The sequence below is a fragment of the Corynebacterium sp. 2571A genome (genome assembly GCF_055700935.1).
In genome coordinates, this window is record NZ_JASTTE010000006.1 from 56,294 (window position 1) to 111,574 (window position 55,281).

Genomic DNA, 55,281 nt, shown 5'->3' on the forward strand with positions numbered 1-55,281 from the left:
GTGTTCGGGTTCTCTAATGCAAAAGTGCTCATAGTGCCCTGTATAGCGCGGGCCGCGGGCTTCTTCAAGGGGGCTAGGATGGGAGCATGGATGCGATTAATCACCCTCCCGTCAACGGAGAGGACAAGCCGGTGGTGCCCGTCTTCTTCGTCTCGGACTCGACGGGTATCACCTCGGAGGCCATGGGTAACGCGCTGCTCGTGCAATTCCCGCACCTGACTTTTACGCGCACCACGGTGCCGTTCCTGGGCAGCCTGGAGGCCGCGCGGGAGCTGGTGGCCCGGCTGGATAGGCAGGTCGCGGCCGGGCGCACCCCGCTGGTCTTTTCCACCGCGGTCGACGACGAGATCCGCGACTGCATTTTGAGCTCGAAGGCCACGGTCATCGACCTGCTGAGCGCCTACCTGGGCAGCGTCGAGCGGGCGCTGGGCACGACCAGCGTGCGCCGGGCCAAGCAGCTGCACACCCTGGCCGATAGCCAGCGCTACAACAGCCGCATGCAGGCCATCGAGTTTGCCATCGAGCACGACGACGGGCAGTCCCTGCGCGCGCTGGAGCAGGCCGACATCATCCTGCTGGCGCCGTCGCGCTGCGGCAAGACCCCGACGTCGATGTACCTGGCGCTGCAACACGGCCTGTTCGCGGCGAACTACCCCCTGGTGGACGAGGACTTCGAGTCCACGGCCCTGCCGCGCCCGGTGCGCAAGTACCAGGACCGGCTGTTCGGGATCGTCACTAGCACGGAGCGCCTGTGCCAGGTGCGCAACGAGCGCCGCCCGAATTCGCGCTACGCCTCCCGCCAGCAGGTCAGCTTCGAGCTGCGCGGCGCGAAGGCGATGATGAAGGCCAATGGGATTCCTTACGTGGATTCTTCGACCAAGTCTGTCGAAGAGATGTCTGCGATGATTCTGCAGCACCTATCCATAACGAGCGGTCGCTAGTGTGATTTTTACCCTCCGCGATTTCCGCCCGCGCGGGCCCACCCGGCGACTACAATGCTTGCCATCACTTACCCCGTTTAATACTAAGGATGCCTGAATATGAGCGATAATATTCGCTGGTTCTCCGAACTCGGAATGAACGACGTCGAGCAAGTGGGCGGCAAGAATGCCTCCCTGGGAGAGATGGTCTCCAACCTCGCCCGCCTCAACGTCAACGTCCCCGACGGCTTTGCCACCACGGCCGACGCCTACCGCGCCTTCCTGACGGAAACGCACCTGGACGAGCGGATCTCGAAGCTGCTCGAGGGGCTGGACACGGAGGATACGCGCCAGCTGGAGGCCGCCGGCAAGGCGATCCGCACGGAGATTCTGGAGACGCCGCTGCCGGAGGGCATCGAGAGCGATATCCGCGCTGCCTACGACAAGCTGGCCGCCGAGTCCGGCGACAAGGCCAGCTTCGCGGTGCGCTCCTCGGCCACGGCGGAGGACCTGCCGGAAGCCAGCTTCGCGGGCCAGCAGGAGACCTTCCTGAACATCCAGGGCATCGACGCGGTCCTGGTGGCTATCCGCGAGGTCTTCGCCAGCCTCTACAACGACCGCGCGATCGCCTACCGCGTCCACCACGGCTTCGACCACGACGCGGTCGCCCTGAGCGCGGGCGTGCAGAAGATGGTGCGCTCGGACATCGGTAGCTCCGGCGTCATGTTCACCATGGACACCGAGTCCGGCTTCGACCAGGTCGTCTTCGTCACTAGCGCCTACGGCCTGGGGGAGGGCGTGGTCCAGGGCGCGGTGAACCCGGACGAGTTCTACGCCTACAAGCCGGCCCTGCGCGACGGCAAGCGCGCGGTGATCTCCCGCTCGCTGGGCGCAAAGGCGACCAAGATGGTCTACACCGACGACGCCAGCGTCGGCCGCACCACCGAGTTCGTGGACGCCCCGGAAGCCGACCGCGCGCGCTTTTCCCTGCAGGACGAGCAGGTCGAAGAGCTGGCCCGGCAGGCGCTCATCATCGAGGACCACTACGGCCGCCCGATGGACATCGAGTGGGGCCTGGACGGCGAGGACGGCCAGCTCTACATCCTGCAGGCCCGCCCGGAGACCGTGCAGTCCCGCCGCGGCTCGGTGCTGCAGAGCTTCAGCCTGCACAAGCGCGGCACCGTCGTGGCGGAGGGCCGCGCCATCGGGCAGAAGATCGGCGCCGGCAAGGTGCGCGTTTTCGACTCGCTGGAGCAGATGCACGGCTTCAACCCGGGTGAGGTCCTGGTCGCGGACATGACGGACCCGGACTGGGAGCCGATCATGAAGCGCGCCTCGGCGATTGTCACCAACCGGGGCGGCCGCACCTGCCACGCGGCGATCATCGCCCGCGAGCTGGGCATCCCGGCCGTCGTCGGCACTGGCGATGCCACCGAGGTCCTGGCCGAGGGCAGCGAGGTCACCGTCTCCTGTGCGGAGGGCGACACCGGCTACGTCTACGACGGATCCCTGGACTTCGAGGTCACCGAGACCGACGTGGACCAGGTCCCGGAGATCGGGCCGAAGATCATGATGAACGTCGGCACGCCGGAGCAGGCCTTCGCCTTCTCCCGCCTGCCCAACGACGGCGTGGGCCTGGCGCGCCTGGAGTTCATCGTCAACCGGCAGATCGGCATCCACCCGCGCGCGCTGCTGGACTACCCGAACCTCGACGAGGAGCTCAAGTCCGAGGTGGAGCTTCTGACCGGCGCTTATGACTCGCCGCGCGACTTCTTCGTCCAGCGCGTGGCCGAGGGCGTGGCCACCATCGCGGCGGCGTTTGCCCCGAACCCGGTCATCCTGCGCATGTCCGACTTCAAGTCGAACGAGTACGCCAACCTGCTGGGCGGCAACCTTTACGAGCCGCACGAGGAAAACCCCATGCTGGGCTACCGCGGCGCCTCCCGGTACGTCTCCGAGGAGTTCGCGGAGTGCTTCGCCATGGAGTGCGAGGCGATGAAGATCGTCCGCGAGGAGATGGGGCTGGAAAACGTCAAGATCATGATCCCGTTCGTGCGCACGCCGGATGAGGCGCGCCGGGTGACCGAGGCCCTGGCCGCCAACGGCCTGCACCGCGGCGAGAACGGCCTCGAGCTCATCATGATGTGCGAGGTCCCGTCGAACGCGCTTATTCCGGAGCAGTTCCTGGAGTACTTCGACGGCTTCTCCATCGGCTCGAACGACCTGACCCAGCTCACCCTCGGCCTGGACCGCGACTCGGGCGTGGTCTCCCATGACTTCGACGAGCGCAACCCGGCGGTCAAGGTGCTGCTGGGCCGGGCCATCGAGGCCTGCCGGAAGCAGGGCAAGTACGTCGGCATCTGCGGTCAAGGCCCCAGCGACCACCCGGACCTGGCCGACTGGCTGGTCGAGCAGGGGATTAGCTCGCTGTCCCTGAACCCGGACACCGTGGTTGATACCTGGCTGCGCTTGGCGGAGAAGAAGTAGCGCGTACGCGGCATCGAAAGCGCCGTCGTTTCTGTAGGGAAGCGGCGGCGTTTTTGTGATCCGACCCCCACTAAAGGCTTGGTTTAGGCCCATCATTTGCATTTGCCCAACGATCTGCTAAGGTTAACGGCAGGTTAACTTTGAGGGAACAGAAGGTTCACTCGAGTGGTTGAAGACAGTGAGTCTTCGCCGGAATAACAGGAAATCAGGTGAATAGCGATGATGAACAACAACCGAGTTTTTGACACCCTGCGCAAGGACCTGCACGCAGCTTTCGGGCACGCGCACAGCGCCGCGGAGATTGATGCCAAGCTGGACGAGGTCATCGCCAAGCACTCCGCCCGTGCGGTTTTGGAAGAATTTGTCCCGGTCCTGGTGGAGCGGGAGGTCATGGAGTACTTCGGCGAGCACCGCATCCACGTGCGCTTTGCCGCCGGTACCGACCACGCGCTGGCGGAGGCCGCCGTGGAGCTGACCAAGAAGCACGCCGGCGACGCCCTGCTGGTCGACGCCGCCGTCTCCCACCCGGAAAACGAGGACGCCGGCCACATGAGCCACGTCCTGGCCGAGCGGGGCTTAAGCGAGGGGCAGCCGCGCCACTTCGATGATGCCCGCACGGTCGCCATGCCGGACTTCATCGTCTACCTGGGCCGCGACGTCCACCGCGACGAGGCGGGCAAGGACGTCAAGATCTGGGACATCCTGCCGGCCGAAACCGTCGAGCAAACCCGTGAGCTGGCCGACGACCTGGAGGCCCGCGTGCTCTACATGCTGGGCAAGCTGGGCATCGACCCGGTAGACGAGAAGGTCGCCGTCGACGCCTAGGCCACTCCTCGGGCACTCCAAGGGCCCACCGGAGACCAATCTTAGCCCCGCTCCGCCCCGGTTTTTCCGGGGCGGCGGCGGGGCTTTTGTGCGCTTGCCGGATCCGGGCGGGCGGCTGTGAATTCCGACCCATGACCGTGTGTGAGAACGTGCTGGGCGGCTGGGGGCACTACCCTTACACGCTAGAAGAGTGTAAAAAACGTTTGGAGAAAAAGAAGCCATCGTGACTTACCCCCAGGAATTTGAAGCAGTGCAACGCGTCTTGCTGCCCAAGCGCGGCGAGCCGAACGACGTGCGCATGCTCTACCTCATTGAGTCTCCGCAGAACCGCCAGCGCTTAAGCTGGCACGACCGCACCACCCTGACCATCCCGGCCGGCGAGGAGGTCTCCTTCGAGACCTACTTCAACGCCTTCCCGGCGTCCTACTGGCGCCGCTGGTCGCAGCTGGATTCCATCGTCCTGTCGCTGCACGTTAAGGGCCAGGCGAACGTCTCGGTGTACCGCTCCAAGGAAAACGGGCAGCGCATCGGCGTGGCCAACCACCTGGTCGAGGACGGCGAGCACCACTTCGAGCTGCCGCTGAAGAACTTCGAGGACGGCGGCTGGCTGTGGTTCGACGTGACCGCCGAGACCGAAACCGAACTGTCCCAGGTCGCCTGGTGCGCCCCGCACGCCCCGGGCGAGCAGGTGCTGCCCGACGGCACCACCCAGGCGGCCGCGGACAAGCGCGTGGCCGTGGGCATCCCGACCTTCAACCGCCCGACGGACGCGGTGGCGGCCCTGCAGGCGCTGGCCGAGGACCCGGTCGTCGACGGCATCATCGACTACGTTCTCATGCCGGACCAGGGCAACCAGCACCCGGCGGACGAGCCGGGCTACGACGCGGCCGTCGCCCACTTCGGCGAGCGCTTCCGCGAGTTCCGCCAGGGCAACCTGGGCGGCTCCGGCGGGTATTCCCGCATCATGTTCGAGGCCATCGAGAACACCGACGCGCCGTTCATCCTCTACATGGACGACGACATCGCCATCGAGCCGGACTCCATCCTGCGCGCGGTGCAGGCGGCCCGCTACGCGGCGCGCCCCATCATCGTCGGCGGTCAGATGCTCAACCTGCAGGAGCGCAGCCAGCTGCGCACCACCGGCGAGCAGGTCAACAAGTCCGACTTCATGTGGGGCCCGGCCCCGCACGCGGTCTATGACCACGACTTCGCCAAGTACCCGCTCTCGGCTATTGGCGATGCCCAATCGCACAAGGACCCCAACAAATACGACTCGCGCGCCCTGCACCGCCGCGTCGACGTGGAATACAACGGCTGGTGGATGTGCCTGTTCCCGCGCGTGGTGGCCGAAAAGATGGGCCAGCCGCTGCCGCTGTTTATCAAGTGGGACGACACCGAGTACTCCCTGCGCGCCGGGCGCGCCGGCTTCCCGACCGTGACCTGGCCGGGCGCGGCAATCTGGCACATGGCCTGGGCGGACAAGGACGACGCCATCGACTGGCAGGCCTATTTCCACCTGCGCAACCGCCTGATCGTGGCGGCCATCTACCACGACGGCGACCCGCGCGGTATCACCCGCTCCATCTTCAAGTCCACGCTCAAGCACACCATGTGCATGGAGTACTCCACCATGGCCATCCAGCTGGAGGCCATGCGGGACTTCCTGGCCGGCCCGGACCAGCTCTTCGACATCCTGGAGTCCTCCCTGCCGCGGATTAACAAGATCCGTTCCGAATACTCCGACGCGCAGATCCTGCCCTCGGCTTCCGAGCTGCCGGCCCCGACGGGCGCGCCGGGCGTGCCGACCCGCAACATTGGCGGCCGCCTGGGCAAGATCAAGAAGCTGCCCTGGCTGTTCCAGAGCATCAAGCACCTGGCCAGCAAGGAGGACCCGGCCCACCACGCGGCCCCGCAGCTGAACCTGACGCCGGAGGAGGCGCGCTGGTTCACGCTGTCGCGCCTGGACTCGGCGACGGTCTCGACCGCCGGCGGCACCGGCGTGGCCTTCCGCAAGCGCGACCGCGAGCTGGCCCAAGACCTAGTCAAGCAGACCCGCGAGCTGCTCAAGGAGATCGAGGACAACTTCGACGAACTGCGTTTCACCTACCGCGCCGCCCTGCCGACGCTGACCAGCCGCGAATCCTGGAGGAAGATCTTTGAGTAGCATTTCCAAGCTCAACGATGCCGAGTCGCACGTCCTCCAGGCCATCCAGGACGTCGCCTTCGACGTGCCCGGCGTTGTGCCGACCGCGCGGGGCCTGAGCCACTTCGGCGAGCACGCGCTCGGCTGGATGGCGCTGTCGGCGCTGGCGGCGGGCATCGATAAGCCCCGGCGCCGCCAGTGGGCCGGGGTGGGCGTGGCGGCCTTTGGCGCGCACGCGGCATCGGTAGTGATTAAGCGCGTGGTGCGCCGGCGCCGCCCGGACTACAGCTACGTGCGGGTCGGGGTGAAAACGCCCTCGCGCCTGTCCTTCCCGTCCTCGCACTCGACGTCGACCACGGCCTTCCTCGTGGCGGCCGCCCGCGTGACCGGCAACCGCAGCTTCTGGCTGGGCGTGCCGGTGATGATGGCTTCGCGTATGGTGCTGGGGGTGCATTATCCCTCTGATACTGCCGTGGGCGCCCTGCTGGGGGCCACCACGGCGCAGGTTGTAAGCCGGCTGGAAAGGAAAACCGCATGAGCGCCCATCCGCACGATGACGGCAACCAGAGCTTCTTTCACTCGGAGCCTCATACCTCCGGCGTAGACACGGGCCGGAAGCGCAAGCCGCCGAAGAACCTCGCCGACGGCATGGTCAAGGCCCTGCGCCCCAAGCAGTGGGTCAAAAACGTGCTCGTGCTGGCCGCCCCGGCCGCGGCGGGCGCGGACGCGCTGTTCCACGGCCGCGTGCTGCTGGACGTCCTGCTGGCCTTCGTGGTCTTTTGCATGGGCGCGTCGTCCATCTACCTCATCAACGACGCCCGCGACGTCGAGGCCGACCGCGCGCACCCGACCAAGCGCTTCCGGCCGATTGCCGCCGGCGTGCTGCCGGTGCAGCTGGCCTACGTCATGGCGGCGGTGCTCATCGTCGGCGCCATCGGCCTGTCGCTGCTGGCCACCGCCGGCGTGGAACTGGCGCTGGTCATCGCGGTCTATATCGCGCTGCAGCTGGGCTACTGCTTCGGCTGGAAGCACATGCCGGTGATCGATATCGCGCTGGTTTCTTCCGGCTTTATGCTACGTACGATGGCCGGCGGCGTCGCCGCGGGCATCGAGCTGTCCCAGTGGTTCCTGCTGGTCGCCGCGTTCGGTTCGCTGTTCATGGCCTCCGGCAAGCGCTACTCGGAGATCCTGCTGGCGGAGAGCACCGGCGCGAAGATCCGCAAGTCGCTGGAAGGCTATACACCTACCTACCTGCGCTTCGTCTGGACCCTGGCGGCCACCGCCGTGGTGATGTCCTACACCCTGTGGGGCTTCGAGCTCTCCAACCAGGCCGAGGGTGTGGCCGGCATCTGGTACCAGGTCTCCATGGTGCCGTTTACCATCGCTATCCTGCGCTACGCCGCGGACGTCGACCGCGGACACGGCGGGGCGCCGGACGAGATCGCGCTGGAGGACCGCGTCCTGCAGATCCTGGCGCTGCTCTGGCTGGCTTGTATTGCCATGGCGGTCTACGTTTTCCCGATGATCTAATTTGGGGACCAGCTGGTAACCTGCTCTGTTATGCAAAAAATCGGTAGTCCCCGTGCGGCCCAGATTTCGGTGGTGGCCAGCAGTGTAGCTATCGGGGCGATTACCTTCTTCGCGGCGTGGCAGCGCCGGTGGATGGCCGATGACGGCCTCATCGTGCTGCGCACCGTCCGCAACCTCCTGGCCGGCAACGGCCCGGTCTTCAACGCGGGGGAGCGGGTGGAGGCCAATACCTCCACGCTGTGGCAGTACCTGATCTACCTGGGCCGCCTGGTCACCGGCGCCCAGCTGGAGGCCATCGCCATGTGGCTGGCCATCGCGCTGTCCGTGGCCGCCCTGGTGGTCGGCACGTGGTCGACCGCGCAGGTGCACAACACCGGCGGGCGGCACGCCACCCGCGCGTTGGTCCTGCCCGCGGGCGCGCTGGTCTACCTGGCGCTGCCGCCGGCCCGGGACTTTTTCACCTCCGGCCTGGAGTGGGGCCTGTCCATCTTCTACCTGGCGGTGTTGTGGTGGCTGCTGACCCGCTGGGTGCGCGGGGCCAACCCCTACCTGGTGGCCTTCTGGGCCGGCCTGTCCTGGCTGGTGCGCCCGGAGTTGGCGCTCTACGGCGGGCTGACGGGCATCGTCCTGCTGGTGGCCCACCGCCGCCCGGCGCACTGGGCGGGCATCCTGGGCGCGGCCCTGCCGCTGCCGTTGGCCTACCAGGTTTTCCGCATGGGCTACTACGGCCTGCTGACCCCGCACACGGCCGTGGCCAAGTCGGCTGCCGATGCCGCCTGGGGCGCCGGCTTCAACTACCTCGGCGACCTCGTGGGCCCCTACTGGCTCTGGCTGCCCCTGCTGGTGCTGGCGGCGCTGGCCGCCTACCAGTTCCGCGGCGACGCGCACTTCTCCGCGCTGCGCAGCCAGCCCGTCGTCGTGGCGTTGATGGTCAGCTGCGCGCTCATTCACATGCTCTACGTGCTGCGGGTGGGCGGCGACTTCATGCACGGGCGCATGCTGCTGCTGCCGCTTTTCGCGCTCCTGCTGCCGGTCTTCGTGCTGCCGGTGCGGGATTACTGGGCCGCCGCCGGCGTGGCCGGGATTGCGGTCTGGGCCGTGGTTATTGCCTGGCGCGGGCACCCGGTGGACTGGCGGGTCTACCAGGGGGAAATCTCCATCGTCGACGAGCGCGACTACTGGACTTATGCCACCAAGCGTCAGCTGGGGGACCCGCCGAAGGACGCGGAGGACTTCCAGAACATGCGCCTGCTGCGCGGCTTCGACGACGCGATCAGCGGCTTGGAGCGTGGCGACGCGCTGGCTATCCGCTACCTCACCGGCGACTCGGTAGAGGACAACGCCTGGATGACGGCGGCCCGGGACGAGCGCCGCAACGACCCGCCGACGCTGTACCTGATCAACATGGGCATGTCCTCGATGCATTCGCCGCTGAACGTGCGCGTGCTGGACAACATTGGGCTGGCCACGCCGCTGGCCGCGCGGCAGCCGCGGATCGAGGACGGGCGCATTGGCCACGACAAGTCCCTGCCGCTTAGCTGGCAGGCCGCGGATTCCGCGGTGGACATCGACGAGCTGCCCGCGTGGTACGACAAGGACGAGGTCGCTAAGAACCGCCGGGCCCTCGAGCACCCGGATTTCCAGGAGCTTTTCGCGACTTATCGCGACCCGCTGGATGCGGAGCGGTTCTTCGAAAACATCAAGTTCTCCCTGACCGATGGGCGGACGCTGCAGTTTACAGACAACGCACAGGACTACCTCAAGTAGTCCCCAGTCAGCTGCCGGAATGAGACAAATTGACAGCAATCGTCTAGAATCTCAGGCACTGTTATAACTTCGTGATTGTTAACGCAACTTTGCTTGCGATCGATAAGTACTGAAGGAACCCTTCGGTAAAAACTGAAACAAAAAGTACACAAGCAAGGAGAGACATGACACTGACGTCTTTCGCCTCCCGCGCGTCCCGCCGGGTCACCGCGGTGGTCGCGGCCATTATCATGGTGGTCACCATGCTCGCGGTGGCTGGCCCGCAGCGGGCAGAAGCCGCCCCGCGTGACTACCTGCGCGCCGACGCCACCGGCCTCTGCGACTGGGACCGCGTGGGCTGGTGGGTCCAGCGCTGCGACGTGTGGTCCCAGTCCATGGGCCGCAACATCCCGGTCCAGATCCAGCCGGCCAAGCGCGGCGGCAACGCCGGCCTTTACCTGCTGGACGGCCTGCGCGCGACCGACCGCACCAACGCCTGGGTCAACGACGTGAACGCGGCGGCCACCTACGAGCCGCACAACATCACCCTGGTCATGCCGGTCGGCGGCGAGTCCTCCTTCTACGCCGACTGGGAAGGCCCGGCCACCTACGACCTGACCAACCCGGTCAACTACAAGTGGGAGACCTTCCTGACCCAGGAGCTGCCGGGCTACCTGGAGCGCAACTTCGGCGTTGCCCGCAACAACAACTCCATCGCGGGCCTGTCCATGGGCGCTACCTCGGCCATGGTCCTGGCCAGCAAGCACCCGAACCAGTTCCGTCAGGCCATGTCCTTCTCCGGCTACCTGACCACCACGCTGCCGGGCGCCCAGACCTTCATGCGCCTGGCCATGCTGGACGCCGGCGGGTTCAACATCAACGCCATGTACGGCACCCTGATCAGCCCGCGCCGCTTTGAGAACGACCCGTTCCACCTGACCTCCGGCCTGCGCGGCAAGGACGTCTACGTCTCCGCCGCCTCCGGTATCCCGGGCCCGGGCGATGAGAAGTACCTGCCGCAGCACCAGGCATCGGGCGCTGCGCTGGAGGCCTTCTCCATGGTCTCGACCCGGCTGTACGAGCTCAAGGCCCGTGCCGACGGCGTCAACCTGACCACGGATTACCCGAACGTCGGCCTGCACAACTGGAACCAGTTCGGCCGACAGCTGGACAAGACCAAGCCGCGCGTCCTCAACGTGATGAACGCTTGGTAAGTCGGTCGTAGACCTGCACCAGAACTTCAATATTCCCCGCGCTAGGGCTAGCGCGGGGAATATTTGTATTTCGGGATGAAGAATGTGACTTCGGGCGTGTCGGCTAGGAAAAGTCTCAAGTTGAACTTAAACTTGAGCGCACAACAACCCAGGTACGTGCTCCGGAGGAGGGGAACCTTCGGATTGCGTGAGTTTCCGGGTGCGCTGGCCGTGTTTTCGGCGAGCGCTGCCTCGTTGGCTCTTTTGGCTGGGACTCCATCGCTGTCTGTCTACTAGTCGAACGTCAAGGATACCTCCATGCGCACATCCGCTCCGAAGCCCTCCCCGCGCCAGGCGCGCAACACGTACCAGACTCGTACCCGCCGCGGGCTGGCCGCCGCGGCCCTGCCCACGGCGCTGGCCGTCGGCATCGCCCTGCTGCCTAACGCCACCGCCCAGCAGAGCCTGGGGGATCTCAGCTCCTCCTCGTCCGGGTCGAGCCTGTCGGATTCTTTCGCCCCGGCGGCGCCGCCGAAGCGCACCCCGATTGACACCACCTACCCGGACGTCGAAGGCCTGCCGGAGGGCGTGGACATCGAGCGCGTAGAATACCTGACCAACCGCCACCTGATGGTCTACATCAAGTCTGCGGCCATGCCGGACAAGCTGCAGAAGGTCCAGATCCAGCTGGCGCGTGACTGGTACTCCAACCCGGAGGCCACCTTCCCGGAGGTCTGGGCCCTGGACGGCCTGCGTGCCCGCGACGACGAGTCCGGCTGGACCATCGAGACCAACATCCTGAACCAGTACGCCGACCGCAACGTCAACCTGATCATGCCGGTGGGCGGCGAGTCCTCCTTCTACGCCGACTGGCAGCGCCCGGACAACGGCACCCACTACAAGTGGGAGACCTTCCTGACCCAGGAACTGGTGCCGATCCTGGACAACGAGTACCGCTCCAACCACAAGCGCGCCGTGACGGGTATCTCCATGGGCGGTACCGCCGCGGTCAACCTGGCCGAGCGCAACCCGCACCTGTTCGACTTCGTGGGCTCCTTCTCCGGCTACCTGGACACCACCAGCAGCGGCATGCCGGCCGCCATCCGCGCCGCGCAGCTGGACGCTGGCGGCTACAACTCGGACGCCATGTGGGGCCCGCCGGGCTCCCAGGACTGGATCGACCACGACCCGAAGCTGGGCATCGAAAACCTGAAGGACATGAAGGTCTACATCTCCGCCGGCTCCGGCAAGGATGACTTCGGCAACCCCAAGTCCGTTGCCAAGGGACCGGCCAACGTGGCCGGTATCGGCCTGGAGACCATCTCCCGCATGTCCGGCGGGACCTTCATGAAGTACGCCGAGCGCGCCGGCGTGCAGCCGGAGGCGCACTTCCGCCCGTCCGGCGTCCACAGCTGGGAATACTGGCAGTTCGAGATGCAGCAGGCCTGGCCGTCCATCGCGGACGCCCTGGCCATCCCCAAGGAAGATCGCGGGGCGGACTGCCAGGCCATCGGCGCCATCGGTGCGGCCACCAAGTCCGGCACCATCGGCGAGTGCGTCAACAACGAATACGACGCCGGCGATAACGGCAAGGCCCAGGACTTCAGCGCGGGCACCGCGTACTGGTCCCCGGAGACCGGCGCCAAGGCGCTGGTCGGCCGCATCAACGCTCGCTACAGCGAGATGGGTGGCCCGGGCTCCTGGCTGGGCTTCCCGCTGACCAACGAGGAAAAGACCCCGGATCAGCGCGGCCGCTTCGTCCACTTTGAGAACGGCTCCATCTACTGGACCGCCCAGACCGGCGCTTATGCCATCCCGAAGGACATGGTCGAGGCCTGGGGCAAGAACGGCTGGGAAGGCGGGGATCTCAAGTACCCGACCTCCGCACCGCAGGAGGTCAACGGTGGCTTCCAGCAGGAGTTCGAGAACGGTGTCCTGACCCGTAACCCGGACAACTCCCACCACATCGTCCACGGCGCCATCGGCGCCAAGTACAAGGAGATGGGCGGCGCGACCACCGGCCTGGGCTTCCCGACCAGCGACGAGATCAAGATCAAGGGCGGCGCCTTCCAGGAGTTCGAGCACGGCAACATCTACTGGTCCCCGAAGACCGGCGCGCACTTCATCATGTACGGCAAGATCTTCGACGCCTGGGGCAAGCGCGGCTTCGAGCAGGGCGAGATGGGCTACCCGACCTCGGACACGGAGCAGATCCCGGCCGGCGGCCTGACCCAGAAGTTCCAGAACGGCACCCTGAGCGAGATCTTCGGCCGCGTGCAGAAGTCCTAAACGCCAGCCGGAAGGAGTACCATCAGCGCCATGCGAAAATTGATTGCGGGTCTGGCCGCGGCGGCATCGTTGGGCCTGGCGGCCTGCGGTTCCGCCACCGTCGACAACGATAACGAGGCCGAGGCCCCGACCTCGGTGGCGCCGCTGGACCGCGGCTCGGAGTCCGAGTCGGCATCCGCCTCCGAGTCGGAGTCGGCCGAAAGCAGCACCAAGCCTTCCGCCCCGGCCCCGGCCGGCGGCCGCGCCCCGGAGGACCGCGGGGCCGAAGAGATCTCCGAGATCCCCTCCCCGGAGGCAGACGCGTCTGCGGGCGATGCCGACTTCCTCGGCGCGGCGGGCGAGCGCGACATCGACACGGCTGGCGTGGAAGCGCAGCTGGTCTCCGCCGCGCAGCGGGTCTGCGTGGAGGAAGAGCCCATTACGCTGAACGCGATTTCCGGCCAGCTCATCGAGCAGGGCCGCACGGATCTGGACTACGAAGAGCTGACCCGGTTCCTGGCCGACGAAGCGCGCTCCGCCTACTGCTAGACGAGACAGGCACAACACATGAAAAAGACCCTTACTGCGGTAGCAGTAGTGATCCTGCTGGTGATCCTGGGCGCCTCCGCGGTGCACTATTTCAACAGCACCTCCTCGAGCAACCTTTCGGAGCCGCCGGCCACGCAGCCCGGCGAGGACGAGCCGGCCGCCCCGGAGCAGCCGGACTGGTGCCCGCGGGTCGAGGTCATCTCCGCCCCCGGCACTTGGGAATCCAAGGCGGACGACGATCCCATCAACCCGACCGCCAACCCGCGCTCTTTCATGCTGTCGATTTCCCAGCCGCTGCAGCAGGCCTACGCCCCGCAGGACGTGAAGGTGTGGACCCTGCCGTACACCGCGCAGTTTAAGAACATCAACTCCCAGGAGGAGATGTCCTACGACGACTCCCGCCAGGAGGGCACTTCCACCCTGGAGGGCGAGCTGCGCACCATGCACGAGACCTGCCCGGCGACGAAGTTCGTCATGGCCGGTTTCTCCCAGGGTGCGGTCATCTTGGGCGACGTCGCCGACCAGATCGGCGCGGGCACGGGCGCGGTCCCGGCCGAGTCGGTGGCCGGCGTGGCCCTTATCGCCGACGGCCGCCGCGAGCCCGGCGTGGGCATCAACCCGGGCGTCGAGGTTGGCGGCATCGGCGCGGAGATCGCCCTGGAGCCGATCAGCAAGCTGGTCCAGCCCATCGTGCCGGGCGCGACCATGCGCGGTGCGCGCCCCAACGGCTTCGGCGAGCTGGCCGACCGCACCTTCCAGATTTGCGCGCCGGACGACTCCATCTGCGACGCCCCGCGCGATGCCGCCAACGGCCTGGACCGCGCCCGCGATCTCATCGCCGCCAACGGCGTGCACGCCCAGTACGCCTCCAACCCGCACGTGGTGGAGGGAACCACCGCCAACGACTGGGTGGTCGGCTGGGCCCGGGGAATCATCGACGGCATCTAGAACCGGCCGCCCGCGGTGTAACACGGCGGCCGCCTCGTCTGATAATTTTAGTAGCAAAATAAACCGAATCGGATTTCAAGGAGCGTTACTGACATGGATTTGCACGCCGCCATGGGCCAGTTCTTCAACGACCAGGGGGAGATCACCCTCGCGCCGCAACTGACCCTCGCCGGGCTCGCGGAATTGCTCTACCAGGGCGATCTGCAGACCGGCGGCGGTGACCGGAAGGTCCTGCGCTTCTGGGATTACTCCGAAAGCCGGGAGGGGCAGCTGGTGACCTACTCGCGCCAGGAGGTCAACACCCGCATCAAGTCCGTGGCGGCCCGCCTGCAGCAGGTCGGCAAGCTGGGCGACCGGGTAGCCATCCTGGCCGGCAACTCCCCGGAGTACCTCTTCGGCTTCCTGGGCGGCCTGTACGCCGGCATGACGCCCATCCCGCTCTACGATCCGAACGAGCCGGGCCATGCCGACCACCTGAAGGCGGTCTTCGCCGACGCCCAGCCGAAACTGGTGCTGACCAACCGGGCATCGGCAGCCGCGGTGCGCAAGCACTTTGCCGACCTGCCCTCCCGGGAGCGCCCGCGCGTGCTCTCCGTCGACTCCCTGCCGGACAGCCTGGCGGCGTCCTACCAGAACCCGGCGGCCACCCTGGAGGGCCAGCAGCAGCTGGCGATGTCCACGGTCATGCCCCTGGACCAGCCCGCCTTCCTGCAGTACACCTCCGGCTCCACCCGCACCCCGGCCGGCGTGATCCTGACCAACCGCTCCATTCTGACCAACGTTTTGCAGATCTTCCGGGCCGCGCAGCTGAAGATGCCGCTGCGCCTGGTCACCTGGCTGCCGCTGCACCACGATATGGGCATTATCCTCACGGTGTTCGTGACCATCCTGGGCCTGCCTTTCGAGCTGATGTCCCCGCGCGATTTCATCCAGCAGCCGAAGCGCTGGGTGGGCCAGCTCAACCGCAAGCCGATCGATGACAAGCTGCAGGCCACCTACGGCGTGGTCCCGAACTTCGCGCTCGAGCTGGCCGCCCGCTACGGCGCCCCGGCCGACGGCGAGGAGCTGGACCTGTCCCACATCGACGGCCTCATCGTCGGCTCCGAGCCGGTTACCGAGTCCGCCGTGGACAGCTTCCTCAACACCTTCGAGCCCTACGGCTTTAAGCGCACCGCGCTGCGCCCGTCCTACGGCCTGGCGGAGGCCTCCCTCCTGGTGAGCACCCCGCAGACCGACGAGCGCCCGCTGATTACCCACTTCGACCGCGCCGCCCTGGCCGAGGGCCGCGCCGAGGTGGCCGAGGCTTCCGAGAACACCGTGGCCTTCGCCTCCGTCGGCCAGGTGGTGCAGCCGCAGTACCTGACCATCGTCGACCCGGAGACCCGGGCCGAGGTCGCCGACGGCGTCATCGGCGAGCTGTGGGCCCACGGCGAAAACATGGCCGCCGGCTACCTGGAGCGCGACGAGGACACCGCCGCGACCTTCCGCAACACCCTGGGTGAGCGCCTGGACGACACTCGCGTGGCCGGCGCCCCGGAGGACGACCACTGGATGGCCTCCGGCGACCTGGGCACCATCCTGGACGGCCACCTCTACATCACCGGCCGCCTGAAGGACCTCATTGTCGTGGCCGGCCGCAACCACTACCCGCAGGACATCGAGTCCACCGTCCAGGAGGCCAGCCAGCACGTGCGCCCGGACTCCGTGGCGGCGTTTTCCGTCGAGGGCGCGGACACCGAGCAGCTGGTCCTGCTGGTCGAGCGCGCGGATACGGCCGAGCCTTCCGGCGACGCCGCGGCGGCCGAAGCCATCCGCTCGGCGGTCTCCGCCCACCACGGCCTGACCCCGGACGACATCGTCTTCCAGCAGGCCCACGAGATCAACCGGACCTCCTCGGGCAAGATCGCCCGCCGCGTGGCCAAGAAGCACTACCTGGCCCAGCGCGGCTAAATCCCGGCGGGGCTTCAACAAAGCCCTGCACATCCGCCTGGCAGGCGCTTGCCACTAACGTTTTGGGGCCCGAGTTCGATAGCCTAAGGTGGAGCATTTTCACCAAAGACGATTATTCTTTGTGATCCCCTTAATGAACGTAAGCGAAAGAAAGCATGGCGTATGACCGTAGAGCAGTTGCGTGATTGGATCCGTAATTGGGTAGCCCAGACCACGGGCGTTCCCGCGGAGGAAATTACCGACTCTAAGCCGCTGGAAAACTTCGGCCTGTCCTCCCGCGACGCCGTGGTGCTGTCGGGCGAGCTGGAAAACCTGGTGGGCGTGGATCTCGACCCCACGGTCGCCTACGAATACCCGACCGTCGCCCAGCTGGCCGACCGCCTGATTAACGGCCCGGCCCAGCAGGCGGCGCCGTCGTCCGCCCCGCGCCGGATTAACCCGGCCGGCGGCCACGAGGACATCGCCGTCATCGGCCTGGCCGGCCGCTTCCCGGGCGCTAACAACGTGGACGAGTTCTGGGACATGCTGGTCGAAGGCCGCGGCGCGACGGGGCCGCTGCCCATCGGCCGCTGGTCCGACTACGCCGCGGATCCGGTGATGACCCAGAAGATGGCCGAGCAGAACCTCGCCGGCGGCTATATCGACGACATTGCCGGCTTCGACGCGGAATTCTTCGGCCTGTCCCCGGTGGAGGCCACCAATATGGACCCGCAGCAGCGCATCCTGCTGGAGTTGGTCTGGGAGGCGCTCGAGGACGCGCACCTGCCGGCCAACGAGCTGCGCGGGACCGCCACCGGCGTCTACATGGGCTCGTCGAACAATGACTACGGGATGTTGATCACCGCCGACCCGGCGGAGGCGCACCCGTACGCGCTGACCGGCACCTCCTCGGCGATCATCTCCAACCGGATCTCCTACGCGCTGGACCTGCGCGGGCCCTCGGTCAACGTGGACACCGCCTGCTCGTCCTCGCTGGTCTCCGTCCACCAGGCCGTGCGCGGTCTGCGCGACGGCGACGCCGACGTCGCCGTGGCCGGCGGCATCAACATCATGGCCTCCCCGTTTGTTTCTACCGCCTTCGGCGAGCTCGGCGTCATCTCGCCCACGGGCTGCATCCACGCCTTCTCCGACGACGCGGACGGCTTTGTGCGCGCGGACGCCGGCGGCGTGCTGGTGCTCAAGCGGCTCAGCGACGCCGAGGCCGCCGGCGATAACATCCTGGCCGTCATCAAGGGCTCGGCCATCAACTCCGACGGCCACTCCAACGGCCTGACCGCCCCGAACCCGGAGGCGCAGGTCGACGTGCTGCACCGCGCCTACGCCGACGCCGAGGTCGATCCGGCCACGGTCGACTACGTCGAGGCCCACGGCACGGGCACCATCCTGGGCGACCCAATCGAGGCCACCGCCCTGGGCGAGGTGCTGGGCGCCCACCGCGGCGCGGAGAACCCCACGCTGCTGGGCTCGGCCAAGTCCAATATCGGCCACTCCGAGTCCGCCGCCGGCGTGGTGGGCCTCATTAAGGTCATCCAGGCCATGCGCCACGACACCCTGCCGCCGAGCATCAACTTCTCCGCGCCGAACCGCTACATCGACTTCGACGCGGAAAAGCTCGAGGTTGTCGAGGACCCCCGCGAGTGGCCCGAGTACTCCGGCCACAAGCTGGCCGGCGTGTCCGGCTTCGGCTTCGGCGGCACCAACGCCCACGTCGTGCTCAGCGACTACCAGGGCGCCCCGCACCAGCGCGCCGCCCAGGTCGCCACCGCCTCCGCCGCCGATACCACTACCGACACCATTACCGACACCGCTGACGATGCCGCCGCTGCCACCGTCAGCCTGCCGGTCTCCGGCCTGCTGCCGTCGCGCCGGGCCCAGGCGGCGGACACGCTGGCGGATTTCCTCGAGGACCAGCAGCTGGGCACCGCGGATCTCTTCGCGCTGGCCCGCTCCCTGGCCGGGCGCAACCACGCCCGCTCCCGCGCGGTGGTCAACGCCACCAACCCGGAGGAGGCCATTTCCCGCCTGCGGCAGGTCGCCGCTGGCAAGATCTCGGTCGGGGTCACCGCCGCGGATTCCCCGTCGGTGCCGGGCCCGGTCTTCGTCTACTCCGGCTTCGGCTCCCAGCACCGCAAGATGGTCAAGGACCTCGTCGCGCTGTCCCCGGACTTCTTGGCCCGCCTGGAGGAGCTGGACCAGATCGTGGACTTCGAGTCCGGCTGGTCCATCCTGGACATCGTCCGCGACGACGAACAGACCTACAACACCGAGACCGCCCAGGTGGCCATCACCGCGATCCAGATCGCGCTGACGGATCTGTTGGCCAGCTTCGGCGCCCGCCCGGCCGGCGTTATCGGCATGTCGATGGGCGAAATCGCCGCGGCTTACGCCGCGGGCGGCATCAGCGCTGACGACGCCATGCTGATCGCCTGCCACCGCGCCCGCCTCATGGGCGAGGGCGAGGCCCAGCTGACCGAGGAAACCCAGGGCGCGATGGCCGTCGTCGAGCTGACCGCGGAGGACATCGCGGCCCTGGACGGCAACATCGAGCCGGCCGTCTACACCGGCCCGGGCATGACCACCGTGGGTGGGCCCCGCCAAGAGGTCCTGGACCTGGTGGAGAAGCTCGAGGGCGAGGGCAAGTTCGCCCGCGCGCTCAACGTCAAGGGCGCCGGGCACACCTCGGCCGTGGACCCGATTCTCGGCGAGCTCGCGGGCGACATCGCGGGCATTACCGCCCGCCCGCTGCACACCACGCTGTTTAGCTCCGTCGACCGCGGCGAGGTCTACCGCCCGGGTTCCACCGTCCACGACGAGGACTACTGGCTGCGCATGACCCGCCAGCCGGTCTTCCTGGAGGACGCCACCCGCGCGGCCTTTGCCGCCGGCCACACCCAGCTGGTGGAGATCGCCCCGAACCCGGTGGCGCTGATGGGCATGATGTCTACCGCCTTCGCCGTCGGCAAGGCGGACGCGCAGCTGCTCTACGCGCTCAAGCGCAAGGTCGATCCGAGCGTGTCCCTGCTGGACCTGCTGGCCAAGCTCTACGTCGCCGGCGCGCCGGTGGACTACCGCGCTGTCTTCGGCGACGGACCCGTGCTCGACGCGCCGCACACCCACTTCAAGCGCCAGCGCTACTGGACCCACGCCCGCCCGTCCTCCGGGGTCACCGGCCTGCCGGGCACGCGCGTGAACCTGCCGGAGGGCAAGACCGCCTTTTCCACTAACGCCGATCAGGCCCCGAGCGCCCTGGCGCTGCTGGAGGCGGCTATCGATGCCGTGTCCCCGGGCGCCCACCTCGTTGCCGTGGAAGAACCCGGCACGCTGCCCGCCCAGGGCGAGGTCACCACCGTGGTGACCAAGTCGCTCGGCGGCGTGGCCGTCGCGGCCTATGCCGTGGCCGACGGCGCCACGACCCTGGTCGCGGAAGGTTTCGCCACCTCCCTGGACCTGGGGGCCAAGTCCGTGCCCGGCGTGGCCGACCTGCCGGATTACGCCCCGCTGACGGACGCCGCTGACCAGACTGGTGACGCCGACATCGAGGCCGTGCGCTGGGACCCGGCCACGGAGTCCGTGGAGGATCGCCTGGCGGCGATCGTCTCGGAGTCCATGGGCTACGACGTGACCGATCTGCCGCGCGAGCTGCCGCTTATCGATCTCGGCCTGGATTCCTTGATGGGCATGCGCATCAAAAACCGCGTGGAAAACGACTTCCAGATCCCGCCGCTGCAGGTCCAGGCGCTGCGCGACGCCTCCCTGGCCGACGTCATCGACATGGTCACCGCCGCCGTCGAAGGCCGGGAGACCGACGGCGTTGAGACCGCCGCAGCCGCGACCGAGGATGCCAAGCCGACCGAAACCGCCGAGGCCCCCGCGGAAACCGAGAAGAGCGCCGGCGCCGGCGTGGGCGTGGCCCCGCGCGACGCCTCCGAGCGCATGGTCTTCGGCACCTGGGCTTCGGTTACCGGGAAGGCGGCGGCCGGTGTGATCAGCCCGCTGCCGGAGCTGACCGAGGAGCAGGCCACCCGGATCGCCGAGCGGCTTTCCGAGCGCGCCGGCGTCGAGGTCACCGCCGCGGCCGTGCGCGAGGCGGAAACGCTGGAGCCGCTGGCGGATCTGGTCCGCGAGGGCCTGGAGACCGAGGTCGAGGGCAACATCCGCGTGCTGCGGGAGGCCGACGGCCCGGCCGTGTTCATGTTCCACCCGGCCGGCGGGACCACGGTGGTCTACCAGCCGCTGGTGCGCCGTCTGCCCGAGGACGTCGCCGTCTACGGCGTCGAGCGCCTCGAGGGCAGCCTGGAAGACCGCGCGCAGGCCTACATCGCCGACATCGAGAAGTACGCCCGCGGCCGCAAGGTCGTCCTCGGCGGCTGGTCCTTTGGCGGCGCGCTGGCCTACGAGGTCGCGCACCAGCTGCGTAACAAGGATCTCGAGGTCTCGTTCATCGCGCTGCTGGACACCACCCAGCCCTCCGATCCGGCGCCGGACACCCTGGAGGAGACCAAGGCCCGCTGGGAGCGCTACGCTGCGTTCGCGGAAAAGACCTACGGGCTGGAGTTCCCGGTGCCCTACGAGCTGCTGGAGACCGCCGGCGAGGACGCCGTGATGGATATGCTCGCGCAGTTCTTGGCCACCACGGACGCCTCGGAGCACGGCCTGGCGGCCGGCGTGCTGGAGCACCAGCGCGCCTCCTTCGTGGACAACCAGATCCTGGGCAAGCTGGACATGCGCCGCTGGGCGGACGTGGACGTGCCCGTGCTGCTTTTCCGCTCGGAGCGCATGCACGACGGCGCGATCGAGCTCGAACCGCGCTACGCCGAGATTGACCCGGACGGCGGTTGGGGCGCTATCGTGGAGGATCTAGAGATCGTCCAGCTGCCCGGCGACCACCTGGCCGTGCCGGACGAGCCCGCAATCGGCATTGTGGGCAAGCACATCGAGGATTGGATCGAGGTAAAGATTCGTGGCAACCACCGCTGAGAAACTCGCGGATCTGCGCGCCCGGCTGGACAAGGCCCAGGACCCGGGCAGCGAGCGCTCCCGCGCCCGCCGCGACGAGGCCGGCCGCACCACCCCGCGCCAGCGCATCGAGGAACTGCTCGACGACGGCTCCTTCGAGGAGACCGGCGCCCTGGGTAAAACCCCGGGGGACCCGAAGGCCATTTACTCCGACGGCGTGGTCACCGGCTACGGCCGCATCAACGGCCGGCAGGTGTGCATCTACGCGCACGACAAGACCGTCTACGGCGGTTCGGTGGGCGTGACTTTTGGCAAGAAGGTCACCGAGGTCATGGACATGGCCATCAAGATCGGCTGCCCGGTCATCGGCATCCAGGACTCGGGCGGCGCCCGCATCCAGGACGCGGTGACCTCCCTGGCCATGTACTCGGAGATCGCCCGCCGCCAGCTGCCGCTGTCCGGCCGCAGCCCGCAGATCTCCATCATGCTGGGCAAGTCCGCCGGCGGCGCGGTCTACGCCCCGGTGACCACCGACTTCGTCATCGCCGTCGACGGCGAGGCGGAAATGTATGTCACCGGCCCGAACGTCATCCGCGAGGTCACCGGCGAGGACGTGACCTCCGCGGAGCTGGGCAGCGCCCGCCAGCAGGAACAGAACGGCAACGTCTCCGCCGTGGTCGAGTCGGAGGACGAAGCCTTCGACTTGGTCCGCGACCTGCTGGACCACCTGCCGCTGACCTGCTATGACCCGGCTCCTGTCTTCGCCGCTCCCAGCGACGAGGAGGTCGCCGAGGACGACGAGCTCAACGCGTTTATGCCCGACGACACCAACGCCGGCTACGACATGGAGGAACTCCTGCGCCAGCTGGGTGACGATGACGAGCTCATCGAGTTACAAGAAAACTTCGCCCCGAACATGATCACCGCCTTCGGGCGGATCGACGGCCAGGCCGTCGGGTTTGTGGCGAACAACCCCATGCACCTGGCCGGCTGTATTGACGCCGACGCCGCGGACAAGGGCGCGCGTTTCATCCGCATCTGCGACGCCTACAACATCCCGCTGGTCTTCGTGGTCGACACACCCGGTTACCTGCCGGGCGTGGACCAGGAAAAGGCCGGCCTGATTCACCGCGGCGCGAAGTTCGCCTTCGCCGTGGTGGAGGCAACCGTCCCGAAGGTCTCGCTGATTGTCCGCAAGGCCTACGGCGGCGCCTACGCCGTCATGGGATCGAAGAACCTGACCGGCGACATCAACCTGGCGTGGCCGACCGCGCAGATCGCCGTGATGGGCGCTGCCGCGGCCGTAGTCATGATCGCCGGCAAGCAGCTGGAGGCCGCCGAGACCCCGGAGCAGCGCGCAATGACCAAGAAGATGTTCATGGACTTCTACGACGAGACCATGACCGCGCCGTACGTGGCCGCTGAGCGCGGTTACCTGGACGCGATGATCCAGCCGAACCAGTCGCGGCTGGCCCTGCGCCAGGCCCTGCGCCAGCTGGCCACCAAGGACGTGCGGGATCTGCCGAAGAAGCACACCATCGCCCCGATGTAACGAAACCGGGCACCGGGAACGATATGTCTAAAGTAATCCCCGGCACCCGTGGCCGGCTCGCCGAGTAATAGTGGAGGAAAAATGCTTCTGAGCAGCGCTTTGGACATCGTCAGCGAGATCGTCGGTCTGGTCGTCGCCATCGGCAACCAGCTGGTACACATCTTCGGCTAATTCCCCGCCGAATAAGCCAAAGGCCGGTGCTGCGCCCTTCCCGGGGTTCGCAGCGCCGGCCTTTTCCGTATTAACGCCCGGTTAGCGACGCGGCGGGCGGGCAGCGGTCCGGGTGCGGGCGCGCTGTGCCCGCAGGGTAAACAAGGTGGCGGTACTTTGTATTCCATCGCATCGATTCAAAAGAGATACCCCCACATGGGGGGGTTCGGTTATAAAACTCCTTTGAAAAAGATAGTGTTCGGTTGTCACTTCAAGTCAATCGTCAAAAAGGATTACTGGTATGGGGATCGCCCAAAAAGTTTGGATCAAGAAGGTTTCTCTTCTATCTGTTGCTCTCATGTCATTTTCTCTGTTGTCAGCTCCGGAAGCGTCGGCGCACTCTAAGCAGAGTGTTACGAATGTACCTGGCGGCGGAGGAACTTTAACGGCAAATATGTGGATCAGCACAATAATGAACGGTCGAGGATGCGGGGATTTTCGCTCTTCCTCAGAGACTAGTCAGAAGCCGGTGTGGGTGAAGAATTCCGTGAACTTCAATGCTGTTGGCCTTGGTGTGAACCTTAGCGGTACTGGGGCAACGTTTAATGGTGCTAGTGGTTCAAACTCAGTTACAAACAATAAGGGGCAGAAGGGTGCCTATATTTCAGGTAATGTCTGCGCCGGCGTCGGTACGGTGTACGTATCTGCAGCCTCAAATGCCAGTGCTTTAGTGAATGGCAACGTGGTGTCAGCTTCCGCGTCTGTCTAGGTAGTAGTTCCAAGTTTCATGAGCTTAAAGAAGTATCGGCTTTATTTTCTTATGGCACTCCTCGCGGGCGCCATCGCGGCCTGTGGGACTGCTGAGACGCCTTCCACGAAAGTTGCTTCGGAGGTGAGGGAAGATATCCTGGCCTACCGAAACGGCGACAACGGATTCTTCGAGGATGCGAGGAAAGGTGATATCGATCCGGTACCCACAATGTCGGACACCTTCTACCTCCAAGAGACAGCGAATTTGCGGAACAGCACTAATGAAGCACTGAAGAACAGGTTCGAAGACTTATCTCTCTTGCCTTCCATCTTCGAAAAGCTTGCGATGCACAAAGACCTTCATTTTGATGAGGCTCAGGCTGATGTTCGGTTTCTTCCGGAACAAGAGCAAGTTGGAATTTTGCTCTTGATCGAATCCGCACACGGTTTTACTCCGCAGGACAAGGAGATGTTTGAGGACTGGGTGCGAGACCATAACGAGATAATCTGCAGTAATAACTACTACTTAGGGCTACTGAGGGACAGTAGGGCTGCTGAAGGTAACTACGACCTGGATGTTTGTGCTGAAGATAGGCAAGAGTTCAATGGAGGGGCCGAGCTCGATAATGAAAATCTCGGTCAGCTTTTTGACGCCGTGGGCGTGACGAAGCTTGCGAGCACACCGGCGGCTGAAACGTTTGGACTACGAAAATCAGAAGAGGAGAAAGCGGAGTCCTATTTAACGCATTATTGTAGTTCGGTAAACCGGCCGGAGCGCGTGCAGTCCTCGGTAGTTTACCAACTAGGAAACCTGGCAAAGTATAACGAGAATATTGACAAGGCCTGCGGGGGAATGATTGAGTCGGTGCTCGAAAGCCGCTTCGACGGTGTCGGTTATCCGGCAATTTCAGACGCCGAAAACCTTTCAGCAACTCACAATGCCTATCGTGTCTTGGAAGCACCCCTAGGCGATCCGGCGGAAAAACGACTTGCCTCTCGACTCGAAGAGGTAATTGACAATCAAGCCGTGGCGCAGGAAGATGCACTGGCTGCTGGAGCGACCCTTCACTATCTGAACGACGGTCTGGACGATGTGACTAAGGAGAAACTGTGCAGTACAACCCAGGACAGGCCTAGAGTTCTAACAGAACAGAATGTCGAATTGGAGCTTACGGTGTTGTCCAATGCTCAGACCCTTGGGTGCCCGATTGAAGGTCGCCAAGTGCAGCCGTGGAGTGTTGGTTCGGCCGAAGGAAAGTTTCGCGCGTTGCAAGTAATGGCAAATAGGAACTTGCTGGACGAAAAGGCTACATTACCTGAGGCCTGGGAGGGGTTGCCCGACGAGGTCTTAGACAGTGTTGACACATATACCGGTCCTTCGAGCGTGATAACTGCGGCGCTTCAAGCGGAGAACTACGTGGGCGAGCGAACGGTAGAGCAGAACCGACAGGAAGGCGAAAAAATCTGGCAAGCCTGCGATGGAGCAAGCATTTCTGCAGACATCATCCGGGACGGAGTTCCTACTAATGAGAGCTGTTCGTACCAAACTACAGCGGATCTGAGATTTGCAGGAGTGCTTCCATGGTGAGTTTTGTAAGTTGGAGTGGGCTTTCTAGGTCTTTTCGGCGGCCCGAGGGAACTACGGGTATAGAGGTTTCCGATATGGAAAGCAGCGCTGGGCCCGTGCAGATTGACGGCCCTTCCGGTGCAGGAAAATCAACGGTGCTAGCGCTCCTTAGTGGGATTTTAAAGTCCGATTCGGGTGAGGTTCGGTATTCAATTGGGACTCGGGAATACTCAGAAAAGGAACTAAAGGAACGGGTCAACGTAGGGTTTCAATTTCAGAGGGGCTTTCTCGAGCCTTATCTGTCGGTGGTCGAAAACGCACTGCTTTTCGCTACCGACCACGAAACAGCCTCGTGCTACGTGGACCGCTTAGGTCTCAGGGATGTTAGAAACCAGGCTGCCAAAACCCTATCCGGGGGACAGCTGAAAAGAGCGGGTTTAGCGCGGGCTTTGGCTGCCGAGCCGAGGGTGCTCTTCGTCGATGAGCCTTTGGCTGAGCTAGATGATGAGTCGTGTCAGATGGTCAATGACTGCTTACAAAGCTACGTCAAGCAGGGCGGTTTGTTGATTTTCGCTTCCCATCAGCGTTTAGACCTCGGCGCCCCAGTCCAGCGTGTTAGCGCAAAACGAACCTTATCGTGAGCGGCTGAAGGGATAAGCGAATTGCGAGTTTTAGAAAAGAACGAGATCTTTGTCAGATGGCGGAAAGGCGTTTGGCCGAATCTGTGGGCATTGTTTGCCTTAACTGTGGTTGTATTGGCCGTTTTGCAAGTTATCGTTGCATTGGTGTCAGCGCAGGGACGGCTATTGGGAGACGAGGTCGAGTCGGATCCACAGCTGCGCCAATTGCAAGTTGAAAAGGCCGATGGAGCAGAACCTGTCCTAGAAAGTGACCTTGAATTTATAAAATCGCTCGACCACGTAGCCACTACTATTCCTTGGTCGAGCGCTGGGTTGCTCGCCATAGATGAAGACATCCAAGCCTCGGCAGGTACTGGACTTATCTGGGCTAATTCGAGCTTTGAAGGGCGTGATCCGAAAGTCGAGAGTGGCGTTTCGTATCCGCTTCAACGCAACGAACTTATACTTCCTAACCCTCTGGGAGACCTGGACACGGAGGGCTTGGTCGGACGAGAAATTGCGTTTACCTATCAGCGGGCGGTTACTCCTTCGACGGTGGAGGGGGTACCGGTCACGCTTCGGGTTGTCGGGACTTACGATTCCTCTCAGCCAAGTAACGACGGCCCTACTGCAGCGTATGCTAATTGGCAGGATGTCCAAGAATGGAAACGCTCGGAGGAACCTTCGAATGAGCGGGGTACGGCCTTAGATCCAGTCGAAGGCCAACGTGCCTACATTTTAGTGGACGACTTCGCGGCGATTGCACAGGTCCAAGAAACTCTGCAGGAGGCGGACTATAAAGTAACATCCTATGCACAGTTTAAACGAGCAGCGAATCCGGTGTTCAACGCTGTGTACTCCGTAGCCGTCATCTTATCAATCCTCACGCTGCTTATTGTCTTGCTGTTCTCGGTTAGGATTGGGAGGACTATCTCCCAGACTCAGCAGTTGTACTTCGGGGTTGCGAAATCTTTCGGGGCTAGCTCAGGTCGATTGTTGTCCGAAGTGGCTGCGCAAAGCACCTGGTTTGCTGGGCTGGTGGGCGTTATTTCCTTCGGGGCACATTACATCATTCGTGTTGCCACCGGTGCTCTATTGGGCGGACAGGAAGTCGGGGGTATCCAAATCTCAGATAGCTTTTGGTATACACCCCTGGTTGGCTCGATCCTGATCTCATTGCTGGCGGTCTTGGTGATCCCAGTTGTCGCGGTCGCTACAGCAGCCAAGAGGGTCTTTACGGCTAGTCCATACTCGTTGTTGCGACGTGAATAATGGTGAGACTAAAGGGTATTTTTGGCTCTGTTTCTCCAGCGATACTCCGTGTGCTTAGCGACGCGGCGGGCGGGTAGCGGTCCGGGTGCGGGCGCGCTGTGCCCGCTGGGCGTTGATCTCGGCGACCTCGGCGCGGCGGGCGCGGAAGGCGGCGATGGCGCGCCAGCCGAACATCAGCAGGGCGGACATGATGGAGGCGACCAGTAGGAAGGTATAGTGCGGCAGCTGGGTGTTGACGATGGACCACAAGATCATGCCGCCGACGATGGTGGAGCACCACACGATGGCGCCCTCGACCCAGCGGCCGGGTGAGGCCTTGATGCTGGTGATGAACACCCAGCCCAGCAACGCGCCCACGGCCCAGGGCCAGAAGGCGGCCAGCAGCCCGGTGAAGGTGAAGGGCGGGTGGGCGATTCGCGCGAAGAGCGCGAAAAGCATGATGGCGACGATATCAAGCAGCGGTGCGGGACGCATCGGCGTGATCCTTTCGGTTGAGGGCGGCATAGGTCAGTCCATTCCGAGCATAGTGCCAGAAGTAGACGATCCAGCCGATGACGGTGATGAGGGCAAAAGAAATCAGGCGGTAGACGACGGCGGCGCCGGTGGCATCGATAGCCGTCAGGCCGGTGGCCACCAGCGTGGCGATGATGGCGGCCTCGACCGTGCCGAGCCCGGCCGGGGTGACCTGCGCGGAGCCGGCCAGCTTGGCGGTCAGGTAGGCCAGGGCGACGCCGGCCAGGGTGGTCTGGTCCTCCCCGGCGTGCAGGGCCGGGACGTCCCCGGTGATGGCCCACACGCACGCCCACAGGGAGGCCATGTCCAGCAGCCGATTGGCCAGGGAATACCCGGCAACCTGCGCGAACTGCCAGCGGTTCAGGTGGACCTCGGAGAGGTTGCGCACCTGCTTGATGAGCGCGTCGCGTTTGCCGCCGCGCAGGAGTTTCTGCCGGGACAGCCAGCGCTCAATGGTGCGCGGGTGGTTGGAAACCCAGAAGACCAGCCCACAAAGAGCGACGACCGCCGTGAGGGTCAGCAGCAGGGAGAGCACCTGCATCTGCGCGTTGAGGAAGACCACCCCGCCCAGGCCGATGAGCACCAACCACATGGTGGATACCGCCGAGGAGAGCACGAAGAACCAGCCGGCCAGGGCGACGGACGCGCCCCAGCCGCGCTGGACGTGGAAGGTGAGGATGGCGGAAAACGCCGGCCCGGCCGGCAGGGTAGTGGACCAGGCGTTGGAGGCCAGCGTGATGGCGGTGGTCTCCTGCAGCGGGACGGGCACGCCGCCGGCCCGGATCAGCACGCGCATGACCTCCGCCATGGCGACGATGGCGCCGAGGGAGGCGATGATCACCAAACCTACGGCGAAGGGGTCGGCGGTGCGCAGCCGCCGGAACCCGTCCTGGAGGAAGTCCAGCTCATCGCGAAAGACCCAGATGAGCACCGCGAGAATCACAAGCGCGGCGACCCACTGCAGCCATTTCTTCAACGCCTAGTTCCTTCCCTGGTCGTTGTTTAGTCTTTTCATTAGCTCGCTAAACGGTACCAGGGAATCATCGGTGGACGTGTTGCGGTTGCCCCGCGCCGGATAATCGCGCTCATCGTCCGCGGCCGGCTGGGCTGCGGGCTCTTCTTGTGGTGCGGGCTCGCGCGCGGATTCACGCTCGTAGTCGGTGGAGTCGTCGGCATCGGTAGCCAGGACGGCCCCGGACTGGGCCGGCATCTCCTCCCAGTGTCCTTCCTCCCGCGTGGTGCGCTGCGGTGCGGTCGCAGGGGCCGCAGGGGCCGCGGGTGCCGGCTGGGCGGCGGCCGGCTCCTTGCCGTGGCCGAGCTTCTCGTAGGCGCGGTGGATGAACTGCGGGGCCCACCAGTTGTCCTCGCGCAGCAGGTGCATGACGGCCGGCACCAGGAGCATGCGCACGATGGTCGCGTCGATGAACAGGGCGAAGATCATGCCGAAGGCGATGTACTTCATCATCACGATGTCGGAGAAACCGAACGCGCCGGCCACCACGATCATGATGAGCGCGGCGGCGGTGATGATGCCACCGGTGTGCGCGGTGCCGTAGGAGATGGCCTCGTCCGTGGTCGCGCCCTTCTTGCGGGCCTCGACCATGCGGGAGACCAGGAAGACCTCGTAGTCGGTGGACAGGCCGTAGATGATGGCGATGATGAGGACCAGGATCGGGCTCATCAGCGGGCCCGGCGTGAAGTTGAGCAGATCCGCGCCGACGCCACTGACGAACATGGCGGTCAGGATACCCAGGGTCGCGCCCAGGGTCAGCAGTGTCATGATGATGGCCTTGGCGGGCAGGACCACCGAGCCGAAGACCAGGGCCATGAGGATGAAGGTGGCCACGACGATGTAAATGGCCATCCACGGCAGCTTGTCGAAGAGGGCGTCGAGGGACTCGACCTCCATCGCGGGCGTGCCGCCGACGTAGAGGTTGACTCCCTCCGGGGCGTCGACGGCCTCGAGCTGGTGGACGATGTCCGCGTAGTCGTCGCGGTCCTGGATGCCGGCGGAGAGCACCGTGATGCCGTCCTTGGTGGCCGTGGACGGGCTCATCGGCTCGGTCAGGCCGTCCATGTCGCGCACCTGGAGGTAGACGTCGGCCAGCTGCTGGTTATCGGCGCCCTCGACCACCAGCTTGACCGGCTCGGTGCGGAAGGTGGGGAATTCCTCGTTGAAGGTGTCCTGGGCGACGCGGGTGTCCTGGCTGGGAGGCAGGTAGGACTCGTTGATGCCGCCGAAGGCGATGTTGATCAGCGGGATGGTCAGCGCGATGAGCAGGGCGCAAATGCCCACGGTCATCAGCTTGGCCCGGCCCATGGCCCACGCCGGCAGCTTGTACCACCAGGTCTCCTCCAGGCGGCGGGCGGTGCGCTTGGTGCGCCGGATGGACCACTTGTCGATGTTCTTGCCCAGCAGGCCGAACAGCGACGGCAGCACGGTCACGGACAGCAGTGCGGCCAGGCCCACGGCGGAGATCGAGCCGTAGGCCACGGACTTCAGGAAGGCCTGCGGGAAGATGAAGAGGCCGGACAGGGCCACGGCGACCATGGCCGCGGAGAAGACCACCGTCTGGCCGGCGGTGGCGGTGGTAATCGCCACGGCGTCTTGGGTGCTGCGGCCGCGGTCGAGCTCCTCGCGGAAGCGGGAGACCATGAACAGGCCGTAGTCGATGGCCAGGCCCAGGCCCAGCAACGTGACAACCGCTTGGGCGAAGACGTTGACCTGCAGGAAACCGGCCAGGATCGACAAAATGCCCAGCGAGCCGAGGATGGACAGGCCACCGACGATAAGCGGCATGAACGCCGCCACGACGGAGCCGAAGACCACCAGCAGCAACAGGCCGACCAGCGGCAGGGCGGCCTTCTCCGCGCGGGAGATGTCGTTGGACATGCCGTCGTCCAGGGCGTCGGCCACCGCGGTCGCGCCGGCGACCTGCACGGGCAGGTCGGTCTCGTGCAGCGCCGGCTCGATGGCGCGGAAGTCCTTGAGCGTTTGCTCCGCGTCGCCCTTGAGCCCGATGGCAGTGAAGGCGTAAGTCCCGTCCTCGTTGATGAAATTCGGGTTCTTCTTGTCGAAGTAGCTGTTGAGGTGGGAAATCTGATCCGGGTGCTGCGCCTTGAGATCGGCGAAGTACTGCTGGGCGGCGTCGAAGTTCTCGTCCGGGTTTTCCACCATGACGATGACGTCGCCGTTGTTGTCGCGCCCGAAGGTGGTTTGCTCGAGCTCGGCAGCCACGGTGGAGGCCGCGCCCGGATCCTCCCAGCCCTCCTGGCTCATGCGGTCTTCCAGCCGGGTGCCGAAGATAGCGAACAGAGCCAGGATCAGCGCGATCAGGATAACGGGGATGAGCTTGCGGTGGGCATAAGAAAAACGGCCCCAGCTATAAAACATGCGGCTCCTAGCGTTCGTCGAGCAAGGCAGAAAGCGGGCGGAAAGGCTGCAGCCAGGCGCCGCCGTCGGGCAGGTTGTCCAGGTTGACTCGGGGCAGCGGCTCGCGGAAGACGCCGTCGATGTCCTCCAAGTCCACGAAGTCGATGACCGGGTGGGTCACGGCCCAGGAGGCGTGCTCCTGGAAGCCGACCACCGTGACTGGCACGCCCTCGTCGGCCAGCTCTTCCAGGGTCTCCTGGAAATTCTGGCCGTCGGCGGAGGCGACCACCAGCCCGGCGAGCTCGTCGCGGTTTTCCGCGATGTAATCGAGCATGTCCGGGTCCACGTCCGTGTCGTCGTGGACCTTGGGCTTGGCGAAGACGGCGAAACCGACGTTGCGGATGGCCTCGACCCAGGGGCGGATGACGTCCGCCCCGCCCGGGGTGACGTTGGTAAAGACCGCGGCGTGCGGCTGGGCATCTAGGTCCCAGGCCTCGCGCACGGTCCAGCGGCCGATGGCGTCGAAGCGCGGGCGGAAGGCGGCGGTAGGGCGCCCGCCCAGGATGGCGCCCAGCCCCATGTCCATGTTGGGCGCGTCCCAGACGAGCAGCAGCTTACGGGTAGTCATTACTGCGGCCTCTTTTCCCAGAGGTATTCCTTAATAACGTGGTCTTGGTCCAGGCCCTTGCCTTCGAACTTGGTGATGACCTGGCGGTCGGTCAGCTGCGGGCACTCGGGCCACGGCCAGCCGCGGTAGCGCAGGGCGGGCTCGACCTCGACGAGATCATCGATCCACTCGGCGTAGCCGGCGTGGTCGGTGGCCACGTGCAGCACCCCGCCCGGCTTGAGGCGGGAGGCGAACAGGTTCAGCGGCCCGGACTGGATGATCCGGCGCTTGTGGTGCCGGGCCTTCGGCCACGGATCCGGGAAGAAGACGCGGATGCCGTCCAGTGACTCCGGCGCGAACATGCGGGCGAGCACCTCGATGCCGTCGCCGCGCACCATGCGGATGTTGTCGATGTCCTGGCGCACCACCTGGCCCAGCAATTTGGCCAGGCCCGGCTTGTAGAGCTCCACGGCGACGATGTTGGTGTCCTGCTCCAGCGGGGCCATCGCCGCGGTGGAGGTGCCGGTACCCGAGCCGATCTCCACCACGGTCTTGGCGCCGCTGCGCCCGAACCATTCCTCTATATCGATCCGCTCGTCTTCCAGCACCCGGCCCAGGCGGGGCCAGTGCTCGGCGAAAAGCGCCTGCTGGTTGTCGGTCAGGCTGCCACGACGGAAGGTCACGTTACCCAGGCGCGGGTAGTCCAGCCCGTCGTTAAACTCGGTCTGCAGCGGGCGGCCCGGCGGCATCTCGCCCACGGCGGCGGGGGTGTTACTAGAGTTATCCATCGTGGTCTATTGTTCACTTAGCCAGCGCAGTTGGCAATTTGCCGCGCCGCCGGCGGCGGCAAAGCCGCCCGCAGAGCCGGCAGTGGGGAAAGGACATAAGGAATAGGCCGCAAGCTGCGGCCGAATTCGCGCGCGGAGGGTGCCGGTTATGACCGGCCGGGCGAAGGCGGGCTGCTTGGGGGTGGCGCCATGAGTAGGTCGGCGGCTCGGCCCGCCGGGTCGATCCCCCGGACGGGGGTATAAAAACTATGAGATTGCCGGTGACGGTATGGCGTACCCTCGGTTAAGTTGTGGTAAACAGTGTGGATATATCCAGTGCCCGGCGAATTGTCGGTACTTGCGTCGGCAGGCGCGTTACGCTGGAGGTGGAATGCCCTCTAAGACATAAGTCATGGCTTAAGTCTGACAACGTGAAGAAATAACCCCAGGAGACTTTAGATGACCGCCGAAATTAAAGGCCTTGTTGGACAACTTCCGACTGACAACCCGGAGCTTATCGCGTGGATCAATGAGAACGTGGAGCTTTTTCAGCCGGACCAAGTGGTCTTTGTAGACGGCTCTCAGGAAGAAGCCGACCGGCTCGCCGCCGAGCTGGTGGAGAAGGGGACCCTGCTCAAGCTCAACGAGGAAAAGCGCCCGAACTCCTACCTGGCCCGCTCCAACCCCTCGGACGTCGCCCGCGTTGAGTCCCGCACCTTCATCTGCTCGGAGAACGAGGAAGACGCCGGCCCGACCAACAACTGGGCCCCGCCGGCCGCGATGAAGGAAGAGATGACCGACGCCTTCCGCGGCGCCATGCGCGGCCGCACGATGTACGTCGTGCCTTTTTGCATGGGCCCCATCAACGACCCGGACCCGAAGCTGGGCGTGCAGCTGACCGACTCGGCCTACGTGGTCCTGTCCATGCGCATCATGACCCGCATGGGCGCGGAAGCGCTGGAGAAGATCGGCACCGATGGTGCCTTCGTGCAGGCCCTGCACTCCGTCGGCGCCCCGCTGGCTGAGGGCGAGGAGGACGTCGCCTGGCCGTGCAACGAGACCAAGTACATCACCCACTTCCCGGAGACCAAGGAGATCTGGTCCTTTGGCTCCGGCTACGGCGGCAACGCCATCCTGGCGAAGAAGTGCTACGCGCTGCGTATCGCCTCCGTCATGGCCCGCGAAGAGGGCTGGATGGCCGAGCACATGCTCATCCTGAAGCTGACCAACCCGGAAGGCAAGAACTACCACATCGCGGCCGCCTTCCCGTCGGCCTGCGGTAAGACCAACCTGGCGATGATCACGCCCACCATCCCGGGCTGGAGCGCCGAGGTCGTCGGCGACGACATCGCCTGGCTGCACCTGCGCGAGGACGGCCTGTACGCCGTGAACCCGGAGAACGGCTTCTTCGGCGTGGCCCCGGGCACCAACTACGCCTCCAACCCGATCGCCATGAAGACCATGGAGCCGGGCAACACCCTGTTCACCAACGTCGCGCTCACCGATGACGGCGACGTCTGGTGGGAGGGCATGGACGGCGACGCCCCGGCCCACCTCATCGACTGGACCGGCGAGGATTGGACCCCGGACTCGGCCACCAAGGCTGCCCACCCGAACTCCCGCTACTGCGTGCCGATCTCCCAGTGCCCGACCGCCGCGCCGGAGTACGACGACTGGCAGGGCGTGAAGATCGACGCCATCCTCTTCGGCGGCCGCCGCGCCGACACCGTCCCGCTGGTCACCCAGGCCTTCGACTGGAACCACGGCACCATGATCGGCTCCCTGCTGGCCTCCGGCCAGACCGCCGCGGCCGAGGGCAAGGTCGGCGCCCTGCGCCACGACCCGATGGCCATGCTGCCGTTCATCGGCTACAACGCCGGCGACTACCTGCAGCACTGGGTCAACATGGGCGAAAAGGGCGGCGACCGCATGCCGGCCATCTTCCTGGTCAACTGGTTCCGCAAGGGCGACGAGGGCAAGATGCTGTGGCCGGGCTTCGGCGAGAACTCCCGCGTGCTCAAGTGGATCATCGACCGCATCGAGGGCAACGTCGGCGCCGAGGAGACCATCATCGGCTCCACCGCGCGCGCCGAGGACCTGGACCTGCACGGCCTGGACGTGGAGATCGACAAGGTCAAGCAGGCCCTGGCCGTCCACGCCGAGGACTGGTCCGGCGACATCCAGGACAACTCCGACTACCTGAACTTCCTGGGCTCCCGCGTCCCGCAGGAGGTCTGGGACCAGTTCGACGCCCTGAAGTCGCGCGTGGAGGCTCACCACAACGCCTAAAGGGTCTAGGCGCTGGCGCGCAGCACCAGCACCAGGTTGCTGACCAGAAACTCCCGCACCCCGGGAACGCGGGTCAGCCACCACGCCCACCGCGGGTGATAGCGCGGGAACGCCACTAACAGCTCGGCGTCCCCGCGCTTTTGCGCGCTCTCGGCCCACCGCAGCCCGCGCGCGCAGCTGACCGCGAAGAGCGAGGTGCCGTAGACGTTTTTCGGCGGGTGGCCGTGCCGGCGGGTGTAGTAGTCCCTAGCGAACGCCCCGCCCACGTAGTGCTGCCACAGGCCGGTCTCGTGCCCGCCGAAAGGGCCCAGCCACACGGTGTAGCTGAGCACCACCAGGCCGCCGGGGCGGGTCACGCGCAGCATCTCCTCGGCCAACGCTTCCGGGTCCGGCACGTGCTCGGCCACGTTGGAGGAATACACCACGTCGAAGGTGCCGTCGGCAAAGGGCATCCGGGTGCCGTCGCCGCGCACGCTGTTGGCCAGTTTCAGTCCCGCCGCGGACATCTCCCCGGCGTCGGGCTCCAGCCCGATGTAGCGGGCGCCGCGGCGGTCGAAGGCGGCGGCGAAATAGCCCGGGCCGCCGCCGACGTCGAGGACGGAGCATCCGCGGAGGGCAAGTCCGGAATCGTGAGCCAGCCGCCCGATGAGCTCGGCGGTGTCCTCGGCCAGGGGACCGTAGAAGGCGGCGGGGTTGGTCTGCTCCTGCGGGAAGGCCCGCAGGAGTTGCCAGGATCTGCTCAGCGTGGCCAGGGCTCGGGTGTAGCGCATAGCCACTAGGCTAGTAGCTCGACATGAAAATACTTCTACTCTGTTGGCGCGATTCCACCCACCCCCAGGGCGGCGGCTCCGAGCGCTACCTGGAGCGGGTCGGCGAATACCTCGCCGCCCACGGCCACCAGGTCATCTACTGGACCTCCCGGCACATGAACGGCGCGCGGCACGACAAGCGCGACGGCGTGAACTACTGGCGCGTGGGCGGCAAATACAGCGTCTACCCCTATGCCCTGGCCGCCATCCTGGCCGGCCGGGTGGGGCTGGGCCCGCTGCGCGGCATCGACGTGGTGGTCGATACCCAAAACGGCATCCCGTTTTTCGCCCGCCCCGTCGCCGGGGTGCCGACGGTCCTTTTGACCCACCACCTCCACAAGGAGCAGTGGCCCGTGGCCGGCCCGGTGCTGGCCCGCCTGGGCTGGTGGTTGGAGTCCCGCGTGGCGCCGGCGGTCTACCGCGGCGCGCCGTACGTGACCGTCTCGCCGGCCTCCCGCCAGGACTTGGAGACCCTGGGCGTGCAGGGGGCCGAGATCATCGAAAACGGCGTGGACCCCATCCCGCCGCACGTGCCGCGCCTGGAGCGCGAGGCCGCCATCCACCTGGTGACCCTGTCGCGGCTGGTGCCGCACAAGCAGATCGAGCACGCCATGGACACCGTCGCGCAGATCCCGGAGGCGGTCTTGGACATCGTCGGCTCCGGCTGGTGGGAGCACAGCCTGCGCGAGTACGCCGAAAAGCTGGGCCTGGGCGAGCGAGTGCGTTTCCGCGGCCAGGTCACCGAGGACTACAAGCACGCCCTGCTGGCCCAGGCGGACCTGCACCTTATGCCCTCCCGCAAGGAAGGATGGGGGCTGGCCGTCATGGAGGCGGCCCAACATAGGGTCCCCACAGTGGGGTATTCCTTCGGCCTGCGCGACAGCGTCCGCGACCAGGTCACCGGCCGGCTGGTGGACACCCCGGCGCAGCTCCTCCAGGCCACCCGGGACCTTATCGCCGACCCGGCCGAGCGCGAGCGCCTCGGCGCCGGCGCGGAAGAATTCGCCGCCCAGTTTTCCTGGGAGACCACCGGCCGCCGGTTTATGGATTTGCTCGAGCGCGTGACCGGTACAACCAGCGCACGATAAGCCCGGCCGCCAGCGGGGTCAACAGCCAGGCCACAACCAGGCCCCAGGGCCGCGGCTGCGGGCCGGCGTCGGTCTCGGCGATAATCTGGCCACCCTCCACGACCGCGCCCACGCCGAGGCGCTCCAGGCGCCGCAAGTCGCGGTCTTGCCACGCGCGCTGGGCGGCCACCCAGCGCGGCGCCGGGTAGTCCACGACTGCGCCGTCGACGCGCAACGCGCCGGACTGGACCTTCGCCGCGACCTTGGCATACGGGTCCACGGCCACGCCGCCGGGGATCTCCACCAGCTCCGGCCGGTCGACGAAGAGGGCGTCCCGGCCGCCCAGCTGGTGGACCAGGGCGCTGTCCGTACCCGCCGGCCGCGGCTGCAGCGGCGCCACCGCCCGGGCGGCGTCGGGGACCAAGAGGGCCACGGCCACGAGCCCGGCCGTGGCAACCGGCCCGCGCACCGCGCCCAGGCCCACCGCGTAGGCCGGCACGGCCAAGGCCAGGAATTTCTGGCTATCGCGCAGCAACCCGCCGCCCGGCACCGTGTCCACGACCCAGACCAGCGCGCCGGGGAATACCGCACCGAGCAGGACCCCGCCCAACCCGAGCGCGGCCAGGACAAGCAGCGCCCCACCGCCCGCCGGCCAGCGCAGCGAGCCCGCGCCCCGACCCGCGCGGGAAAGCCGGGCCCAGCCGAGCGCCACCACGGCGATGAGCAGCACGCCGAAAAGGGCGAAGCCGGCCTGCCGGGAGGAGGGCACGGCCTCTGCGTTCCAGACCCCGCCCAGCCCGAGCACGGTCACCAGCAGCCCGGCGTGGGCCTCAGCGCGGGGCGCGAAGGCCGCCACGGCCGCGGCCGCATCCATCCCCGGCGCGGTCCCGCGCACGACGCCCAACAGCCCGGGCAGGGCCCACGGCAGGCACAGCGCCAGGCCGTAGAGGGCCGTGGCCAGCCGCCGGCGCGCGGTGGCGATGCCCATGAGCGCTCCGGTCAGCGCGCCGGTCGGCGTCAGCGAGGAGACGAACATGGCCGCCCACTGCCCGGGCCGCCGGCCGGCCAGGCCCGCCGCGGCGATGACGGGGCCCAGCCAGGCGGCCACCGCGATGGACCACTGGCCCTGCAGGAGCCGCTCGACCACCAAGGGGTTGAGAACGCACACCGCGATGGCCGCGGCCGGGCCCAGCAGGCGCCGGTCAACCACAGGTTCCGAAGATTGCCGCGGCGCCGGAGCGCACAACCTGGTCAGGCGCCAGCCGCCCCAGGCCGCGGCGACGGCCGCGCCGATGACCAGCGCGCGCACGAGCCAATGCGCCGGCACGAGCTGGGCGGCTAGGGCGAGCAGCCCGTCCTGGGGGAGCGCCCGGGCGGGCAGATCCCCGCCGCCGAAATTGGCGGGGCTTAACGCCATGTCCGCGGGTACGACCATGTCCCGCCAGACAAGCTCGCCCGGCAGGAGGAAAGGCCAGGTAACGCTGGCGATGCACGCGGCGGCGACCGCGACCAGGCAGGCCGCGCGCACCGCGGCTGGGCGGCTGGCGGGAGAAAGGCGCGGCATGGGCGGACCTGCGGGCGGTTAGCTCGCCTCGCCGGCGCGGCGGCGCATGTACATCCGCGCGGCAATGATGAGCAGGACCACGCCCAGGGCCTTGCCACCCCAGCCGAGGATCGACATGGCCTTGGTCATGTTGACCGTGCTGGCGACCTTGTCCAGGGCGCGCTGCTGGCTCTCCGGGCTCCACTCGAGACGCGCGTTGACCACGGCCCGCTCGCGCGCCGGGTCGGTCGCATCGAGCTGGGCCGCCTCCTGCGGGGAGGTCGCAAAGCTGATGTCCACGTGGGTCACGGCGTTAACGATGGTGCCCGTGGTGGACTCGACCCAGACCGTGCGGCTGACCGAGTAATACGGCTCCAGCACGACCGTGTCCTCCGGCTGGTAGTCGAAGCGCTCCATGTCGGCCTGCGAATAGAAGTTCTTGGCTGGGCCGACGACCTCGGTGGCCTCCTCCGCGCCCGCGCTCGTGCCGGCGAAGGCGGAAAACAGCAGCTTTTCTACCTCCGGGTCGAGCTCCCGGCCGTGCAGGTCCTGCTGGAAAGTGTAGGTGGGGATGCCGTCTACCTTCTCGGTGCCGGAGAAGTCCAGCGGTTCCGAGCTGTGCAGCAGCGGGTCGTAGAGCGGGTAGGAACGCTGTTCGGTGTCGGCGGGGAAGAAGTACTGCAGCCCGTCGCGTTCGAAGCCGGGGTCCGTGACTTCGTCGCCGCCCTCGCCCAGCGACATGGTCAGCGCGGTCGAAGGCCCGGAGGCCGGGAAGGTCGACTCCCGGTTCAGCACCGAGGACTCGCTCACGCGCGCGGCCAGGTGGCCATCGATGAGGGCGGTGACTTCGGACTCGGAGCTGGCCAGCGTGGAGTCGTCCGCCTTGCCGGTCTGGGTGTGGCGGTCGACGTCTACCGGCACGTCCCGGATGAAGCAGGCCAGCGGGTACTGCGTCTGGCCGTTGGCCAGCTTTGCCGGGGCGCACTCGGGGCCGGCGGCGCGCTGCGAATTCGGCTTCCCGGCGCGGAAGGCCTGGTAGTCCAGGACCATTGACTCCGGGGAGGTGGCCGTTACCTGGTAGTCGATGTCGCGGGAGAGCTGGCGCGTCTGGTTCTCATACATCGCGGGGACCACCGCGCCGATAATGAGCGCGCAGGCTGCCGCCACCACGGTCCAGAACAGGCGGCCGCGGAGCCGGAGGAAGCGCTTCATTGCAGTATCATGTCCAATCACGGAAAGTTACAGGTTCTGGTTGCACGGGCGCTTGCGGGCAAAACCCCAAAGCGAACATGCCCCGGCGAGGGAAGGAGGCAGCGTGCCGCACGCTCACGCGAAGCACCGCCAGCCTGCTGTGCCCCACACCGACGTGCATAACACCTTACCGCAGCGGCTCGACGCCCTAGACGGTCTGCGGGCGGTCGCGTCGCTGGGCATCATCGTTACCCACGTCAGCTTCCAGACCGGCACCGGCTGGGGTTGGGCCGAGCGCTTCGATTATTTCGTGGCGGTCTTCTTCGCGCTCAGCGCCTTCGTCCTGTGGCGCCGGCGGGAGCGCTACGCCGCCCGCGGCTGGTCGCGCTACTACCGCAGCCGCACCGCCCGCATCGCGCCGGCCTACCTGGTCTGCGTGACCGCGGTTTTGGCCTTCCTGCCGTCGGCCGCCGGGGTGAGCCTCCAGCAGGTGATAGCCAACCTCACCTCGACCCAGATCTTCTGGCCAGAGGGCCTGGCCCCCGGGCTGACCCACCTGTGGTCGCTGTGCGTGGAGATCGCCTTCTACCTAACGATGCCCCTGCTGGCCATTGCCGCCGATCTCCTCCCGGGCGGGCGCCGGGTGCGCTGCCTGGTGATTGCGGCCTGGGCCGCGGTGAGCCTGGGCTGGGCGTGGCTGCCCTTCGTGGCGAACGCGGACCCAGACGGGATTAACACCCAGATCTGGCCGCCGGCCTATACCCTGTGGTTCGCCGTGGGCATGCTGGCCGCCGAGGCCGAAGGCCGCGTGCCGGCCTGGGTCCAGCGGGCCGCCAGGTGGCGCTGGCCGTGGCTGGGCCTGGCCGCCGGGTGCATCTGGCTGGCCAGCCGGGAGTGGTTCGGCCCGCGCGGGCTGGCCCACCCGGACCCGGACGAATTCGCCCGCCGCATCCTGGTCGGCGGGGCCTTCGCCGCCTGCGTGGTGCTGCCCTTCGTCTTCGCACCGCGCTCGAAAGTACTGGAATCCGCGCCCCTGCAGGCGGCCGGGGTCTGGTCTTATGGCATCTTCCTCTGGCACGTGGCGGTCCTCGACCTGGTCTTCCCGCTGCTGGGATTCGATCTGTTTAGCGGCGGGGCCATTAACTTCGTCCTCGTGTGGCTGGCCACGGTGGCCGGCACGGTAGTGGTCAGCGCCGTCGGCTACGAATGGGTGGAACGCCCCGGCGCGCGGGTGGTGCGGGCGCTGTGGCCGGTGCGGGAAGATGCGGCGAACACGCAGGCGATCGCCCCGGCGCACAGGGCGGTGACCAGCACCGAATCGCCGGCATAGCCCGCGCTCGGCCAGGGTGCGCGGGCCAGCATCGCCCCGGCGGCCGCCAGCAGCGCGGCGGATAGGGCCGGGGCCGGCAGCGTCGTCCAGCGCACCGCCGCGAACGCCGCTATCCCGGCCAGCAGGGCCGGCCAGCCCACCAGCGCGAGCCCGCCCGCGGCCAGTACTAGGCACAGCGCCCGGGGCGGGGCTGGGAAGGAGCGCGGCACGTGCTCGCCGCGCCGGCGCCAACAGACCACCGCGCAAGCGATAACCGTCAGCAGCCCCAGCGCCCCGCCGCCGAGAAGGCCGGCCTGGTAGGCGCCGGTCGCCGCGAAGGTCATGCGGAAGGTGCCGCTCGCGCCCGCCGGAATGACAAAAGCCTGGGTGGCCGCGTCCACCTGCCGGGCCTGCAGCGGGGCATCGTCCAGCCAGCCGTTGAGCCCGGCGTTGTACGCGCGCCCGGTAATCAGCAGGCGCTCGTGGTCTGCCGGCGCGATAGCCTCCCCGGTAGGTTCAAAGGGAGTGCGCGGCAGCTCGCCCAGCTGGACCCAGGCCGCCGCGGTCTCCAGCCGGTGCGTGCCGGCCGGCAGCCGCACCGTCTCACCCGTTCGGTAGTCGCGGCCGTCGATGCGCACCGCCGGCGCCTCGGCGTCTTCGTCGGCGTCTTTGTCGGCGTCTTTGTCGGCGTCTTTGTCGGCGTCGGATCCAGCACCTGCGCGGAGGGGAAGCTCCATGTCCCGCGGCGCGGTGAAGTCCCGGACGATAGTACCCGTGTCCACGGTCAGCCGCTGGAAAAAGAAGGCCTCCACGTCGGGTGAGGTATCCGGTACCGTCACGACGCGTTCGATGGGGTGGCCGGCGACCTCGGCGGCGTTGATGCCGACGCGCTCGTGCGGCGTGATGCGCACCGCGGTGCTGTCGCCGCCGGGCACGCGCACCGTGGTTTCCTCGCCGGCGCTAAGCTCCACTTCGACGGAGGCGGAGCCGGACGAGACGGTCGCGCGGGCGTCGTCGGTGGCGGTGAGCCTGAGCACCGGGGAGGCGAAGACCTCGCCCTGCGAGGCCTGGAGCTCCAGCCAGCCGGTCTGTCCCGGGGCCGGCCACCAGGCGGTATCCTCCTGCCCGTCCACCGCGGCGGTGACGGAGCGGGCGGGATCGGCGCCGCCGAAGGAGTCGGCATCGGCGGCCGAGGACTCCGCGACCACGCGGCCGCCGTGTTCTTCGACCGCCACCGCCCGGCCCGCCGAGGGGTAGTCGCGCAGCCGGTTGTGGACCCGGGACCTATCGCCTTCGGCCAACGGCGCGGAGACCGGGCCGTCCAGCGTGCCGTAGTTGCGGTCGACCAGCAACGGCGTATCGGTCACGATGTCGGCATCCGCGTCGACGAGCTCGCGCGCGCCGGGCGCGTCCACCATGTCCAGCAGGGCGAGGACTTCGCCGCCGCCGGCCACGCGCACGGGGGCGGCGTTAGCCACCTGCAGGTTCTGCTGCGGATCGAGCAGCACCACGTCCACCTCGCCAAAGGTGTGGACCGTGCCCGGCAGGTCTTCCGCGCGCACCGAGCTATCCCCGCCCGCCGGCTCATCCAGATCGTGGCGCAGCAGCACCGCGCCGATGCCCAGGCGCTGCAGGGCCTTCGCGCTCGCCGCCGCGTCGTGTTCTAGGGCCGCGGTAATCCCGTCCAAGCCGCGGATGGTCTCCGGCGGGATAAGTGGGATCGCGTCGCGGACGGCCCAGGGGACTTCCAGCAGCGGCTGCGCCGGCTCGTCGCGGGTCCAGCCCCAGTCCTGCCGGGCAAAGGACGCGGGCGGGTAGATGAGCGTGCGGGTGCCGGCGGCGTGTTCGTTGAGGAACTCGGCGGCCTCTTCCCAGTACTGCGGCACCTCCTCGTAGGTCCCGCGCGGCAGCAGGCGCCCGGACAGGGCCGGGAACGCGCTGGCCGCCACCACTACGGCCAGCAGCAGCCCGGCGGTCTGCCGCCGGTCGGGGCGCAAGGTCCGCGGCCAGCCGAGGCGCGCGCCCAGCTGCGCCAGGCCGAGCACCAGCGGCAGGCGCACCAGCGGATCGAATTTGTGCAGGTTGCGCAGCGCGGCCAGCGGCCCGTCGAGCAGCTCCCGGTAAGCCGGCAGGCTGGTGCCCAGCACCGCGATGCCCACTATCAGCACCACCGACCACGTCCGCGGCAGGCGGCACAGGCCCACCAGGCCGGCGGCGGCCACGGCCACGGTCGCCAGGACGAAGACGGGCTCGGCCACCAGCAGCACGCCGGCGGTGCGCTCGGTGTCGACGAAGGGGGACCAGCTGGTCGTCCCGCGCAGAATCTCGGCCAGGTTGAGCCAGCGCGTCGTGACGAACGCCGACTCGATGAATTCCGTAAAGGGCGCCGCAAAGCGCCCGAGCACCAGTAGCGGGACGATCCACCAGGCGCTGACCAGCGCGCAGCCGGCCAGCCAGGCGCCGAAGAAGCGCCAGCGCCGCTGGCAGAGCAAGACCACCGCCGCCGGCACGCAGGCGGCCAAGGTGGCCGTGGCATTGACCGCGCCCATCAGCGCGACCGGGATGACCGCGGCGGCCCATTGCCAGCGCGCCGACCGCGGGGCGAGGCAGGCCACCAGCACCCAAGGCGCCAGCATGACCGGCCAGGTCTCCGAGGAGATCGTGGTCAGCGTAGTCAGCACGCGCGGGGAAAGCGCGTAGGCCAGCGCCGCGACAAAGGACCACCCCGGCCCCGCGTCGGTGGCGCGCCGGGCCAGCAGGAAGGCCCCGGAAAAGCCCACGCCGGTCACCAGCAGCCACCACAGGCGCAGCGCCACCCACTCCGGCAGGGGATCGGTGGCTAGGAAGAAGAGCCCGTGCGGGAAGAGATAACCGTAGGCCTGGTTTTGTAGCTGGCCCAGGGTAAACGCATCCGTCCAGGGGGAAAGCGCCCCGCGCAGGAAACCCGCCGGGTTGACCAGCAGGTCGTGCTTGGTGTCGGCCGCGACCTGGGTGTTGTGCCCGAACTGCAGGACAAAGACGACGATCGCCAAAAGCCCCCACCCGGCGAGGTGGGGGCGAAGTTTAGGGGACAGCCGGGGCACGCCTACTGGCGGGAGCCGTACTCAGGCCCGCCCAGCACGGCGTCATCGGCCGGCACCGCGTGGCCGGAAGGCACCGTATCAGCGTCGCTGAACTGGGCGATCCCCACGATGGTGACCACGCCCAGCACTAGGCCGACCACGGCGCTGCCGACGGCCGGGCCCAGCGTGCGCTTTGTCAAAGAGTCGGATTCAACTGCCATGGGACCAAATCCTAGCAGCTACTCGAAGTATTCCGGGTCATCTTCTTCGTCCTCGTCGTTTTCCGGTGGGACGATGAAGACCGGGATGCCGGCGTTGCGCACGATCTGGTCCGCGGTGGAGTTAGTCCACCAAGAGCGGAAGCCGGTCAGCGCGCGGGTGCCGGTGACGATGACGTCGACGTCCAGCTCCTGCGCGGCATCCACGATGGCGGAGGCGATAGTCGTGGCGGATTCGACCAGGTGGGCGCGTCCCGCCAGGCCGAGCCCCTCGGCCACCTCGACGCCGCGGCGGCAGATGGCCAGCGCCTCCTCGTAGGCCGGGTCTTCCTCCGTGGCCTCCGGGGAGACCGTCGACTGGTGCAGGCCGGTGCGGCTAACCGCACGGGCGGCCTGGCGGGCGGCCGGCTCCCAGGCGGTGAGGATCTCCACCGTGCTGGGGCGCAGCAGCTGAGCGGCTTGCTGCATGGCGCGGGCGGCGCGCTCCGAGCCGTCGAACGCAATTAACATGGTTTGGCCGTTACTCATGCCCGCCATCTTAGTAGGCATTCGGGCGTGATGTGGCTGACTCTCGATCGCTGAGGAACAGCAGCAGAAAGCGTCCCGGCCCGACAACGCGCCCCGGCGATGGCGAAAAGAGACCGAATTTTATTCCTCGAACCCGCGGCGAGAGCTATCCCGGTAAACCACGACCCCGACAGCTGTTGTGCTCCCGATGAGGCAAATTCCAAAGAATGAGCGCGCTGAGGACTGCCACGGGCTCGGAGAGGATCTCCATATTCCGCAGGATGAACACCGCGACCAGCGCAACAAAAAACCACCGTATCGAAAGCTCAGCGGGGCAGATCCAGCAGAGGAACGGGACCCGCCGGGAGATTTCGGATGGGGGATAGTGGCCTAGCGGTGTTCCTTCTTGTTGGTGAGATGGCAGACTATAAGCCATGATTCCGTTTCCCCGGCCCGCGCGGTGGCGTCGTCGCCGGCCCGCTGCCACCCACATCAGTGCCCCGCTTATGCGGGTCGCGCTGGTTGCCGTGGTAGCCGTCGTGGCCGGTGGTGGGGCGCTCAGCGCGTGCTCGTCGGACGAGGCGGAGCAGGCAGCGCCCTCGGCTGGTGTGGCCAGCAGCGAAACTAAAACGAGTTCTTCGGCCCCGCAGACGAGCTCTTCTACGAGCGAGCCGGAACCGGCACCGGCGGTGCAGCTGCCCGCCACCCGGCGCGAGCAGCTCGCCTCGCTGCTGATGCCGGGCGTGGTCACTTACGACGACGCGCTGGCGAAGCTCAAGGCCGGGGCCGGCGGTATCTTCATCACCAGCTGGGCGGACCCGGAGCTGTTGCAGACCCCGGGGCGGGATATCCACGCTCTGCGCGCGGCGGTCGGTCGCGACTTTGATGTCTCCATCGATTTTGAGGGAGGACGGGTCCAACGTTTTTCGGAAATCCTGGGGGATTTCCCGACCCCGCGGGACATGGCCGCCGGCGGCACCGCGGAGGCCGAGCGTCAGGGCTTCGCGGTGGGCCAGACCCTGTCCGCCCACGGCATCACCGTGGACTTCGCCCCGGTCATCGACGTCGATGGCGGCGGCCTCAACGTGGTGGGCGACCGTTCCTTCTCCCCGGATCCGGCCGCCGCGGGTGAGCTCGGCGCCGCTTTTGCCCGGGGCCTGCACGACGCCGGGGTGCGGCCGGTGTTCAAACACTACCCGGGGCACGGCCGCGCCAGCGGGGACACGCACCAGGGAATGGCGATTACCCCGCCGCTGGACCAGCTGGTGGGCTACGACCTGGTGCCCTTCGATGTCGCGCTGCCCCAATCGCCGGGCGCCGGGGTCATGGTGGGCCATCTGGTCGTTCCGGGTTTGGGCGACGGGGTCACCCCGGCCAGTCTCAACAACCACGCCTACGGGCTGCTGCGCGAGCACGCCGGTTTCCGTGGGCTGACCTATACCGATGATCTCACCGGTATGAAGGCGATTACGGATCGGATGTCCCCGGAGGAAGCCGTCACCGCCTCCCTGGCCGCCGGCGCGGACCAGGCGCTTTGGTCGACCGCCGTGGATTTCCAGAGCGTCCTAAACCACCTGGAAGCGGCCGTGGATGGCGGCCAGCTCCCGCCCGAGCGGGTGGCCGAATCCGCCCTGCGCGTGGCCGAATCTCATACGGAACCCGAGCCCGTCCCGGGCGCGGATCCCGGAACGGCTCCACGCGCGGAGTAGCCTCCGGGGTCGCTGCATGTGTCACCCCCGGTGCCCTCTTGTCCGCCCGACGCGGTTGTCTTGATAATACTTTAGGCCTCCTGACTAGGAATTAGGGCCGGTAAACCATTACTGTAGTGCGTGTGAGTAAAGCGAACGGAAAACGCGGAGTGAAGGGTTGGGCCATTGCCCTGGGCATCCTGGTCGGCCTTTTCGTCATCGCGGGCGTTGCCTACGCCATGGATGTCGTGGCGAACCAAGGCAAAACGCCCCGGGCCGTCTCCGTCGGTGGAGTAGATATTTCCAACATGGAACGCCGCGACGCCGTGGCGAAACTGGAGGACGAGCTCGGGGACGTGGAAAACCAGCCCGTGACGGTCACCGCTGGGGAAAAGACCACGGAGTTCATCCCCCACGAGGCCGGCCTGCGGATGGACTTTAAGAAGGCCGTGGACGGCATCGAGAATGCTTCCCTGAACCCGTTCGCCCGCGTCTACAGCTTCTTCGCACCCCAGCGCGAATACGACGTCGACACCGAGGTCGACGAGGCCGCCTTCCAGCCCACCGTCGATCGCCTCAACCAAGACCTGACCATCCAGCCCAAGGACGGTGCGATCAATCTCGCCGGCGGCAAGGTCAACGTCACCGACGCAGTGACCGGCCAGTCCGTCGACCGCGAGGAGCTGGCCACGGAGGTCTCCGAAGGCTGGGTTGACCCCGAGGGCGTCGAGGTCGACGCGGAGGAAACCGAGCCCGCCATCACCCAAGACGAGGTGGAAAAGATGGCCGACGGCGACGCCGCCGATGCCGTGGCCGGCGATCTCGTCACCCGCGGCCGCGACGACGTCGAGTCCCGCATCACCCCGGCCGAGGTCGAGCAGTTCGTCACGATTGAGCCCCATGACGGCAAGCTGGAGCTGAAGATCAACAACGAGCGCGCCCAGGAGATGATAGGCGAAGCCCTCAAGCCTTCAGTCCAGGTCAAGCAGAACGCCTCCATCTCTTTTTCCGGCGGTTCCAAGCAGGTCACCCCGCACCGCGACGGCGTGGTCATCGACTGGGACAAGACCATGGACGGCTTTGACGAGCGCGTGGGGGACAAGAAGGACCGCGAGTGGGACGCCGAGTACCGCGACGAGCCCGCCACGTTCACCACCGAGCAGGCCGAAAACGCCAGCTTCGACGACGTCGTCGGGGAGTTCACCACCGGCGGCTTCTCCGGCGCGTCGGGGCAGAACATCAAGCGCGTGGCCGACCAGGTCAACGGTGCCTTCCTGGCCCCGGGCGAGACCTTCTCACTCAACGGCTACACCGGCCCGCGCGGCACCGCGCAGGGCTATGTCGAGTCCGGCATCATCATCGACGGCCGCGCGGGCGAGGCCGTCGGCGGCGGTATCTCCCAGTTCGCCACCACCTTGTACAACGCCGCCTACTTCGCGGGTATGGAAGATACCGCCCACACCCCGCACTCCTACTACATCTCGCGCTACCCGGCCGGCCGCGAGGCCACCGTGTACGAGGGAGCTATCGACCTGCAGTTCACCAACAACTCCGAGCACCCGGTGATGATTTCGACGAGCTACAGCAACAGCGAAATCACCGTGCAGCTCAAGGGCACCAAGACCGTCGAGGTCGAATCCATCAACAACGGCCGCTGGGCCCAGACCCAGCCGCAGCCCAAGCAGGTCGATGCCGAGGACTGCTCGCCGTCGTCGGGCGCGCCGGGCTTTACCACCTCGGACACGCGCGTCATCCGCAACCTGAGCGGCCAGGAGATCTCCCGGGAAACCACCACCACGGTCTACGACCCGCAGCCTATCGTCACCTGCAGCTAGGCAAGAATCAACCACAGCGCGGTCTAAAGACCGCATGAGTAAAGGCAGGGCACCGAGTGGTGTCCTGCCTTTATGCGTATAGCCGGCGACGATCATGTGCGTCGGCGGAGTTTGAAACAGAGTTTTAGGAGCGCAATCCGGATCAAGAACTGTGAAACTCAATCGCAGATTCCTCAACCCCTATGCAGTCGGAGAATTGTTCCTCATCAGCAGTAATGGGAACTAGATATGCGTCTGTTAAGTCAGCATGGGTTAACGTCGCTCCACGAAAATCTGATTCACTAAGGGTTGCATCCGTAAAATCTGCGTCGGTGAAATCTGCTGATTTCAAATTAGCCCATGCCAACATGGAGCCTCGGAATGAGCATCCCCGGCACACGCTTCCTTCAAGGTTGATATCAGTTAGGTCATAATTAGACATATCTCTTCCAGAAATGTCTTTGCCGGCCAAATCAGCAGACCATGAAATAGGCATTGCTTTATACATGTTATTTAATCTGTGGAGAGTTAATAATCCACTGGGGGCAACGGCCCCTGCTTTTGCAAGGAGTGTAACATCGGCAACCGGTATTCATACTGAAGTGTCCCAGGTTTTGTTCCGTTTGAGTAGGTGGGACAATCTGGAATTTGCCGAGAATATTTGATCAGGATGCGAAGGACCGAGTGGTCCGTCTCGTGGAAGATCGCATCGTGGCGGAAAATATGTCGATGCAAGCCGCATGCTAGGCAGTAGCCCCACAGTTGGCGGTTTCATGGCACACGGCTGGTCAATGGACTCAGCAGGCCCACCGTGCCGGGAACATACCAGAGTCCGTGCCTGAAGATTTGGCCGCTGAAAACGCAAGGTTGCGCCGTGAAAATCGACAGCTACGCGATACTAATGAGCTGCTGAAGGCTGCCTCGGCTTTTTCGCGTCGGAACTCGACCCAAAACGTTACGAAATGATCCGTTCATCGATGAATATCGGAATCGTTTCTCTGTCGAGTTCATGTGTAAGACGTTGAAAAATATCCGGGCTGGTGGGTTTATCACCTCACGTGGTTATCGCCAGTCCAAGGCGCGTGCATTAAGCGCTCGTCGCCTTCGTGCAGGTACCTTTCGAATCAACTCCTACATCTCCTCGAAAGGGCAACCCACGGTGGCCGCTGGCCCCCATTCTATCGACCCCACCACTTACCTCGACGAACTCCTGTCCCAAGCGTCTCCGGACTTAATTCGCGAGATGCTTCGAGGCTTCATCAACCAGAGTCAAGCCGACCAGGTGTGCGGTGCTGATTACGCCACCGTCAGCGATGCGCGCACCAACACTCGCAACGGCTACCGCCACCGTGACCTTGACACCCGGGTTGGCACCATCGATGTCGCCGTGCCGAAACTGCGCACAGGATCGTTTTTCCCAGACTGGTTGCTGGAGCGCCGCGCCCGGGCCGAACAAGCCCTGACTACCGTGATCGCCACCTGCTACCTTAAAGGGGTCTCCACCTACAGAATGAACGACTTGGTAGCCACACTCGGCATAACAAATCTGTCGAAGTCGCAGGTATCCGAGATGGCCAAAGAGCTCGATTCCATGGTGGAGGACTTCCGTTGCCCGCCTGTTGGATTCCGGCCCGTACCTGTAGGGTTCATGTGATGCCTTGACCATGAAGGTCCGTGAAGGTGGACGCGTCATGAAGCCTTCGGTGCTGCTGGCCACCGGCGTCAACGCCGAAGGCTACCGCGAACTGTTGGGCATGCAGGTCGCCACAGCCGAGTCGGTGGCCTCGTGGACCGAATTCTTCCGCGACCTGAAAGCTCGCGGACTCACTCAGGTGTACTTGGTCACCAGCGACGCGCATGTAGGCATCCAGCACGCCATCGGCGCGGTGCCCGAATGCCTCTTGGCAACGCTGCCGAGCGCATTTCGCGAAGAATCTCTCCGGCCTAGTGTCGAAAACCCAGTGGCCGACACTGTCGGCAATGTTTCAGACAATCTTCCGACAACCCGACGCCCGGGCTGTATAGGCCCAGGTGAAGGAGGTGGTGACGTTTTGTGAGCAGAAATTCCCGCATGTCGCGGACTACCTAGAGGAGTCACTCAACAAGTTACTGGCATTCACGAAGACACCGAAGGCGGTGTGGACAAAGGTGTGGCCGAATAACCCGACCGAGCGGTTGAACCGCAAGATCCGTCGGCGCACGGATGTTGAAGGTATCTTCCCGAACCGAGACGCCGTCGTGCGCCTAGTCGGGGCGGTGTTGACTCAACAGCACGATAATTGGATTCAGCAGAAACGCTACATGTCGCTGACAAGCCTAGAGCAGACGAAAACCACGATGACATCCAACGCCATCGACAACGACCGCGCCGTTGAAGAGGTTGCATGAGCCGGCCCCAGGAACGAGCTCGTGCTAGTGGGGTCACTTTTCTTGCATCGTGATTTTACGATTTAATTACGCTCAAACCGTAAACGGACGTCCGTAGTCAATGTACTCATTACTCTTTTCCTGGAACGGAGCCAAAAGGTAGCGGCTTTTCCACGGGCAAGGAACTCTCCACAGATAGTAATCATTACCTACATATCCGTCTTCCCGTAGCACTCCTTCTGTCTCAGGTTGGGGGCGTACAACTCCATTAAACTTTTCGGGGATAAGGGCTCTACGACCTACTGGATCTGTCCACTGGAAATCATGTTCCCATCCTTCGTCAAAATCACATCCATCGAAATAAACTAATACCTCACTCGGGGAACTGAGAGAATGGGGAGGGTTCTCTATCGGAATTTTCTCGTACCAAATGTCATGGTCTACTTTTTTGCCTTTATCAATCCACTCGAGAATCTCTTGCTCATCAAAACTGGCACCTGCAAAAACCTGGATTGCTCCATCAGGATCGGATAGAAAGAAGCGTTTGACGTAGGCAAGGTAAATATTAGATATATGCATTAACCGAGGCCGATCTTTTAAAGGTTGCCAGGAATCTTACATTCAACACGAGCCGGATTACTATAAGCCCTCGCATAATAATTTCCCGTTGAGGTAACAATTGTTCCTTCAGTTACCCCGATAAATGAGGTTTCGACGTCTCCAATGCAATCTTGTTCCACTTTAAGCGAGCTGTACTTATGTGGAAGATTCTTCTTTTTATCGAATTTATAATACGGTTTATTATCTGTGCCGCCCCTTAAATCAGGTGCTTTTTTCCACCATGCATAGTACTTATAGCGCAATGTATTAACGTGGGTCACGCTCAGTACCTTTTCTTTGCACTTCGTATGTGGCTTGAACCCCACGGCTTCAAAATTTGAGCTTTTCCGAGGGTGTGGATTATCCAATGACAGCTCACAAGGGCCATAGCGCTTTCCCGCTGCTTGAAGGCTTATCGTATCTTCCAAGGGGAGCTCTTCCAATCCAGCTTCGACACGGTCAAAAAACTCTGCTGCTAGAGCAGGACTAGGAAATTCCAAATAAGGAGTAACGCCCATTAGAGAACCCCCTGGTAGGCCCTCTCGACTAATAGACTTTAGTGTTCCACCCTCAAAATTCTGAGAAACAACATCCTCTTCTTCTTTCGGATCTCCTGTGGGGAATCCGTAAGAGCTTTTCTCATATCCTGCTGCAGACCAATCAAGAAGCACCGGATCCATAACCGGATGTGCCCCATGTTGTGGAGTCCAGTAGATCATTCCGTGTTCGAAGACGTTGTAGCGTCCGACACCGTCCGGGGTGGTTAGCTCATCGCTGATCGGGTAGCCGAGTTCACTGTTTTGGGCTCCCATGGATTGCCATTTGTCATAAATTCGGCCTTGGATGCTGGCCTGAGTTGCCGGCAATGTATTGTGGGTGTAGACATGTCCGCCTTGGAAGTCTTGTTTAAACCACTGGTTTCTTAAAGCCATATCGCTGGTAGTGGGGTACCCAAGGAAGCCCTTTTCCCAGCCATGGCGTGCCCAGACTTTTGCTACTGGGAGACTAACTGTATGTGCTCCTGTCTTGGGGTGCCAGTAGATATATCCATTGACAAACTCAGAACGCTTTCCTATTCCGTCTGGATTGGTGAGCTCATTAGACTTTGGCAGAAGAAGGAAGCTGGTCGGGCCGCCTACCTTATCGTATTTTTCTTTAATTAAACCGCATACTTCAAAGGAGGAAGGCCAGTACACTTTACACCCTGGCCGAGCATTCAGCGTTGGGGTATCAGGGCTGGCAAGTTGCGCTTCTCGTATTTCTGCCTTGTCGGCTTCGTGCTTGTCGATACCGGCAGGAATTTCTTCTCTGTCGGAGCGCATTTGACCAGGAATAACTTCACTGTTGGGATTAGTAGTCGGATGCCATTCTTTCAGCCCTTGCGGGTTGAGCTCTTCATTTGTGGCTTGGTTGACTTCATACCCTTCTGCCCCTGGGGGGGGTTGGGATGCCCCACTGAGCAAACGGACCATCGACTACTTGCGGCGAAGTCGTATCACGGTGATCAGAGGAGTAAAAATCGTTGTCGACAGACGGCGTTTCAGATGCTTGAATTTTTGATTGTTGTTCATCGCGAATCGATGATCCCAGCAGTGATGATTGCGCGACTGCAGTGCCGGGAGTGGCACTGATTAATAAGCTTGCTGAGACGAAAGCAAGGAGTTTGCGTGAGAGAGCTTTCATGGCGGATCCGTAGATGAGAGTGAAACAAGGAGTTGTTCTACTAGGTCAGCTTATAGCCTGGTGGCAGGCTACGCTGGTTAAGTGAAAAAGTTCTCCTTTCTAATCTCGTGGGGTACCGATGAAAATAGTTAAACTCGGTCTTTCTTCTCTAGCCTGCGCATTTACTGCGCTAGGAGCTTGTTCTGCCGTGGCTGTCGCTGCAGATAATGACTTCGCTTCATTGCAGGCAAGCAGTACTGTGCAGGTGAATGATAATCGTATTGCGGCATTGTGGTCAGTAACTCCTAGCTTGGATGACTCACAGCAACAACGTGTTCGGCGTGATTGCACGGCAAGCTATATAGGGGACAATTTCTGGTTGACCGCGCATCACTGTGTGTCTAATTCACCTTTTATGGATGGTTTTCTCCGCCAATCAGATGGTGAAGTAGCAGGTATCGCTGCCATCTATACCAAGTCTTCTACCGAAGATGTTGCGCTTATTAAAGTCGGTGACGGAATCAATGCCGATTCATTTACCCTGGCCACAGAGCCGCTGAAGATCGGGGATCAAGCCGTACTTACCGGTTATGGTCAACCCCAGGACTATGCTTCTTCAGCGTCAACAGTCATTTCCGAAAAGGTAGAATCCTTGAACTTTGGAAACGTTACGTATACAGATCTGTTCAAAGGGAAATCGTCAACGCCTTCACGAGCCTGTGGTGGAGATTCAGGAGCACCTGTCTACAAAAACAACACTTTCTACGCAGTACACACTGCCGGCGGATTTAACCCAGAATGCATCGATGGGCAAGATAGGCCCATGTGGCATACAAACCTCCCTCCAAGGGCTCACTGGGTACATGAAACCATCCACTCTAACGTGAGACTTTCCCCTCAAGAAAAAGTTAAAGCAGAAAACGGCCTTAAGTATGCTCCTCCTGCAGCTCATCTGCCCGTTGACCCCCATACCCCAGGCACTCATAAAGAAACACGAAAAAGTTCTTCTGATATGTCCTCGCTATTAAGCTCGAGTCATTTTTAAAACATCAATGATCGTATATAAATTCCAAGTTTCGAGCTTATTCCTGATCTTGTCATAGCCCAAGGCTCTCCTCCCCCCTGGTTGAGGGAGACCCAGAAAATAGAAAAGAGTCCCTAGGTACTCACCACGACACCTAGGGACTCTTACCACACCAGAAAAGCGGTGCTTTTATCTATCTACAAGGCCCACCATAATTCGAAGAGATTTCGGTGGGAAAAATTAAACATACCAGCAGCCCCTGATTCTGCAATTAAAGTGTACATATTCTCGCCTCCCGTAGGTAGAATTCTGTGCTGTACAGGCACGGCGCTCCCTCCCTCCCTCAGGAAGGCCGGGGGTTGCAGGGCTTGAGCAGCGTCGAAAATTCGAGCGGCGATTAGCGCCCTTGTTCGATAAAAGCTTCTAGTGCTTCAGCCACAAGGGCCTGCAGGGTGACGCCGCGCGAGCGGGCCGCATCAGTCGCTCGAGCCTTGAGGTCAGCAGGCACGCGTACGTTCATCGATACAAGCGCGGGGGCGTGGCGGCGGCAGCTCCAGGGCGTGGAGGGTGGCCGTTTGTACCTCTTCGACGGTGTAGTGGTCGCCCAGGGCTGCAGCAGCCTCCGGGGCGAAAGCCTCCAGGCGGGCGCGGGCAGCTTGGGCAGCGGGCGAGGGCGGACGTTTACGTGTAGACATGATTTCATGTGTACACATAGGCGAGCTAGATTGCTACTTTTTATTACTACCGCGCTAGCTAGCTAGCTTGCTATCTAGCATTCTTTCTAGCACCTCCTCTTTCTCCAGGACGCGGGATTTTCCTACGGAAGTAAACTCGCGTACTTCGGTAAATCGCCTGCATAAGGCGCGCTTTGTTTCTTCTATTGCCGAGGGGTACCAATCCCATGGGCCGTCATTGGATAGCAGGTAAAGCGAGGTATATGCGGCCTGTCTATCCGCATACCGTGCGGCTAGCTTGCAGGGGTTGAGGTTACCCTCGTTTAGTGGACACCCTATTTGTACGGATCTTGTGTCCGTAGGAGAGGATGTTCATTGTGAGTCAACAGCGCAAGAAATACACGCCGGAGTACCGGCGTGAAGCCGCGAACCTGGTAATCGAGCCAGAGCGCCCGATCGCTCATGTAGCTAAGGAAATTGGTGTTTCCGCCGGGCTTTTAGGCCGGTGGGTAAAAAATGAGCGCGAACGCCGAGGAGCATCAGATGGGATGAGTGAGGCTGATCTTCGTGCTGAGAATGCTCGTCTGCGCCGTGAGCTGGCAGAAGCCAAGATGGATAACGAGTTTTTGTCAAAAGCGACAGCCTTCTTCGCCGCAAAGCAACGCGAGCAGAAAAGTTCAAATTAACGCAGCAAGAGAAGGCGAACTACAGCATCAAGCGCATGGCACGGCTATTAAAAGTGTCTCGGTCTGGATATTACAAATGGGCCCA

The 55,281-nt window shown here is 64.8% G+C and carries 40 protein-coding genes and 2 pseudogenes (1 of these 42 running past the window's edge); 26 read left to right on the top strand and 16 right to left on the bottom strand.

Features of this window, described 5'->3' with window-relative positions; all coding sequences use genetic code 11:
- Positions 1 to 32, bottom strand: the start of a protein-coding gene (locus QQS53_RS11580; protein WP_472775960.1) for an NAD-dependent succinate-semialdehyde dehydrogenase. Its footprint begins 1,375 nt before the window's first position; only the first 32 of its 1,407 coding nucleotides appear in the window; the start codon lies at positions 30 to 32; the stop codon falls past the left edge of the window.
- A gap of 54 nt (positions 33 to 86) precedes the next feature.
- Here QQS53_RS11580 and QQS53_RS11585 point away from each other — a divergent pair, with 54 nt between their 5' ends.
- The 18 genes from QQS53_RS11585 (at position 87) to QQS53_RS11670 (ending at position 27,426) form a co-directional block, all read left to right on the top strand.
- Positions 87 to 941, top strand: coding sequence for a pyruvate, water dikinase regulatory protein (locus tag QQS53_RS11585; protein ID WP_472775961.1), 855 nt, complete (start codon positions 87 to 89; stop codon positions 939 to 941).
- Between the two features lie 99 nt (positions 942 to 1,040).
- Entirely contained in the window at positions 1,041 to 3,407 is a 2,367-nt protein-coding gene (gene ppsA / locus QQS53_RS11590; protein WP_472775962.1) for a phosphoenolpyruvate synthase, read from the top strand.
- A 219-nt stretch (positions 3,408 to 3,626) separates the two neighbouring features.
- Complete coding sequence (locus QQS53_RS11595; protein WP_472775963.1) at positions 3,627 to 4,232, top strand: three-helix bundle dimerization domain-containing protein; 606 nt, start codon at positions 3,627 to 3,629, stop codon at positions 4,230 to 4,232.
- 223 nt (positions 4,233 to 4,455) lie between these two features.
- Entirely contained in the window at positions 4,456 to 6,396 is a 1,941-nt protein-coding gene (locus QQS53_RS11600; RefSeq protein WP_472775964.1) for a glycosyltransferase, read from the top strand.
- A complete protein-coding gene (locus tag QQS53_RS11605) occupies positions 6,389 to 6,913 on the top strand; it encodes a phosphatase PAP2 family protein (protein WP_472775965.1) in 525 nt (174 codons plus the stop codon). The genes QQS53_RS11600 and QQS53_RS11605 overlap by 8 nt, the downstream gene beginning before the upstream one ends.
- Positions 6,910 to 7,905: a decaprenyl-phosphate phosphoribosyltransferase gene (locus tag QQS53_RS11610; protein ID WP_472775966.1), complete on the top strand. Its 996-nt coding sequence runs from the start codon at positions 6,910 to 6,912 to the stop codon at positions 7,903 to 7,905. Before QQS53_RS11605 ends, QQS53_RS11610 begins: the two co-directional genes overlap by 4 nt.
- Before the next feature lie 30 nt (positions 7,906 to 7,935).
- Entirely contained in the window at positions 7,936 to 9,672 is a 1,737-nt protein-coding gene (locus tag QQS53_RS11615; protein ID WP_472775967.1) for an arabinofuranosyltransferase AftB family protein, read from the top strand.
- A 164-nt stretch (positions 9,673 to 9,836) separates the two neighbouring features.
- The gene (locus QQS53_RS11620) at positions 9,837 to 10,865 is read left to right on the top strand and encodes an alpha/beta hydrolase (protein WP_472775968.1); all 1,029 of its coding nucleotides are present in this window, start codon (positions 9,837 to 9,839) and stop codon (positions 10,863 to 10,865) included.
- Between the two features lie 297 nt (positions 10,866 to 11,162).
- Complete coding sequence (locus tag QQS53_RS11625; protein WP_472775969.1) at positions 11,163 to 13,133, top strand: alpha/beta hydrolase-fold protein; 1,971 nt, start codon at positions 11,163 to 11,165, stop codon at positions 13,131 to 13,133.
- Positions 13,134 to 13,163: 30 nt separating this feature from the next.
- Positions 13,164 to 13,661 (top strand): hypothetical protein, encoded by a 498-nt coding sequence (locus tag QQS53_RS11630; RefSeq protein WP_472775970.1) that lies wholly within the window; start codon positions 13,164 to 13,166, stop codon positions 13,659 to 13,661.
- An 18-nt stretch (positions 13,662 to 13,679) separates the two neighbouring features.
- Positions 13,680 to 14,609: a cutinase family protein gene (locus QQS53_RS11635; protein WP_472775971.1), complete on the top strand. Its 930-nt coding sequence runs from the start codon at positions 13,680 to 13,682 to the stop codon at positions 14,607 to 14,609.
- Between the two features lie 93 nt (positions 14,610 to 14,702).
- A complete protein-coding gene (locus QQS53_RS11640; RefSeq protein ID WP_472775972.1) occupies positions 14,703 to 16,559 on the top strand; it encodes a FadD32-like long-chain-fatty-acid--AMP ligase in 1,857 nt (618 codons plus the stop codon).
- Positions 16,560 to 16,721: 162 nt separating this feature from the next.
- On the top strand, positions 16,722 to 21,536 hold the full coding sequence (gene pks13 / locus QQS53_RS11645; RefSeq protein WP_472775973.1) for a polyketide synthase Pks13: 4,815 nt from the start codon (positions 16,722 to 16,724) through the stop codon (positions 21,534 to 21,536).
- The gene (locus tag QQS53_RS11650) at positions 21,520 to 23,067 is read left to right on the top strand and encodes an acyl-CoA carboxylase subunit beta (RefSeq protein WP_472775974.1); all 1,548 of its coding nucleotides are present in this window, start codon (positions 21,520 to 21,522) and stop codon (positions 23,065 to 23,067) included. The genes pks13 and QQS53_RS11650 overlap by 17 nt, the downstream gene beginning before the upstream one ends.
- A gap of 451 nt (positions 23,068 to 23,518) precedes the next feature.
- Complete coding sequence (locus QQS53_RS11655) at positions 23,519 to 23,986, top strand: hypothetical protein (protein WP_472775975.1); 468 nt, start codon at positions 23,519 to 23,521, stop codon at positions 23,984 to 23,986.
- Positions 23,987 to 24,004: 18 nt separating this feature from the next.
- Positions 24,005 to 25,555 (top strand): hypothetical protein, encoded by a 1,551-nt coding sequence (locus tag QQS53_RS11660; protein ID WP_472775976.1) that lies wholly within the window; start codon positions 24,005 to 24,007, stop codon positions 25,553 to 25,555.
- A 74-nt stretch (positions 25,556 to 25,629) separates the two neighbouring features.
- Positions 25,630 to 26,175, top strand: a complete 546-nt coding sequence (locus QQS53_RS11665) for an ATP-binding cassette domain-containing protein (RefSeq protein ID WP_472775977.1) — start codon at positions 25,630 to 25,632, stop codon at positions 26,173 to 26,175.
- 21 nt (positions 26,176 to 26,196) lie between these two features.
- Positions 26,197 to 27,426: an ABC transporter permease family protein gene (locus QQS53_RS11670; protein ID WP_472775978.1), complete on the top strand. Its 1,230-nt coding sequence runs from the start codon at positions 26,197 to 26,199 to the stop codon at positions 27,424 to 27,426.
- A gap of 54 nt (positions 27,427 to 27,480) precedes the next feature.
- Here QQS53_RS11670 and QQS53_RS11675 read toward each other — a convergent pair whose 3' ends face one another.
- The 5 genes from QQS53_RS11675 to trmB are packed head-to-tail and all read right to left on the bottom strand — an operon-like array spanning position 27,481 to position 32,707.
- Positions 27,481 to 27,900 (bottom strand): DUF3054 domain-containing protein, encoded by a 420-nt coding sequence (locus QQS53_RS11675; protein WP_472775979.1) that lies wholly within the window; start codon positions 27,898 to 27,900, stop codon positions 27,481 to 27,483.
- Positions 27,878 to 28,915, bottom strand: coding sequence for a lysylphosphatidylglycerol synthase transmembrane domain-containing protein (locus QQS53_RS11680; protein ID WP_472775980.1), 1,038 nt, complete (start codon positions 28,913 to 28,915; stop codon positions 27,878 to 27,880). Before QQS53_RS11680 ends, QQS53_RS11675 begins: the two co-directional genes overlap by 23 nt.
- Positions 28,916 to 28,918: 3 nt before the next feature.
- Positions 28,919 to 31,333: an MMPL family transporter gene (locus QQS53_RS11685; protein WP_472775981.1), complete on the bottom strand. Its 2,415-nt coding sequence runs from the start codon at positions 31,331 to 31,333 to the stop codon at positions 28,919 to 28,921.
- Between the two features lie 7 nt (positions 31,334 to 31,340).
- A complete protein-coding gene (locus QQS53_RS11690) occupies positions 31,341 to 31,940 on the bottom strand; it encodes an NYN domain-containing protein (protein WP_472775982.1) in 600 nt (199 codons plus the stop codon).
- Positions 31,940 to 32,707, bottom strand: a complete 768-nt coding sequence (gene trmB / locus QQS53_RS11695) for a tRNA (guanosine(46)-N7)-methyltransferase TrmB (RefSeq protein WP_472775983.1) — start codon at positions 32,705 to 32,707, stop codon at positions 31,940 to 31,942. The genes QQS53_RS11690 and trmB overlap by 1 nt, the downstream gene beginning before the upstream one ends.
- 438 nt (positions 32,708 to 33,145) lie before the next feature.
- On the opposite strand from trmB, the gene QQS53_RS11700 reads away from it, so the two are divergent.
- Positions 33,146 to 34,975 (top strand): phosphoenolpyruvate carboxykinase (GTP), encoded by a 1,830-nt coding sequence (locus tag QQS53_RS11700; RefSeq protein ID WP_472775984.1) that lies wholly within the window; start codon positions 33,146 to 33,148, stop codon positions 34,973 to 34,975.
- A gap of 5 nt (positions 34,976 to 34,980) precedes the next feature.
- Here the strand turns inward: QQS53_RS11700 and QQS53_RS11705 are convergent, their stop codons facing one another.
- Entirely contained in the window at positions 34,981 to 35,745 is a 765-nt protein-coding gene (locus QQS53_RS11705) for a class I SAM-dependent methyltransferase (protein WP_472775985.1), read from the bottom strand.
- Positions 35,746 to 35,768: 23 nt separating this feature from the next.
- On the opposite strand from QQS53_RS11705, the gene QQS53_RS11710 reads away from it, so the two are divergent.
- A complete protein-coding gene (locus QQS53_RS11710) occupies positions 35,769 to 36,872 on the top strand; it encodes a glycosyltransferase family 4 protein (protein WP_472775986.1) in 1,104 nt (367 codons plus the stop codon).
- Here QQS53_RS11710 and QQS53_RS11715 read toward each other — a convergent pair.
- Positions 36,826 to 38,415, bottom strand: a complete 1,590-nt coding sequence (locus tag QQS53_RS11715) for an MmpA family trehalose lipid delivery protein (protein WP_472775987.1) — start codon at positions 38,413 to 38,415, stop codon at positions 36,826 to 36,828. The genes QQS53_RS11710 and QQS53_RS11715 overlap by 47 nt on opposite strands.
- A gap of 18 nt (positions 38,416 to 38,433) precedes the next feature.
- On the bottom strand, positions 38,434 to 39,606 hold the full coding sequence (locus QQS53_RS11720; RefSeq protein WP_472775988.1) for a porin PorA family protein: 1,173 nt from the start codon (positions 39,604 to 39,606) through the stop codon (positions 38,434 to 38,436).
- 103 nt (positions 39,607 to 39,709) lie between these two features.
- Between QQS53_RS11720 and QQS53_RS11725 the strand changes: the two genes are divergently transcribed.
- Positions 39,710 to 40,915 carry an acyltransferase family protein gene (locus tag QQS53_RS11725; RefSeq protein WP_472775989.1) on the top strand — a complete coding sequence of 402 codons (1,206 nt, stop codon included), beginning with the start codon at positions 39,710 to 39,712 and terminating at the stop codon, positions 40,913 to 40,915.
- A gap of 1,256 nt (positions 40,916 to 42,171) precedes the next feature.
- Here the strand turns inward: QQS53_RS11725 and QQS53_RS11730 are convergent.
- The 3 genes and pseudogenes from QQS53_RS11730 to QQS53_RS11740 form a co-directional block, all read right to left on the bottom strand.
- Positions 42,172 to 43,977 (bottom strand): annotated as a pseudogene (locus QQS53_RS11730) (alpha-(1->3)-arabinofuranosyltransferase domain-containing protein); the annotation flags it as partial.
- A gap of 2 nt (positions 43,978 to 43,979) precedes the next feature.
- Positions 43,980 to 44,177, bottom strand: a complete 198-nt coding sequence (locus QQS53_RS11735) for a DUF2613 domain-containing protein (protein ID WP_070768425.1) — start codon at positions 44,175 to 44,177, stop codon at positions 43,980 to 43,982.
- An 18-nt stretch (positions 44,178 to 44,195) separates the two neighbouring features.
- A complete protein-coding gene (locus QQS53_RS11740) occupies positions 44,196 to 44,702 on the bottom strand; it encodes a universal stress protein (protein WP_368521303.1) in 507 nt (168 codons plus the stop codon).
- Positions 44,703 to 45,187: 485 nt separating this feature from the next.
- On the opposite strand from QQS53_RS11740, the gene QQS53_RS11745 reads away from it, so the two are divergent.
- Together QQS53_RS11745 and QQS53_RS11750 are read left to right on the top strand one after the other, a co-directional pair.
- Positions 45,188 to 46,390 (top strand): glycoside hydrolase family 3 N-terminal domain-containing protein, encoded by a 1,203-nt coding sequence (locus QQS53_RS11745; RefSeq protein WP_472775998.1) that lies wholly within the window; start codon positions 45,188 to 45,190, stop codon positions 46,388 to 46,390.
- A 122-nt stretch (positions 46,391 to 46,512) separates the two neighbouring features.
- Positions 46,513 to 48,204: a VanW family protein gene (locus QQS53_RS11750; protein WP_472775990.1), complete on the top strand. Its 1,692-nt coding sequence runs from the start codon at positions 46,513 to 46,515 to the stop codon at positions 48,202 to 48,204.
- A gap of 142 nt (positions 48,205 to 48,346) precedes the next feature.
- On the opposite strand, the gene QQS53_RS11755 is transcribed toward QQS53_RS11750, so the two are convergent.
- Complete coding sequence (locus tag QQS53_RS11755) at positions 48,347 to 48,691, bottom strand: pentapeptide repeat-containing protein (protein ID WP_472775991.1); 345 nt, start codon at positions 48,689 to 48,691, stop codon at positions 48,347 to 48,349.
- A 651-nt stretch (positions 48,692 to 49,342) separates the two neighbouring features.
- On the opposite strand from QQS53_RS11755, the pseudogene QQS53_RS11760 reads away from it, so the two are divergent.
- Positions 49,343 to 50,571 (top strand): annotated as a pseudogene (locus QQS53_RS11760) (IS256 family transposase).
- A gap of 72 nt (positions 50,572 to 50,643) precedes the next feature.
- Here QQS53_RS11760 and QQS53_RS11765 read toward each other — a convergent pair.
- Both QQS53_RS11765 and QQS53_RS11770 read right to left on the bottom strand, forming a co-directional pair.
- The gene (locus QQS53_RS11765) at positions 50,644 to 51,129 is read right to left on the bottom strand and encodes a hypothetical protein (protein WP_269953978.1); all 486 of its coding nucleotides are present in this window, start codon (positions 51,127 to 51,129) and stop codon (positions 50,644 to 50,646) included.
- 17 nt (positions 51,130 to 51,146) lie between these two features.
- Positions 51,147 to 52,622: an LGFP repeat-containing protein gene (locus tag QQS53_RS11770; protein ID WP_472775992.1), complete on the bottom strand. Its 1,476-nt coding sequence runs from the start codon at positions 52,620 to 52,622 to the stop codon at positions 51,147 to 51,149.
- 398 nt (positions 52,623 to 53,020) lie between these two features.
- Between QQS53_RS11770 and QQS53_RS11775 the strand changes: the two genes are divergently transcribed.
- Complete coding sequence (locus QQS53_RS11775; protein ID WP_472775993.1) at positions 53,021 to 53,857, top strand: trypsin-like serine protease; 837 nt, start codon at positions 53,021 to 53,023, stop codon at positions 53,855 to 53,857.
- A 476-nt stretch (positions 53,858 to 54,333) separates the two neighbouring features.
- Here QQS53_RS11775 and QQS53_RS11780 read toward each other — a convergent pair whose 3' ends face one another.
- Positions 54,334 to 54,531: a hypothetical protein gene (locus QQS53_RS11780; protein WP_472775994.1), complete on the bottom strand. Its 198-nt coding sequence runs from the start codon at positions 54,529 to 54,531 to the stop codon at positions 54,334 to 54,336.
- 347 nt (positions 54,532 to 54,878) lie between these two features.
- Here QQS53_RS11780 and QQS53_RS11785 point away from each other — a divergent pair, with 347 nt between their 5' ends.
- A complete protein-coding gene (locus QQS53_RS11785; protein WP_472775995.1) occupies positions 54,879 to 55,196 on the top strand; it encodes a transposase in 318 nt (105 codons plus the stop codon).
- Positions 55,197 to 55,281: the final 85 nt, after the last annotated feature.

Coding starts and splice junctions, on each gene's coding strand:
- QQS53_RS11585 (WP_472775961.1), top strand. CDS start 87: ATGGATGCGATTAATCACCCTCCCGTCAACGGAGAGGACAAGCCGGTG.
- ppsA (WP_472775962.1), top strand. CDS start 1,041: ATGAGCGATAATATTCGCTGGTTCTCCGAACTCGGAATGAACGACGTC.
- QQS53_RS11595 (WP_472775963.1), top strand. CDS start 3,627: ATGATGAACAACAACCGAGTTTTTGACACCCTGCGCAAGGACCTGCAC.
- QQS53_RS11610 (WP_472775966.1), top strand. CDS start 6,910: ATGAGCGCCCATCCGCACGATGACGGCAACCAGAGCTTCTTTCACTCG.
- QQS53_RS11615 (WP_472775967.1), top strand. CDS start 7,936: ATGCAAAAAATCGGTAGTCCCCGTGCGGCCCAGATTTCGGTGGTGGCC.
- QQS53_RS11620 (WP_472775968.1), top strand. CDS start 9,837: ATGACACTGACGTCTTTCGCCTCCCGCGCGTCCCGCCGGGTCACCGCG.
- QQS53_RS11625 (WP_472775969.1), top strand. CDS start 11,163: ATGCGCACATCCGCTCCGAAGCCCTCCCCGCGCCAGGCGCGCAACACG.
- QQS53_RS11630 (WP_472775970.1), top strand. CDS start 13,164: ATGCGAAAATTGATTGCGGGTCTGGCCGCGGCGGCATCGTTGGGCCTG.
- QQS53_RS11635 (WP_472775971.1), top strand. CDS start 13,680: ATGAAAAAGACCCTTACTGCGGTAGCAGTAGTGATCCTGCTGGTGATC.
- QQS53_RS11640 (WP_472775972.1), top strand. CDS start 14,703: ATGGATTTGCACGCCGCCATGGGCCAGTTCTTCAACGACCAGGGGGAG.
- pks13 (WP_472775973.1), top strand. CDS start 16,722: ATGACCGTAGAGCAGTTGCGTGATTGGATCCGTAATTGGGTAGCCCAG.
- QQS53_RS11655 (WP_472775975.1), top strand. CDS start 23,519: ATGGGGATCGCCCAAAAAGTTTGGATCAAGAAGGTTTCTCTTCTATCT.
- QQS53_RS11660 (WP_472775976.1), top strand. CDS start 24,005: ATGAGCTTAAAGAAGTATCGGCTTTATTTTCTTATGGCACTCCTCGCG.
- QQS53_RS11665 (WP_472775977.1), top strand. CDS start 25,630: ATGGAAAGCAGCGCTGGGCCCGTGCAGATTGACGGCCCTTCCGGTGCA.
- QQS53_RS11675 (WP_472775979.1), bottom strand. CDS start 27,900: ATGCGTCCCGCACCGCTGCTTGATATCGTCGCCATCATGCTTTTCGCG.
- QQS53_RS11685 (WP_472775981.1), bottom strand. CDS start 31,333: ATGTTTTATAGCTGGGGCCGTTTTTCTTATGCCCACCGCAAGCTCATC.
- QQS53_RS11690 (WP_472775982.1), bottom strand. CDS start 31,940: ATGACTACCCGTAAGCTGCTGCTCGTCTGGGACGCGCCCAACATGGAC.
- trmB (WP_472775983.1), bottom strand. CDS start 32,707: ATGGATAACTCTAGTAACACCCCCGCCGCCGTGGGCGAGATGCCGCCG.
- QQS53_RS11700 (WP_472775984.1), top strand. CDS start 33,146: ATGACCGCCGAAATTAAAGGCCTTGTTGGACAACTTCCGACTGACAAC.
- QQS53_RS11705 (WP_472775985.1), bottom strand. CDS start 35,745: ATGCGCTACACCCGAGCCCTGGCCACGCTGAGCAGATCCTGGCAACTC.
- QQS53_RS11710 (WP_472775986.1), top strand. CDS start 35,769: ATGAAAATACTTCTACTCTGTTGGCGCGATTCCACCCACCCCCAGGGC.
- QQS53_RS11715 (WP_472775987.1), bottom strand. CDS start 38,415: ATGCCGCGCCTTTCTCCCGCCAGCCGCCCAGCCGCGGTGCGCGCGGCC.
- QQS53_RS11720 (WP_472775988.1), bottom strand. CDS start 39,606: ATGAAGCGCTTCCTCCGGCTCCGCGGCCGCCTGTTCTGGACCGTGGTG.
- QQS53_RS11735 (WP_070768425.1), bottom strand. CDS start 44,177: ATGGCAGTTGAATCCGACTCTTTGACAAAGCGCACGCTGGGCCCGGCC.
- QQS53_RS11740 (WP_368521303.1), bottom strand. CDS start 44,702: ATGAGTAACGGCCAAACCATGTTAATTGCGTTCGACGGCTCGGAGCGC.
- QQS53_RS11745 (WP_472775998.1), top strand. CDS start 45,188: ATGCGGGTCGCGCTGGTTGCCGTGGTAGCCGTCGTGGCCGGTGGTGGG.
- QQS53_RS11755 (WP_472775991.1), bottom strand. CDS start 48,691: ATGTATAAAGCAATGCCTATTTCATGGTCTGCTGATTTGGCCGGCAAA.
- QQS53_RS11765 (WP_269953978.1), bottom strand. CDS start 51,129: ATGCATATATCTAATATTTACCTTGCCTACGTCAAACGCTTCTTTCTA.
- QQS53_RS11770 (WP_472775992.1), bottom strand. CDS start 52,622: ATGGTCCGTTTGCTCAGTGGGGCATCCCAACCCCCCCCAGGGGCAGAA.
- QQS53_RS11780 (WP_472775994.1), bottom strand. CDS start 54,531: ATGTCTACACGTAAACGTCCGCCCTCGCCCGCTGCCCAAGCTGCCCGC.
- QQS53_RS11785 (WP_472775995.1), top strand. CDS start 54,879: ATGTTCATTGTGAGTCAACAGCGCAAGAAATACACGCCGGAGTACCGG.